The following is a 51,614-nucleotide window of genomic DNA, read 5'->3' on the forward strand; positions in this document are numbered from 1 at the left end:
CGGCGCGGCGGGCGCGCATGAGCGGGGCGTCGCCGTCGTCCAGCACCAGGTACGCGAGCCGCAGCAGGCGGGCGAGACCGGCGTGGCGCTCGCGATCCACCGTCCGCACCGGGGCACCTCCCGCCCGCATTGTGCGCACCGGTTGGTAACGGCCGTGTTGAGACGGCCTCCGGCCGCGTGCCGGGCGGCACGCGGCCGGAAGCGGACGGGCGGCGGTTCAGTCCTTGGGGGCGTCCGCGTTGGTGTAGACGAGGTGCACCACGCCGGTGGCGTCGAAGGTCGTCGAGGACAGCAGCTTCAGCGGCACGGTCTCGCCGTCGGCGAAGAGCTTCGCGCCGTGCCCGACGACGATCGGGTGCACGAGCAGGTGCAGCTCGTCGATCAGGCCCTGCCCCAGCATCCAGCGCACCAGCGCGGCGCTGCCGGTCGTGCCCAGCCGCGTGTCCGCCTTCAGCCGGGTCAGCTCCGCCGCGACATCGCCGTTGATCAGCGTGCTGTTCTCCCAGGTGGCCTCGGTCAGCGTGGTCGACACCACGTACTTGCGGGCGCTGTTCATGGTCTTGGTCATCGGGTCCGCCGGGTCGGCGTCCGGCCAGTAGGAGGCGAACCCCTCGTAGGTGTGCCGGCCGAGGAGGGTCGCCTCGGCCTCGGCCATCAGCTCGCCGACGACGGCGCCCATCTGGTCGTCGAAGTACGGGAAGTGCCAGGTCTCCGGCGCCTCGATGACACCGTCGAGGGAGATGAAGAGGCTGGACTTGATGAAACCCATCGCAAGCTCCTTTGATCGCGTCCGCCGCCGCGGACGGGTACCGTCGATCACAGGTCGAACGGCGCCCCGGCGGATCGACACGCGGCCGAGATTTTTTCCTGGTTTCAGGAGATCCCCAGGTCCGGAACCCTAACGAGCTTGTCGGGATTGCGCACGAGATCGATCGCGGTGATCAGCCCGGCGTCGACGGTGAACGCGATGACCGACAGCCCGCCGTCGCCGTCGACGACCACCAGTCCCGGAGCGCCGTTGACGTCGGCCGGCAGGATGTCCAGCGGCCCGGCGGTGCGGGCATGCGCGAGCATCATGGGCGCCACCCGCGCGGCCTCCCGCTCGACGTGCCGGAGCGTGGAGACCTTGCCGCCGCCGTCGCCGCGCAGCACGACGTCCGGGTCGAGCAGGGCGATGAGGCCGGGCAGGTCGCCGTTCTGGCAGGCGGCCGAGAACGCGGCCACCAGCTCCCGCTGCTCGGCCGGCGTCGCCGGGGTCCGCGGCCGTCCCTCCTCGACCTGCCGGCGCGCCCGCGAGGCGAGCCGGCGGACCGCCGCCGGCGTGCGGCCGACGACCTCGGCGATCTCGGGGAAGGGGACGCTGAAGACGTCGTGCAGCACGAACGCGGTGCGCTCGGCAGGGGTGAGCCGTTCCAGGACGACCAGCAGCGCCATGCTCACCGACTCGTCCAGCGTCACCCGCTCGGCCGGGTCGGGGGAGCGGGCCTCGACCAGCGGCTCCGGCAGCCACGTGCCCACGTACCGCTCCCGGCGCGCCCGCGCGCTGCCGAGGACGTCGAGCGCCAGCCTGCTGACGGCGGTCGTCAGCCAGGCGGCGAGGTCGCGCACGGACGCCGGGTCGTCGAGACCGCGCAGCCGCAGCCACGCCTCCTGCACGCAGTCCTCGGCCTCGGCCAGGGAGCCCGTCATCGTGTACGCGACGCGCAGCAGCCGCGGGCGGTGGGCCTCGAAGCCCCGCGCCAGCCGATCCTCGGCGTCCCGTACGTCCCGCTCTGTAGATCCCATGCCCTCTTGACGACGCTCCCGGTCCCGGTGTGACAGCGCCCCGCCAGGGTCACACCTCGGCGGCCCGCGTCGTCAAGAGGCTGCGGAAGCCCGGCCGGCCCGTGGACATCCGACGACCCTCCGGGAAAGAGATCATGACACTCACCGAGTTGAACCGAGAAGGCGGCACCCGACCACCAGAGCCGCGGGGAGTCTTCGTCCGCGTCGCGGCCTTCGCCCATCGCCGCCGATGGCTCGCCATCATCCTCTGGACGGCCGTCCTGGGCGGCGTCTGGGCCGCGGCGTCGGCCGCGGGGGACGACTACCGCAACGACTTCTCCCTCCCCGGGACGGAGTCGCAGCGGGCGGCCGACCTGCTGGCCGCGCACGGCGCCGCCCGCGCCGGCGACACCGTGGAGATCGTCCTGCACGACGGCGGCGGCCTGCGCGCGCCCGGTGTCCGGCAGCGCGTGGAGAGGATGCTGGACGACGTCGCGGGACTGCCCAAGGTCGCCCAGGTCCGCAGCCCGTATGCCACCGGCGCGGGCGCCGTCTCCCGGGACGGCACGATCGGCTACGCCACCGTGGCGCTCACCGTCCCGGCGGAGGACATGCCGAAGGCCGACACCCAGCGGATCCTCGACACCGCGCAGCGGGCCGAGGGCGGCGGCCTCCGGGCCGAGCTGGGCGGCGACGCGGCGCGGCTGCTGGCCGAGGGCGGTACCGGCGCCGCCGAGGGCGCGGGCCTGCTGGCCGCGCTGGTGATCCTGGTCCTGATGTTCGGCTCGGTGCTCGCCGCCGGGCTGCCCATCGTCATCGCCCTGTTCGCCGTCGGCTCCACGGTCGGCGGCATCGTCCTGGCGTCGCACGTCTTCACGATCGCCGGCTGGACCCCGCCGGTGATGATCCTCGTCGGTCTCGGCGTCGGCATCGACTACGCGCTGCTGATCTTCGCCCGCTACCGTGCCGAGCTGGTGCGCGGCGCCGGGCCGGAGCAGGCCGCCGTACGGGCGATGGACGCCGCGGGCCGGTCGGTGCTCTTCGCCGGCTGCACCGTCATCCTGGCGCTGCTCGGCCTGGTCGCGTTCGGCCTCGGGTCGCTGCAGGGCATGGCGCTGTCGGTCGCGCTGACCGTGCTGGTCACCATGCTCGCCGCGCTCACGCTGCTGCCCGCGCTGCTCGGCGTCTTCGGCCGCCGCTTCGCCCGCCGGTTCACCCGGCGCGCCGAACGGCGCGCGGCCCGGGGCGCCGCCGCCGAGGGCACCGCGTGGCGCCGGCTCGCGGTCGCCGTGCAGCGGCGCCCGCTGGCCGCCCTGCTCGCGGCGGGCGTGCTCCTCGGCGCGCTCGCCTTCCCGGCGCTGGGCATGCGGCTCGGCTTCTCGGACGCGGGGAGCGACGCGCCGGAGTCCACGAGCCGGCAGGCGTACGACCTGCTCTCCGAAGGCTTCGGGCCCGGGTTCAACGGCCCGCTCCTCGTGGTGACCGACGGCGGCCCGTCCGGCGCCGCGCAGGCCGCGGCCGCGGCGGCCAGGACGCTGAACGGCACCCAGGGCGTCGCCGCCGCCGCGAACCCGGTGCCCACGCCGGACGGCCGCGCCGCGACCGTCCTCGTCTTCCCCGCCTCCGCGCCGCAGGACGAGGCGACCTCCGACCTCGTCGGCGGCCTGCGCGAGGACGTGCTGCCGGAGCTGTCCGCGCGGACCGGGGCGCGGTACCTGGTCGGCGGGGCCACGGCCGCGGCCGAGGACTACGCGGGCAAGGTCGCCGACCGGCTGCCGCTGTTCATGGCCATCGTCGTCGGCCTCTCGGTGCTGCTGCTGATGGCGGTGTTCCGCTCGGTGCTCGTCCCGCTGAAGGCCGCGGTGCTGAACCTGCTCAGCATCGGCGCGGCCCTCGGCGCGATGACGCTCGTGTTCCAGCACGGCTGGTTCGGCGTGGAGCCCGGCCCGATCGTGGCGTACCTGCCGGTGATGGTCTTCGCCATCGTGTTCGGGCTCTCGATGGACTACGAGATCTTCCTGATCTCCCGGATCCGCGAGGAGTGGACGCGTTCCGGGGACGACCCGTCCAGCGCCGTGCGGGAGGGCCTGGCCCACACCGGCTCGGTGATCACCGCGGCCGGCTCGATCATGATCGTCATCTTCGGCGCGTTCATGCTCAGCCCCGACCGGCTGCTCCAGCAGAGCGGCTTCGGCATGGCGGTGGCGATCTTCGTGGACGCGGTCGTCATCCGCTGCCTGATCGTCCCGGCGGCGATGGAGCTGCTGGGCCGCCGCGCCTGGTGGCTGCCGGCCCCGCTGGCCCGGCTGCTGCCGCGAGTGGAAGTGGAACGGCGCTGAAAACCGGCGCACCCGAGCCCGACCCGAGGAGGAGTCCCATGGCGACATCCGAAGCAGCGAGGAACAAGGCGGTGCTGTGCCGCCTCCACGACGCCGTCAGCACCGGCGACGCGGAGACCATATCCAGGATGATCGACGAGGTCGTCGCGCCGGACGTGCGGGTCCGCACGCCGCTGCCGCTCGCGGCCACGGGAGCGGAGGCCATGAAGGAGGTGCTGGCCGTGCTCCTCCGGGCGTTCCCCGACCTGCGCGTCACGGTCGAGGACGTGATCGCCGAGGGGGACAGGGTCGCCTCCAGGAACACGGTGACCGGCACCCACCGCGGCGAGTACATGGGCCTGCCGCCGACCGGCCGGACCGTCACGTACAGGGAGGTCGTCATCGCCCGCTTCGAGGACGGCCGGGTCGCCGAGACGTGGGCGGTCGTCGACGTCCTCGCACAGCTGCGGCAGCTCGGAGCGGTCCCGGCCTGACGGGCGCCGCCCGATTCTGTCGGACGCGGCCCGTAACGTGGGGTGCCTGCCCGACCAGGCCTTCCCGGTACGGAACGAGGGGGAACGACATGAGCGACGGTGACGCGCTGGAACGGCTGCGGGACATCTGCCTTGCGCTTCCGGAGGTGGCCGAGAAGCCGTTCGGCGGGCACACCGCCCCCTCGTTCCGTATCCGGGACAAGCTGTTCACGATGACCAGCGAGGACGGGACGACGATGATGTTCAAGGCCGGGCCGGGCGTGCAGGAGGCGCTGGTGGCCGAGGACCCCGAGCGCTTCTTCGTCCCGCCGTACGTCGGGTCCAAGGGCTGGGTGGGCGCGCGGCTGGACGTCGACCAGGACTGGGACGAGATCGCCGAGCTCGTCGAGGACAGCTACCGGCTGATCGCCCCGAAGCGGCTGTCCGCGCGGATCGAGCCGCGGAGCGGCGAGCCCGGGTAGCCGTCCGCGGGGTCCTCACCGTTGATCGCCGACTATTGCGGCGATCGTCGGCCGCCCCTAGGGTGGACAGGTGTCCAGTCAGGTGACCAGTATGGTCCGGCCGGAGCGCCGGCGCCGTACCGCCCGTCGAGGAGGACCATGGCCATCCGCGTACTGCACGTGGCGACCGGCAACGTCGGCCGGATCGCCCTGTCGCAGCTGATCGAGGACCCCCGCTTCGAGCTGGCCGGGCTGGTCGTGTCGGACCCCGCAAAGGTCGGGAAGGACGCCGGCGAGCTCGCCGGCCTCGGCGTCGCCACGGGCGTGGCCGCCACCGGCGATCTGGACGCGGCCCTGGCCGCACGGCCGGAGTGCACGGTCTACTGCGCGCTCGCGGAGACGCGGATGTTCGAGGCGCTCGACGACGTGCGGAAGATCCTCGCCGCGGGGAGCAACGTCGTCGCCTCCTCACCGGTACCGCTGGTCTACCCCTGGGGGCTGCTGCCGGACGGCATGATCGAACCGATCGAGGAGGCGTGCCGGGCGGCCGGCGTGAGCGCCTTCGTCTCCGGGATCGACCCGGGGTGGATCAACGACCTGCTGCCGTTCGCCATCGCGAGCACCTGCCAGCGGGTCGAGCAGGTGCGCTGCTCGGAGATCGCCGACTACGCGACCTACGACGGCGGCCCGGTCATGTTCGACGTCATGGGTTTCGGCCGGCCCGTCGATGATCTGCCGATGCTGTTCAAGCCGGGGATCCTGGCGGCGGCCTGGGGCGTCAGCCTCCGGATGCTGGCGCGCGGGTTCGGCTTCGAGCTCGACGAGATCACCGAGTGGTTCGAGCGGGAGCCGGCGCCGGAGGCGTTCGACGTGGCCGCCGGGCACATCCCCGCGGGCGGGGTGGCGGCCGTGCGCTTCCAGGTCACCGGCCACGCCGGCGGCAAGGAGGTGCTGGTCGTCGACCACACCACCCGGCTCCGCGACGACCTGCGCCCCGACTGGCCGCGCCCGGCGCAGGACGGCGGCTCCTACCGGGTCGAGATCGTCGGCGAACCGTCGTACCGCGTCGACGTCTGCCCGTCCAGCGCCAAAGGCGACCACAACTACGCCGCGATCGCCGCCGGCGCCGGGCGCATCGTGAACGCGATCCCCGACGTCGTCGCGGCGCCGCCGGGGCTCCGGACCCCGCTCGACCTGCCCTTCAACACCGCCCGCGGCGTCTTCGCCGCGGCGCTGGCCCGCTAGGGCCCCTCACCCAGGGACGCTTACGAGGAAGAGGACGCGAACGATGGGACGTGTGGACGGAAAGGTCGCCCTCATCAGCGGCGGCGCGCGCGGGATCGGCGCGGCGAGCGCGCGGGCGCTGGCCGCCGAGGGCGCCAGGGTCGTGATCGGCGACATCCTCGACGAGGAGGGCAAGGCCGTGGCGGACGGGCTGGGCGGCGCGGCCCGCTACGTCCACCTCGACGTCACGAGCCCCGAGGACTGGGCGGCCGCCGTCGAGACGACCGTCCGCGAGTTCGGCGCGCTGAACGTGCTCTTCAACAACGCGGGCATCGCGAACGGCGCGGCCATCAACCGCTTCAAGCTGGACAAGTGGCAGCAGATCATCGACGTCAACCTCACCGGCCCGTTCCTCGGCATCCGGGCCGCCACCGACGCGCTGATCGCGGCCGGCGGCGGCTCGATCATCAACAACTCCTCCATCGAGGGCCTGCGCGGCACCCCCTGGGCGCACGGCTACGTGGCCTCCAAGTGGGGCCTGCGCGGGCTGACCAAGTCGGTCGCCATCGAGCTCGCCCCGCACGGCGTCCGGGTCAACTCGCTGCACCCGGGTCTGATCCGGACCCCGATCACCGAGGGCATCCCCGACGACATGGTCCCGATCCCGCTCGGCCGCCCCGGCCAGCCCGAGGACGTCGCCTCCTTCGTGGTGTTCCTCGCCAGCGACGAGTCGTCCTTCGCCACCGGCTCCGAGTTCGTCATGGACGGCGGGACCGTCAACCAGATCCCCCACAAGGGCTGACGGCCGCCGTCCAGCGTCCCCTCTTCTCTGCGTACCGTCTCTCAGCGTCCCTTCTCTCTCACTGTCCCTTCGTCGCGGTGAACGTGAACGCGCCCGAGGGCACCGAGTACACGGCGTACTCGCCCTCGGTGCGCAGGAACGCCGCCCTGGCCGGGGCCCGGACGTTCTCGTACCCGCCAGTGGGCAGCCGCACCTCGGCGGTGGTGTTCGCGGGAATGGTGATCCGGAGCTCGAAGCGGTGTCCGGACCTGCTCCACGAGCTGCGGGCGGGGCCCTGCGGGGTGGAGTAGCCGCCCTCGACGTGGCGCAGGTCGCCCACCGGCTTGGGCTGGACGATCAGCCTGCCGTAGGCGGTGGAGCCGGGCGCCTGGCGGATCCCGGCCAGATGCGAGTGGAACCATTCCTCGATCTGGGCGAGGATCATGTGGTTCTTGGAGTCGCCGCGGGTCCAGCGCTCGCCGATGGTGGTCATGCCGCCGGGGTTGGCGGGAGTGGAAGCCATGAAGTACCCGTAGCTCGGCTGGTCGTCCTCCTGCAGCAGGTCCCACAGGACGTCGTCGCGGCCGCCCTCGGCGAGGGCCCGGATGGTGGGGGCCATACCGATGGTGCCGCCGCTGAAGTGCGGGCCGTCACCGTTGGGGTGGAACGCGTACACGAGTTCGACGAGGGCGTCCAGGACGCTCGCGCGCTTGCCGTCGGGCACCAGTCCCGCGTCCAGCGCCAGCGCCTGGGCGGTCTGGGTGGCTCCCGCGGTGCCGCCGTTCCCGGCGGCGGTGTAGCGGCCGAGCGACTCGTTGAAGAACGCCTTGTTGAACGCCTGCTTGATGTCGGCGGCGAGCTTCCAGTACGCGCGGGCGTCGGCGGTGTGGCCGGTCAGCTCGGCCATGCGCGCCATCTTGCTGATCATCACGTGGTAGCCCCAGGTGCCGGTGATGCGGCCCGAGGTCTGGTCGGCGGCGACCCAGTCGGCCAGCGCGGCGTCCACGATGTGCTCGTTCGCGCCGGTGCCGGCCTTCTCGCGCCGGATGTAGTCGACGTACTTCACCATCCGGTCGTAGTACGTGGTCATCGTCCGCGTGTCGCCGTACAGCTCGTACAGGAAGGACGGCACCAGCACGATCGCGTTGCCCCAGTTGATCTCGTCGCCGAAGCGGCCGGAGTAGCCCCAGTCGTACACGGGGGTCTTCAGCGCCACGTTCCCGGCCATGGGGGTGTCGGCGATCGACTGGCCCTCGACCAGGTGCCGCATGGTGGTGCGCATGTACGCGGCGAGGTCGAAGTTCCGGTGGATGGCGCCCATCGGCATGGTGTAGTCGGCCGGGTACGAGAGCTTCTCCCTGCCGGGGCAGTCGGTGAAGACCGACATGATGTTCCCGGCGATGGAGTAGCGCGCCATCTTGTGGATGCGGTTGACGCGCGCGTTCGAGCTGCTGAACGTCCCGGCGTCGGGCGTGTCGGCCTGGAGCCGGACGCCGGTGACGAGCTTCCGGGACGGCTTGTAGCCCTCCGGCAGCCCGGTGACCTGCACCCATTGCATGCCGAAGTAGTTGAAGCGCGGCTGCCAGGACTCGCCGCGCCGGTCGCCGTACGCGGTGTAGGTGTTGAACAGGTCGGTGCCGCGGGATCCGCCGCCGCCCATGAGGGACGCCTGGTCGACGGTGCCGTCGGCCTTGAGCGACTCGGCGGGCGCCACCTTGACCGTCGTCCCGGCCGGGAGCCGGTCCAGGTCGAGCCGGGGCACGCCGACGATGTTCTGCCCGAAGTCGAACACCCAGGTGCCGGGCGCCGGGTTGGTCATCCCGACCGGTGCCAGCTCCTCCTGGACCTTGATCGGCTCGGCGGTCCGGGCGACGAGCCGGGTCGCGAGGTTGGGCGGCGGGGCGATGCCCGCGGCCGTCCAGCCCATGGCCGAGCCGTCGCGGCGCCGGGCCGCCGGGCTCAGGTCGGCGCCCGGCAGGTTCCAGCCGGGCTGCTCGCGGCGGGCGTCGTGGTCCGATCCCGAGTACCAGGCGTCGGTGACCAGTGGGCCCAGGGCGGTGCGCCAGGACCGGTCGGTGACGACGGCGTCGGTGCCGCCGTCGGTGTAGGTGATCTCCAGGCGGCCGATGAAGCGCGGTGTCACCGCGGCTCCGGCGGACGCGTCGCTCGCGGCGATGTTGTTGCCCGAGCCGGTGACCCCGGCCCCGGCCGCGTGCGCGCCCGACAGCGCGGGAGCGAACGTGATGCCGGTCCCGGCGGCGCCCGCGGTGCCGATCGCGGTGATCCGGCGGGATTCGAGGCGGTCGCCGCCGTCGCCGGTGTCGATGTTGATCGTGCCGCCGGCGTGGTAGCCGGCCACGTCGTCGAGCTTCACGGTGGTGGCTCCGGCGGCGGCCGGGGCGGCGAGCGTCCCGTTCCCCTTGAGCTGGCTCTGCCACCAGGAGTACGGCGAGGTGCGGCCCACCGCCGGATTGGTGACGCTGCGGCGCACGTAGGCGGGCCCGTTGCCCAGCTCCACGCCGATGCTGTTGGCGCCGTTCCGCAGGATCCGGGTGAGGTCGTACGTGCGGTACTCGCTGGAGAGCTGGTAGTTGGAGTTGCCGGGCGCCACCACCTCGTCGGTGATCTCGCGGCCGTTGACCGTGGCGTGGTGGAGGCCGACGCCCGACAGGTACAGGCGCGCGTCCGCGACCTTCTTGCCGCGCGGCACGTCGAACCGGCGGGCGAAGATCGGCATGGGCCGGTCCTCGGTACGGCCGGGATGGTCGATCCACCGGGCGGCGCCCCAGTCGCCGGGCCGGAGGAGGCCCATCGACCAGGTGGCGGGCGCCGACCACGGGGACGGGCGCCGGTCGGCGTCCCAGACCCGTACCCGCCAGGCGACCGTCTGGCGGGAGCGCAGGACGCGGCCGAACGCGACGCTCTGCCGGGGGCCGTCGACCCGGCCGGTCCGCCAGATCAGGTCCCCTGCCTTGAGTTTCCGCACGCTCTCGGCGGCCTCGACCTCGTAGGCGGTCTGCCGGTCGCCGGGGCAGGCGGTCCGCGCGCCCGGACGGCGGCAGGGGTGCGAGGCGGCGTGCCGGGTCTCGGCCATCTGCCAGCTCAATGTGGGGCGCGGATCGTCCAGGCCGAGCGGGGAGCCGTGGCGGCCGTCCACGCGGAGATGGACGGCCTCGACGCCGCCGTACCGCCCGCGGGCGCCGGGAGCGGCGTGGGCGCTGCCGCAGAGCGGCACGACCAGGGCCAGGGCCGTGCCGGCGGCGGCCAGCGCGCGTCTGCCGGATGACATGGGGGTCTCCTTCCGGGGGCGTTCGGGCATGCGGCCGCCGCGCTCCGGCCCGGGACGGCCGGGGGACCGTCCCGGGGAAGCGCCTGGAAGCGCCGGGGTGCGGCGGGACCGCTCCTACTTCTCCTTGTAGGCCGCGTCCATCCGGCGCAGGACGGCGTCCGGGCGGGCCTTGCCGGCGAACATGTCCTGGACGCCGGTGAAGTGCGCCTGCTGGACCTTGGGGTTGGGCCAGAGCTGGTCCATGAACGGGACGGTCCTGTTGGCCTTCTGGAAGTCGACCAGCGGCTGCAATGTCGGGTCGAGTTTGAACTGGTCGTTGGGGACGCTCGGCAGGTTGCCGGTGGCGTTCGCGTACAGGTTCATGGCCTCGGGCGTGGCGAGGAAGTCGATGAACCGGCCCGCCAGGCCGGGGTTCCTGGCCTTGGCGTTCATGGCGAAGGCCCCGCCTGCGGCGCCCGGCATGCGCGTCTGGGCGGCGTCGTCGGTGGCGGGCACGGGGAAGAACCCGAACTCGGCCCCCTGCGGGGCCTCGGACTTGACCTGGTTGAGGGTGGAGGTGACCTGGATCGCGGCGACCGCGTCGCCCTTGGCGAGCTGCGACACGGAGGTCTCGAACGAGGTGCCGAGCGGGTCCTTGGAGAAGCAGCCGCGCTCGTTCATCTCCAGGTACTTGTCCATGGCGGTCTTCCACCCGGATCCGGCGAAGGTGGCCGTTCCGGCCTTCATCTTCTGGTCGAAGGCGGGATCGGCGGCGTACACGGTGGTGGGGACCAGCGCGTAGTCGGCGAGCTGGGTGACCCAGTCGGTCTGGTTGCCGAGCGCGAACGCGACCTTGCCCTTGGACTTGGCGGTGTCGCAGAACGCCAGCAGCTCGCGCCAGGTCGCCGGCGGCTTCGCGCCGACCTCGTCCATGGCCTTCTTGTTGTAGAGGCCGCCGATGCCCACGAAGGTGAGCGGGACGATGTAGGTCTTGCCGCCGACCTGCGTCACCGGCCTGATCCCGGGCGGGATCTTCGGCGTCCAGGAGCGTCCGGACAGGTCGGCGAGGTAGCCGGTCGGGGCGAGCACCTCGATGGCGCCGGCGTTGCCGTTGCCGGGCCAGGCGAAGAACACGTCGGGCGCGGTGCCCGACGACAGCTGGGTGCGCAGGGTGCCCTGGTACTGGTCGGTGTCGGAGTACGAGGTGGTGAACTCCACGCCGGGGTTCTTCGCCTTGAACGCCTTCAGCACCGCCTCGGTGCCGGCGCGGTCGGTGGCGACGGCGGCGACGCGCAGGGTGTCCGAGCCGCCGGAGGAGCCGGAGCCGACGCCGCTGCTGCACGCGCCGGTGACGAGAGCGCCCGCGGCGAGGGTGGCCGTGAGCCGGTGAACGGGACTCATCTGGAGTCCTCCTCGGGAGAGGGTTACGGGGTGGTGGGCGGATGCGGATCGGGGTTTGCGGCAAGAGGTTCTGGAGCGCCGAGGTCGCGCGGGGCCGCGGCGCTGAAGCGGTAGGTCCCGGACGCCAGCCGCACGGTCAGCTCCCCGGGGCCGCCGTCGGCGATCTCGATGCCCTCGCGTTCGCGCGGCCCGGCCCCGCCTTCGAGGACGCCGTCCGGCTCGGCCGTGGGAATGCGCAGCGTCGCCCGGGCGCCGGGCGGCACCGTCACGTCCAGGCGCAGCTCCCGCGGCCCGGCTCCGGAGCCGGGCCGGAGCGACCAGCCGCAGGCGAGCGTGCCCAGCGGGGTCTCCTGCCGGGCGCGGGCCCAGGTGAGGCCGCCGCCGACGTGCGGCCGCAGCAGCGGGCGCCGGTACGCGGTCGAGCCCGGCTCCTGGCCGATGCCGGCGACGCCGCCGTACAGCCAGTCGCCGACCGAGCCGAGGCTGTAGTGGTTGAACGAGTTCATCGCCGGGGACTGGAAGCCGTGCTCCTCGGTCCAGCCGTCCCAGCGCTCCCAGATCGTGGTGGCGCCGTGCCGGATCGAGTAGGCCCAGGACGGGAAGGTGTCCTGGTGCAGCAGGGCGTACGCCAGGTCGGCGCGGCCGTGCTCGGCGAGCACCGGGCACAGCAGCGAGACCCCGACGAACCCGGTGGTGAGGTGCCGGCCGCGGGCCTCGATGTCGGCGGCCAGGTGGTCCACGGCGGCGGGGACGAGCCGCTCGGGCAGCAGGCCGAACGCCAGCGCGAGCAGGTAGCCGGTCTGGGTCCCGCCCAGCACGCGGCCGTCGGTCCCGTCGACGAAGGCGTCCGCGAACGCGGCCCGTACGGCCTCGTGGAGGGCGCCGTAGCGGCCGGCGTCGGCGTCCTCCCCGAGGACCCGGGCGGCCAGCGCGACGATCTGCGCGCTGCGCGCGAAGTACGCGGTGGCCAGCAGCTCGCGCGGGGTCTCGGCGTTCACCTGGAGCCAGTCGCCGTAGTGGTTGCCGGTCCGGTGCCGCCACACCAGGCCGGGGTTGTGCCGGTGGACGTGGTCGACCCAGGCGGTCATGGCGGCGTACGAGCGTTCCAGCACGCGGCGGTCGCCGTACGCGAGGTACAGGTGCCAGGGGATGATGACGCCCCCGTCGCCCCAGGCCGGCGCGCCCTCGCGCTCGATGCACAGCTTGGGCGCGACGTCGGGGAACGCGCCGCCGGCGTCCTGGCCGTCGACGACGTCGCGCATCCAGCGGGCGAAGAACGCGGCGACGTCGGCGTTGCGGCAGGCGGTCGGCAGGAACACCTGCGCGTCGGCGAGCCAGCCGAGCCGCTCGTCGCGCTGCGGGCAGTCGGTGGGGACGGACACGAAGTTGCCGCGCTGCCCCCGCACGATGTTGGCCTGGAGGCGGTTCACGGTCGCGTCCGAGCAGGCGAACTCCCCGGTGAACGGGGTGTCGCTGTGCAGCACCCGGCCCACGACGTCCTCGGGCCGCAGGTCGCCGGGAAGGCCGGAGACCTCTGCGTACCGGAAGCCGTGGAAGGTGAACCGCGGCTCGAACACCTCGACCGGCTCGCCGGCGGCGACGAAGACGTCGGTGGCCTCGGCGGTCCGCAGGTTGGCCGTGTACAGCTCGCCGTCGGCGAGCATCTCGGCGTGCTGCAGCCGGACGCGCCGGCCCCGTTCGGCGCCGCGCACGGTCAGCCGCACCCGGCCGACCATGTTCTGCCCGAAGTCGACGATCTGGGGGCCGTCGGGGCGGCCGCCGGGGCGGCGGGTCACCGTCACGGCGGGCAGCTCCTCGGTGACCCGCACCGGCTCGTCGGACGCCGCCCGCAGGACGGCCGTGTCCCGGCCGAGCACGGCGGCCGCGTGCCAGCCGGCGTCGTCGTAGCCGGGACGGTCCCAGCCGGGCAGGGCGTCGCGGGCGTCGACGCACTCGCCCATCAGCAGGTCCGCGTACCTGATCGCGCCGTCGCGCTCCCGCCACCCCTCGTCCGAGGCGATCCACCGCCGGGAGCCGTCGGCGTGGTCGAGCAGCAGCTGCACGATCAGCTGCGGCGCCCGGCCGTAGTGGCGGGCCTGGTGCCGCGAGTCGAACCCGACGAACCCGCTCCACCAGCCGTCCGCGAGCACGGCGCCCAGGACGTTCTCGCCGTCCTGGAGCAGGCCGGTCACGTCGTACGCCTGGTACGCCACGCGCCGGCGGTACTCGGTCCAGCCGGGTGCCAGCTCGGCGTCCCCGACCTTCCGGCCGTTCAGGCGCAGCTCGTAGAGGCCGCGGGCGGCGGCGTAGACGCGGGCCCGCACGGGCCGCGGCCCGTCGAGGCGGAAGGGGCGCCGCAGGTGCGAGCACGGCTCCAGGTGGCGGGTGCGGTCGGTGCGGTCGCCGTCGCGGGGCGGGTCCATGACGGCCCCGGTCTCCGCGTCGCGGCCGATCCACCGGGCGCGCCACTCGTCCGGGTGCAGCAGGCCGCTCTCGAACCACGACTCCGCGCGGCCGGCCGCCGCCCCCGCGGCGTCCCACACCTCCACCCGCCAGTGGTAGCGGGTGCAGGACTGGAGCGGCGGCCCGTCGTAGGGGACCAGGACGCCGTCGCCCGCCTCGCGGCGGCCGGTGTCCCAGATGAGGCGCTCCGTGGCGTCCAGGTCCCGGCGGGCGAGCGCCGCGGTGAGCCGGTACGCGGTCTGGGCGTCGCCCCGGCGGGACGAGCGGAGCCGCCACGACAGGCGCGGGAACGGCTCGTCCAGCCCCAGCGGCGTCTCCAGCATCTCGCAGGTGAGCCCGTACGGGGTCAGAACGTCCCGGGGGAGCGGCTGTGCGTTCGGCAAGGGGAGGGTCATCCTTTCAGTCCGCCGGCGAAACCCTTGATGATGTGGCGCTGCATGAGGAAATAGACGACGAGGATCGGGAGCATCGCGATGACCAGCCCGGCGAACACCAGGTTCCATTGCGAGACGTACTGGCCGATGAAGCCGAAGACGGCCACCGGAATGGTCTGCCGGTCACTGCCGGACAGGTACAGGAAAGGCGTCAGGAAGTCGTTCCAGACGAAGATGGCGTTCAGGATGACGACGGTCCCGGTGACCGGCCGCAGCAGCGGGAACACCACCCGCCAGAACACCTGGAACGGGCTCGCGCCGTCGATGAGCGCGGCCTCCTCGTACTCGCGCGGCACGACCCGGAGGAAGCCTGTGTAGAGGAAGGTCGCGAACGGCACCTGGAGCCCGCTGTAGAACAGCACCAGCGACCACAGCGTGCCCAGCAGGTTCAGGTCCCGGATGGTCTGGTAGAGCGGCAGCAGCGCCAGCTGGAACGGCAGCAGCAGCCCGAGCATCACCAGCGCGAACGCCCAGCGGGACCACCGCGCCGTCACCCGCGCCAGCGGGTAGGCCGCCATGCCGGAGACCACCACGATGATCGCGACGCTGACCACCGTGACCACGACGCTGTTGACGATCGCGCCCGCCAGTCCCGCCTCCCGCCAGGCGTCGGCGTAGTTGCGCAGCGTCGGCGACGTGGTGGGGACGATGATGGACGTGCCGTCCCGCGGGTCCCGCAGCGACAGGTTGACCAGCACGTACAGGGGGAACGCGACGACCGCCGTCACCGCGACCATGATGATCTCGCGCAGCAGGGTGCGCGCGCCGTAGCGGTTCACCGGACCGCCCTCTCCTGGCGGCGGAGCAGCCCGTACTGGCCGCTGGAGAAGACCGCGACGAAGACCGTCAGCACGATCGCCAGCGCCACGCTGTAGGCGTACTCGTTGAACTGGAACGCGTTCTTGTAGATCAGCGTCGACAGCGTCTCGGTGGAGGTGCCCGGGCCGCCGCCCGTCAGCACCCACACTTGGTCGAACAGCTTCAGCCCGCCGATGACCGACAGCATCAGGTTGATCGTCGTCGCGGGCGCCAGGAGCGGCAGCACCACGTGCCGGAACCGCCGCCAGCCGGTGGCGCCGTCCACCGCGGCGGCCTCGTACACCTCCCGCGGGATCCCCTGGAGCCCGGCCAGGAAGATCACCATCGAGTAGCCGGCGAACTGCCAGACGATCACCCCGATCACGCTGCACAGCGCCAGCGCCGGATCGCCCAGCCAGTTGCGCTGCCAGGAGTCCGGGCCGACCGCGGCGATCAGGCCGTTCAGCGCGCCCTCGGGCGCCAGGAGGTACTTCCACAGCGCCGCCGTGACCACCGGCGTCATCACCGCCGGGGCGAACAGCAGGACGCGGAGCACGTTCCGGCTCCGGATCCGGCTGTGCACGCCGAGCGCCAGCGCCAGCCCGATCGCGTTCTGGACCACGGTGACGGCGACCGCGACGATGAGCGTCTGCCGGAGCGCGCCGCGGGCGGCGGGGTCCGCCAGCATCTCCCGGAAGTTCGCCAGGCCGGCGAAGCTCCTGGCGGGGCTGAGCCCGTCCCAGTCGGTGAACGCGAACGTCGCGCCCTGGGCGCTGGGGAGCAGCACGACGAAGCCGTACAGCGCCAGCGCCGGGACCAGGAACCAGGCGGGCGCCCGCCGCCCTCTCCGCCCACGCGCCATCCGCGGCCTCCTCGCGCACGTGGCGGCAGGGTCGCCGCCGGGTCGACCACGAGTGGTCTAGGCAGGGATGATCCGCCCGCGGCGACCCGCCCGGATAGCCCGAAATGGACCAGCAGTAGCACGATGTTCGCTTCGGTCCCGGGCGTTAGGGTGCGGCCATGGACGCACCCCCGGTCGAAGAGCTGAAGGGGCAGGTGTACATCACCGACGGGTCACTGGCCTACGCCGGGCACCACCTGCACGAGGGCGGCCACCCGGTGCACACCCACAGCTTCCTGGAGCTCGCCGTCGTGACCGGCGGCCGGGGAGTGCACAGATCGCTCACCGGCCGCCGCGACCTGGAGGTCGGCGACGTCGTCCTGCTGCGCCCCGGCGTCTGGCACGGCTACGAGGAGTGCCGCGGCCTCGACCTCTACAACTGCTGCCTGAACACCGGCCTGCTGCGGCGCGAACTGGCCTGGACGCGGGAGGACCCCCTCCTCGGCTACCTGCTGTGGAACGGCCCCAACTCCATGCAGCGCCGCGGGATGCTCACCACGCACCTCGACCAGCGGACGCTCGGGGAGTGCGTGGTCCATCTGGACGGCCTGGCCCGGCTGCGGCACGAGCCGCTCGCGCGGCACCGCGGCGACATCATCGGCCGGCTCACCATGTTCCTCAGCCACGTCGCCCGCGCCGCCGCCACCGACCGGGGCGGCGTCCCCGGCGCTGAGGGGCCCGCCCACCCGGCCGTGCTGGAGGCCATGCGCCTGCTGGAGTCCCGGCTCGACCACAGATGGACCCTGGACGAGCTCGCCGAGGAGCTCCACCTCACGCCCCGCTACCTCATCCGCCTGTTCAAGGCCGCCACCGGCCTGCCGCCGATGGCGTACCTCGCGCAGCACCGGGTGGAGAAGGCCGCCCACCTGCTCCTGCACACCGACCACCCCGTCACGCAGATCGCCCAGACCGTCGGATGGGCCGACCAGAACTACTTCGCCCGCCGCTTCAAGGCCCACTACGGGCTGACGGCCACCACCTACCGGCAGCACTTCACCCATCCGTCGAGACGGCTGTAGCCGGACGGGGCCGTTTCAGCGGGTCAGCGCTCCGCCTCGACGGCGTGCTCCACGAGGCCGAGGAACGCGCGGTTCATCGCCGCCACGTCCTCCGGGCCCGCCGGGCGCCGCCCGGCGAGCAGCGCGTAGCCGTACATCGCCTCGACGGCCAGGGCCACGACGGACTCGCTCGGCGTCGCCGCGAGCCGGGCGATCAGCGGGTTGCGGTGGTTGAACACCAGCGTCGGCCCGGCCTCCCCGCCCGCCTCCTCCGCCGCGTCCTCCGCGGCCTTCTCGAATTCGGCCCACACGCTGTCGGCGGGCGGCGGATCGAGCGCCGGGCCGCCGGCGGCCAGGTACAGCACCGGCAGCGACTCGGGAGCGAACGACCGCAGCGCCGGAACGCACTCCCGCGGCTCCAGCGTCCGCTCCGCGACGGCCAGGAAGTCCCGCGCCGCGAGCTCCGCGGCCGGGTCCGGCCGGTCGAACCGGGTCGCCAGGTCCGCCGGGTCGAGCCGCCGCACGACCAGCCCCGGGTCCAGCAGCCGCAGCCGCTGGAGCACCTGGGTGTGGTACGTGTAGCCGCCGTTGACCAGGCCGATGCCCTGCGCGGCGGCGATGCTCGCGTACTGCTGGAACTCCTCGACGCCCAGCGTGTACCGGATGTCGCGGTGCAGCTCCCGGAACCGCGCGAGCGGCATCTCGCCGTCGCAGGTGGTGAACGGCACCCACTCGTCCACGATCCGCAGCATCTCGACGTCGTGCGCCGCCAGCGCCAGCACGCCCCGGTAGTGGACGTCCAGGAACGCGCGCAGCCGCTCCGGATCGGTCAGCGCCATCCGCACCAGCCAGCCCCGGACCTGCTCGCCGAGCCGGACCCGGACGGTGGCCAGCAGGTCGTCGTCGTAGAGCTGCTCGCGGCCGGCGGTGGGCCGCAGCTCCGTCGCGTCCACCGCGCACCGCACGAAGAACGCCCAGTCCGGCAGCACCTTCTCGACCCGGTCGCCGACCAGCATCCGGCGCAGGTACACCCGGTGCTTGGGCGGGTCGCTCGGGTTCGTCTCGCGCGGCAGCACGTACGCGACGCCGCGCAGCCCCGCCTCGGGGACGTCCAGGTCGATCACCTCGAACGGCTCGGCGCCGAGCATGGCCGTCCCGTGCCGGAGCAGCGCCTCCCGCCGCGCGTCCGGGCCGCCGTCGTGCCGGGCCTCCCAGGGCGGGTCGCCGTCGTCGACGCGGACGCCGTTCAGCCGGACCTCGTACGGCAGGTACGCCCCGTAGTGCCGGACCAGCTCCCGGACGGTGTCCTCCTCCAGCCAGTGGCCGAGGTCGCGCCGCGGCCGCAGGGTGACGGTCGTGCCCGGCCCGTCCCGCTCCGCCCTCTCGACGGTGTAGCGTCCCCCGGCGTGGCCGCGCCAGCGGACGGCGTGCCCGCCGGCGGCGCTGCGCGTCAGCACCTCGATCTCGTCGGCGACCAGGAAGCACGACAGCAGCCCGATCCCGAACTGGCCGAGGAAGTCGCTCCGGGAGAACCCCAGCTCGTCCCGCTTGGACGAGCGGCCGATCGTTGCCAGCAGCTCGTGCACCTGCTCCTCCGTCAGCCCGATGCCCGGGTCGTGCACCCGGAGCGCCTCACCGGTCTCGATCCGGATCACGGCGCCGTCCGCCGGACCGTCCACCGCCGCCCGCGCGGTGATCGCGTCGACCGCGTTCTGCAGCAGTTCGCGCACGTAGACGCGGGGGCTGCTGTAGAGGTGGCGGCTCAGCAGGTCGACGATCCCGCCGAGGTCGACCCGGAACCCGTGCTCGCCCGCAACTCTCTCCTGATCGTTCATCACACCGTCGGACGCAACGGGTCCCCGGACGGTTCTGCCCGGTCGCCGTCGGCGAGGGCGAACACCGCGCGGGTGTGCGCGCCGGTGCCGAGCAGCGACTCCCAGCGGCGGGCGCGTGCCAGCAGGGACGGGCGCGTGTTGCCGGCGAAGCGCGTGTAGGTCCAGTCGTCCTCGGGCGGGCAGGGCGGATCGCACTCGTCCTCGGGCCACGTCCAGACGGTGTCGCGGCCCGCGGCCACGACCGCCTCGCAGACGAGCACGGCCGCGGCGTGGGCGCGCAGATGGTCGAACGTCGCCTCGTCATCGTCGTACCGCAGGTGGTAGAGGCGCAGGTTCCGCTGGACGACGCCGAGGGCGTCGTCGAGCGCGCCGGTGGCGGCGCAGTAGCGCAGGTGCTCGGTGACGGCGGCGGCGGACGAGGCCGTCTCGCGGGTGCGTTCGTGGACGGAACGGGCCAGGCCGGCCCGGCCGGCCCGCAGATAGGGGACGAGCAGCAGGTCGCAGCCGTCCGGGCCCGCGGCGAGCGCGGCGGCGTCGTCGCCGAGGTCGAGATGCCAGCGGACGCGGCGGCGGACCTGGCCCTCCGCGTTGTACCGGTCGTGGGGCGGCAGCGCGTCGAAGGCCGCCCACGCCTTCGCCGCCCCGTCCCGGTCGCCGCCGCGCGTCCGGAAGGCGGCGCGGTACCAGCGGAGGTGGTGCTCGTCGCCGGTGCCGGGACGGCGGTGGCGTTCCAGCAGGCCGAGCAGCTCGTACACCTGGGCCAGGTGCAGGCCGGGCCGGTCCAGGACGCGGTCGAGCGCCGTCGGGACGGCCCGCCACATCCGGTCGAGCCGCTCGGCGCCGAGCAGGGACGGGTCCGCGTCGTGCAGCCGGAACAGCTCCAGCAGGTCGCGGGCCAGCTCGAACCGCCAGCCGTCCCAGCCGTCGCGGGTCAGGTCGTCCAGCATCGCCGTCCGGGCGGCGCCCACCGTCTGGGGCAGGTCCGCGAGCGTCGCGTTGACCGTGATCTGCTGGAGCAGCGCGATCCTGCGGCGGCCGAGCGGTTCGGCGGTCGCGGCGTCGAGCGCGGCGGCCAGCTCCGCGGCGCCGGTGGCGGGCAGGTGGGTCACCGGGTGCGGGAACGCGGGCGGCACGGCCGGCCGGGACGGCAGTTCGACATGCGCGACCGGCTCCAGCGCCAGCCGCTCGCGCACGCGGTCGAACTCGGCCGTGACGCCGTCCGGCTCGTCCAGCTCCTCGGCGGCGTCGACGGCGTCCCAGTACAGGTCCCGTTCCAGCGCGGCATAGGTGTAGAGCGGATTGTCCTCGCAGGCGGGACCGTCGCAGCCGCAGTCCCACAGCCACTCGCGGTCCATCCCCCGCGCCAGGACCCGGCGGCACAGGGCCGCCCCCACGGCCGCGACCGCCGTCCCGTGGAGCGACCCGGAGGTACGGTTGCGGATGCGCCGCAGGTTGCGGTGCAGCACCTGGAGGCCGCGCTCCTCGTTGCCGGTGAGCAGGCAGAACTCCAGCTGGGCGAGGATCGGATCCAGCTTCTGCTCAGGCAGGTCCCAGGTGCGCTCGTGGATCGCCACGGCCTCGTCGATCCGGCCGAGCCGCACGTACGGGACGAGCAGCCGCTGCTCGACCGGGAGGCCGTCCGTCAGCGGGACCTGCCCGGCCACCACCGGCGCCAGCGACTCCACGGCCAGGTCGTACCGGCCGAGCCAGGTCCACATCTCGGCGTCCGCGGCCAGGATCCGGTCGTGCAGGAGGCGGTCGTCGGGGAACTCCCGCGCCCGCAGCGACCGCCAGATCCGCTCGGCCTCGGCCGCGTCCCCGCGCCGCGCCGCCACCCGCATCCGGATCATGTCGAGCTCGTACGGCACGAACGGCAGGGTGCGCGGGTCGTACCGGCCCAGCTCGTCGGCCAGCCGCAGCACCCGGTCGGCGGGCTCGGGGTAGAGCTCGACGTAGAAGCCCAGCAGGTCGAGGAGCTGGCACCACAGCGCCCGCACGCAGATCGCGTCGTACCGGCCGGGCTCGGCGTGCCAGGCCAGCAGGCACGTGCGCAGGAGCCCCAGCCACGTGCGGGTGGTCTCGCGCGCGCCAACGCCGGGCCGCCAGCGCAGCGCGGAGCCGTATCCGAGCCGGGCGTACATCAGCACGCCGGGGTCGCCGAGCGCCTCCGCGTGGGCGAGGCAGTCGGCCATCTCCGCGAAGAAGGCGCCGTGGTCGGCGCCCGCCCTCTCCGGTTCCAGGTCGTAGGCGGCGTCGATGCGCCGCAGGATCTCCTGCGCGTCGAGCATGGGTCCCGTCTCTCCGGCGGCCGCCCCCGCGGGCGGCCGTTCCCCTCGGACGCGAAGCCCCCGTGATCGGTTCGCCCGGCGGCGGCCGGGACGCCGCGCCCGCCCTGAACGCGGCGTCCCACCGGAGTGTCGAACGGTCAGTTGCCAGCCAGCGCGCGGCCGGCGTCGCGGGCGGCGGCCAGCGCCAGGGAGTGCTGCTGCTCGGCCAGGTCCTTCAGGCTCTCCATGCCGGGGGTGGTCGCGGCGAGGGTCAGCTCCCGCTTGATGAGGGTGAGGTCGGCCTGCCAGATGTCGGCCAGGACGCGCTCCAGGTAGGGGGTGGAGTGGTCCCAGCCCTCGCGCGGGGCGCCGGGACCGTACCCGCCGCCCAGTGTGGTGGCCAGGACGGTACGGGTGCCCTTCAGCAGGGGAGTGGTCGGGCCGGCGCCCGCCAGGACCAGATCGACCCACGTCTTGAAGTGCTGCGAGACGCCGTAGTTGTACAGCGGTACGGCGAGGATCGCGGCATCGGCGTTCTGCAGTTCCTCGGAGAGCGCACCGGCCAGGGCGACCGCCTCGCGCTGGGCCGGGGTGTGCTCGGCCTCCGGGGTGGCGCCCGCGGTGGTGGCCAGCGCCCAGGCCTCGGCGGGCAGGGGGTCGGTGCCCAGATGGCGACGGGTGACCGTGCCGTGGGGGTGCGCGGCGGTCCACTCCGCCTCGGCGAGGTCGGCGATCTGGGCGCTGGTGGAGACGCCGGGAAGGATGCTGGCGTCCAGGCGGAACAGGTTCATCAGGGTGACTCCTCAGGGACGGGTCCGGCGGTGGCCGGCGATCGGGTGCCGGCCGGTGCCGCGTTCCATGGAGCGTAAGCGGACCGTACCCCGCTTATATTCCCGGGGGTAGATTTGCCCGCGTGGAACCGTTCGAGGTGCCCTTCGGCAGGCCGCGCGTCGAGCGCGCCGACGCGGCGCGCAACCGCCGGCACCTGCTGGAGACGGCTCGCGAGATGATCGCCGAGCACGGGACCGAGAAGGTGACCATGGACGCCCTGGCCGAGCGCGCCGGCCTGGGCAAGGGCACCGTCTTCCGCCGCTTCGGCACCCGCGCCGGCATCTTCGCGGCGCTGATCGACGACGACGAGCGCCGCTTCCAGCACGCGGTGCTGTCGGGACCCCCGCCGCTGGGGCCCGGCGCGGAACCCGTGCAGCGCCTGATCGCCTACGGCCGCGCCCGCATCGCCTTCCTGCTGGACCACCTGGCGCTCGCGCGGGCCGCCATGGACCGCAACCGGACGCTCCCCGCCGCGGGAGCGACCCTGTCGCAGCTCCACATCCGCATGCTGCTGGGCCAGGCCCGGCCGGACATCGGCGATGAGCTGGACGGCCTCACCCTCCAGCTCACCGCCGCCCTGGAAGGGCCGCTGCTCTACGTGCCCGCGATGGACGCCGTCGAGCTGCCGGTGTCCGGCGACGCGCTCCCCCTGGCCGAGAGCTGGCAGGTCCTCGTCGAGGGCCTCGCCCGGCCGGGACGCTGAGCGCGCCCGGCGCGGCCGTCCCCCGTCCGAGCTACCCGCGACTGTCCACCACGCGGTGATGAATCCGCCACGGCGGAATCAATAGCGTTCTCAATGTGACAGGGGCCAACATTTCGGCGGCCTTTTACGGCAGCGGCGGAAACGCCGGTGCGCCGGCCGAGGAATCGGCGGTCACGCAGCTCCCGAGAACACCCGCTTTCACTGGAGGAATCGATGTTCCGCAAGTTCAGGACGTCCGTCGTGGTCGCCGCCTGCGTCGCCGTGGCCGGCGCGGGCCTCACCGGCTGCGATGGCGAATCCCTGGAGAACTGGGACCCGCTCGCCTCCGGAAAGGAAGCCGACCCGTTCACCGGCACCAAGAAGATCGAGGTCGGCGGAAAGTCGGTGAACGTTTCCTGTGCGGGCACCCGGGGCGAGGGAAAGCCGGTCATCGTCCTCATGCACGGCGGGGGTGACGGGCTCGGCAAGATGGCGGCCCTCCAGAAGACGCTCAGCGGCGAGAACCGGGTCTGCTCGTACGACCGGCTCGGCGCGGGCGCCAGCGACAAGCCCGACGGCCCACAGGACCTCGCCGCCAGCGGCAAGGTCCTCACCGGGGTCCTCGACCGGGTCGCCGGCGACGGGCCGGCCGTCCTGGCCGGGCACTCGCTGGGCGGGCTGATCGCCGCCAGGTACGCCCCCGACCAGCAGAAGCGCGTCAAGGGCCTGGTCCTCATGGACGCCACCTCGCCGACGATGATCGACGACATCGGCAAGGCGATCCCCGCGTCCGCCACGGGCCCGTCGGCCCAGCTGCGCGCGCAGAACCTCGCGGTCTTCAAGGGCCAGAACCCCGAGAACCTGGTCATCGCCGACGGGAAGGCCCGTTCCGTCGGGAACATCCCGGTGGAGGTGCTCCAGCACGGGAAGCAGTACCTCGCCGCGGCCAGCCCCGAGTACGGGCAGCGGCTGGAGCGCGCCTGGTCCGCGGGGCAGCGCCAGTGGGTCGCCATCTCCGGCCGCGGCAAGCTGACCACCGCCGAGAAGAGCGGCCACTACATCTACGTCGACCAGCCGGCCCTCGCCGTCCAGGCCATCGAGCGCGTCACCGCCCAGGCCGCGGCCTGACCGGGCGCCGGCACGATCCGGCCCGCCCCGCCCGCCGCGTCCCTCGGCCGCCCGAGGTGATCACGGGGGCGGGGCGTCGGCCTCGGCCAGGCGGCGCAGCAGGCCGGCGAGCGTCCGGCGGTCGGCCGCGGTGAGGCGGCCGAAGACCTGCCCGTCCACCCGTTCGGCGGTCCGCCGCGCCTCGGCCAGGGTCTCCTCGCCGCGGTCCGTGAGCACGATCGAGTACGCGCGCCGGTCCCGCGGCGCCCGCTCGCGGGCGACGAGCCCGCCCTCTTCGAGCTCGTCGATGAGCCGGAACATGGTGGACTTGTCGATGCCGATGCGGCCGATGAGCTCCCGCTGGCTGACCGGGCCGTACAGCGGCAGCGCCAGCAGCACGGCGAAGCCGCGGACGTTGATCCCGAGCGGGCGCAGGGCCTCGTTCATCCGCTCGCGGCTCCGGTTGTGGGCCTCCGCCAGCAGCATGCCCAGCCCCACGTGGTCGGCGGCCGGGCCGCCCTCCCCGGACAGCAGGCGTTCGAGCAGATCGTCGAGCATGCGCCCATACTAGTCCCGGCTGATATAGTCTCATCTGAGATTATCTCAGGCGTGCTAGAGGGGTGGGGGCCGTGGAGAACGCCTTGTGGCTGATCGCGAGGCGCTCGTTCGCCGAGAGCCGGGCGCGGACGGCCGCGACGCTGCTGGCGGCGGTGGGCTCGATCGCGCTCATCGCGGGGTCGCTCCAGTTCGCGCTGCGCGCGCAGGACGCGGTGGCGGGCAGCGACGCGAGCGAGTACGCCCGGACGGACGTGCTCGTCCAGGGCGGGGCGGCGGACCCGGACGACCCGTACGCGCCGCCGGACGGCCGGATCCGGCTCGACCGGGTCGCGGCGCTGCCGGGCGTCGCGGCGGCCACCGGGGACGCCGCGGTGCCGGTGACGGCCGCCCGCCCCGGCGGGCAGGCGATCATGGCCTCGGCCGAGGGCCGTACGCTGCTGCGCCCCTGGACGCCCGACCCGCGGCTGAACCCGTACCGGATCGAGGACGGCCGCGCCCCCGCCGCGGACGGCGAGGTCGCCGTCGTGCGGCACATCGCGCGCGCCGGGAAGCTGCGCGCCGGCGACATGATGACGCTGACGCTGCCCCGCGAGACGCGCCGGGTGCGGATCGCCGGGATCGTCGGCGTCCAGGGCCGCGGCGCGGTGGCCGCCGGGGACCTGGTGCTGGCCCCTCCCGAGACCGTACGGCGCGCCGCGATGCTGCCCGCGGGCACCTGGCAGGCCGTCTGGGTGAAGGCGGCCCCGGGAGTGCCCGCCGACCGGCTGCGCGGCGAGCTGGCCCGGGAGCTGGGCGGCGGCGCCACGGTACGGACCGCCGAGTCCGTACGGCGCGCGCAGGCGGCCGCCGCCGCGAGCGAGGGCGCGTCCGTCGCCGGCGTCGTCGGCATGCTGGCCGCCGTGGCGGTCTTCGTCGGGCTGTTCGTGGTGGCCAACACGTTCGGCACGCTGGTCCGGCAGCGGACCCGGCGGCTGGCGCTGCTCGGGGCGATCGGTGCCACGCCGCGGCAGATCGGCCTGCTGATCCGGCTGGAGGCGCTGGCGCTGGGCGGGATCGCGGCGGTGGCCGGGACGGCCGCGGGCCTCCCGCTGTCGGCGCTGATCGTCCGGCTGTTCGCGCGGGACGGCTTCGACGTCTCCGCCGCCGGCACGCGGCTCGGCTGGGTCGCGCTGGGCGTACCGGCCGTGGCGGGGATCCTGGTCACCCAGGCGGCCGCGTGGCGGGCGGCGCGCCGCGCCGCGGGCGTCTCGCCCGTCCAGGCGCTGCGCAGCACCGCCACCGAGACCCGGGAACGCCGCCTGCCCCGGCTGCTGGCCGCGTCCGCCGTCTTCCTCGGCGCGGGCTTCTGGCTCGCCGTGGCCGCCGCGATCCGCTTCGGCGACCCGCCCGGCCCGGACCGCACGTTCGCGGTCTCGCTGATGACCCTCTTCGGGGCGCTGCTCGCGGTCGCCGGGCTCGCCGTCCTCACCCCGTTCCTCGTCGGTCCGCTGGGCGGCCTGGTGGGCCGCGCCGGAACGCTCGCCGGCGGCGAGACCGGCCGCCTGGCGCACGCCACCATCACCCGCAGCCCGCGCCGGGTCTCCGCGGCCGCCTCGTCGCTGATGCTGGGCGTCGCGCTGGTCGCCTCCGTCGCGCTGGTGACGATCTCCGTGAACGACCGCTTCCGCGAGGCTGGACGGCAGGTCATGGCCGCCGAGCACGCGATCGCCTCGACCGCCCGTACCGCCGAGGGGGCGCCCGCTCCGCTCGCCCGCGACACCGCCGCCCGGCTGGCGGGCGCGCCCGGGGTGACGCGGACGGCCGTCCTCACGCAGACCGAGGTCAAGCTCGTCTCGCCGGAACGGACCGAGCCGGGCGAGGAGCCCGAGCCGTTCTACTTCCTCGTCAGCGGCGCCGAGCAGCGCGGCCTCCGCGACGTGCTGCGGCTGGGCGGCCGCCCGCCCGAGCTGCGGCCGGGGGAGATCGCGCTTTCGTCGGCCGTCATGGAGGACCGCGGTCTCCGCCCCGGGCAGCGGATCGTGGTGCGCGGCGCGCACGGCCGGACCGCGCTCACGGTGGCGGACGCCTACCACGACCCGTCCCACCTGTTCGCCGACCAGGCGCTCGCGGCGCCCGCGACGATGGAACGCCTCGACGCCGGCGCCGCGACCCGGGCGATCCTCGTCCGGGGCGGCACCACGGAGGCGCTGGAACGCGCCGTGGCCGGGGTGCCCGGCGTCCGCGTCCTCGACCGCGACGCCTACGTGGCCGCGGCGTCGGCCTCGCTCACCCGGGCGCTGCGGGCCACGCACACCTTCGTCGGCATGGCGCTGCTGCTGGCGCTGTTCGGCATGGCGACCACCGTCTCGATGAGCGTCGCCGAACGCACCCGCGAGTTCGGGCTGCTGGGCGCCGTGGGCGCCACCGCCCGGCAGATCCGCTCGATCGTCCGCTGGGAGGCCGCCACCGTGGTCGCGCTCGGCACGATCCTCGGCCTCGCGGTCGCGACGGGCACGCTGGCGCTGCTGCACGTCCTGACCGGCAGCTCGTTCCTGCGCCCCGACCCGCCCTGGTGGCTGTTCCCGCTGGTCGCGGCCGGCGCGGCGGTGGCGACCCTGGCCACGACGGCCCTCCCCGCCCGCCGCGCCGCCGCCGTCCCCGTCCTGGAGGCCGCCAAGGCCGAATGACCCTGAATGACCCCGAGCGACCCCGGCCCGGGGCGCGGCACCAGGCCGGGGCCGGTACGGAAGGTGTCAGACGTCCAGGCCGGGGCGCCGGCGCAGGTGGCCGTCCTCGCCGATCTCGAGGACCGTGTCGATCCCGATCCGGTCGAGGAACGCGACGTCGTGGCTGACGACGAGGAGGGCGCCGCGATAGGCGTCGAGCGCCTCCGCGAGCTGCTCGACGCTGGTGATGTCGAGATTGTTGGTGGGCTCGTCGAGGATCAGCAGCTGGGCGGGCGGATCCGACAGCAGGAGCCGCGCGAGGGAGACGCGGAAGCGCTCGCCGCCCGAGAGGGTGCCGGCCGGGCGGTCGGCGGCGTCCCCGCGCAGGAGCAGCCGGGCGAGCTGGTTGCGGATCGTGCCGGGCGGCGTTCCGGGAGCGACCGCGCGGACGTTGTCCATCGCGCTCGCGTCCTCGTCGAGCCCGTCCAGGCGCTGGGGCAGGTAGCCGACGAGATCGGTCAGGAGCCGCCCGTACGGCCGGCCGGGGGCCGCCGTCCCGCCCTGGACGAGATGCTCGATCAGCGTGGACTTCCCCGTCCCGTTCGCCCCGACGAGCGCGACCCGCTCGGGCCCCTGGACCACCACGGTGCGGTCCTCGTCGTGGATCTCGGCGAGGCGGCGCCCGCGCGGCACGTCCGGATCGGGAAGGGTGAGGTTGATGTGCCTCTCCTCGCGCACCCGCGCGTCGGCGGCGTCGACCGCGGCCTGGGCCGACTGGACCTTGTCGTCGAGCGTGGAACGCAGCGAGCCCGCGGACGCCTGGGCCCGGCTGGCCCGGTTGCCCGCCAGGATCTTCGGGATGCCGCCGTCCTTCTGGGTCTTCCTGGCGGTGCGTTCCCTGCGGGCCAGCTTGATCTCGGCCTCGGCGCGCTGCCGCTTCTCGACCTTGAGCGCGTGCTGGGCCGTCCGGGCGGCCTGCGCCGCGGCGGCCTGCTCCTGCTCCAGGTGCTCCTTCCACGCGCTGTACGGGCCGCCGAAGGTCGCGAGGCCGCCGTCGTGGAGCTCGGCCGTGGCGTCCATGTGCTCCAGCAGTTCGAGGTCGTGGCTGACGACGACGAGGGTGCCGGGCCATTCGTCCACGAAGCCGGCGAGCCTCGCCCGGGTGGGCCGGTCGAGGTTGTTGGTGGGCTCGTCGAGCAGCGTGATCGGGGTGCGGCGGACGCGCAGGCCGGTGACGGCGATGAGCATCGCCTCGCCGCCCGACACCTCGGCGACGCTGCGGCCGAGGTCTCCGGCGGAGAACCCGATCTGGTGCAGGGCCTCGTCGGCCCGCGCCTCGATGTCCCAGTCGTCGCCAATGGTGTCGAAGTGGCGCTCGGCGGCGTCGCCGGCCTCGATCGCCTCGATCGCGGCGAGGATCCCGTCGATGCCGAGGAGCCCGGCGATGGTCGTGTCCCGGTGGAGGGTGAGCGTCTGCGGCAGGTAGCCCACCTCGCCGACCGTGTCGATGTGGCCGGCCGCCGGGGCCAGGATCCCCGCGATCAGCTTCAGGAGGGTCGACTTGCCGGCGCCGTTGCGGCCGACGAGGCCGGTCCGGCCGGCCGTGAACGTGCCGTTGACGCCGGAGAGCGCGACGCTCCCGTCCGGCCACTCGAACGTCAGGTCGCGGAGCGTGATGACGGATTTGCTGGACATCGTTAGCGGTTCTCTGCTTTCTGCCCGCCGGCGCGGGACGGATGTGATCGAGATCGGTCCGGTGTCGACCGGCGCGCCGGTTCGGCTCGCGCAGGAGAGGCCGCCGCCATGAACGGGCGGAAGGAGATCATGCGAGAGGGCAGCGGTCACCACAGAGACGGGAGCGACGCTCCCGCTGGTGAAAGCCACCGGCGGTCCGGTGGCTAGAGTCTGTCGACCTCGATCAGCATGATCCCGATTTTATCAGCCGCGCCCGGAGGCCGGCCCCGGCGCGCCGTCCAGGTAGGCCAGCACCGCCCGCACGCGGCGGTGGCCGGAGTCGTCCGGCGCCAGGCCGAGCTTGGCGAAGATGTTGCCGACGTGCTTGTGGACGGCGTTGTCCGAGATCCGCATCCGCTCGGCGATGGTGGCGTTGTCGTGGCCCTGGGCCATGAGCGCGAGCGCCTCCCGCTCGCGGGCCGTGAGGGTGTCCAGGGGGTCGCCGCCGCGGCGCGCGAGGAGCTGGGCGACCACCTCGGAGTCCATGGCGGTGCCGCCGGTCGCGACGCGCCTCAGGGCGTCGACGAACTCGGCCACCCGGCCGATGCGGTCCTTGAGGAGGTAGCCGATGCCGCCGCGGCCGTCGGAGAGGAGCTCGCCCGCGTAGTCGCGCTCGACGTACTGCGACAGCACCAGGATCGGCAGCGCGCCGTGCTCGCGGCGGGCCCGCAGCGCCGCGTGGATCCCCTCGTCGCGGAACGACGGGGGCAGCCGCACGTCCACGATGCCGATGTCGGGCCGGTGCTCGGCGACGGCTTCCAGGAACGCCTCGCCGTCGCCGGCGACCGCGGCGACCTCGCAGCCCTTCGCCGCCAGCAGCAGCTCCAGGCCGCCGGCCAGCAGGACGTTGTCCTCGGCGATCACGATCCGCACCGGGCCTCCTGAACGGTCTCTACGCGCACGGCAGTTCGACGGCGAGCGTGGTGGGGCCGCCCGGCGGGCTGTCGAGGCGGACGGTGCCGTCCAGGGCGGCGACCCGCCGGCGCATCCCGGTGATCCCGGTGCCGCGCGCCTCGTCGGCGCCGCCCGTTCCGTCGTCGGTGACCTCGATGGACAGCAGGTCGCCGGCCCGGCCGACCCGGAGGGCCGCCCGCGTGGCGGCGGCGTGCTTGGACACGTTCGTCAGCGCCTCGGCGATCACGTAGTAGGCCACCGCCTCCGCGGCCGCCGGGAGCGCGCCCAGGTCGCCCAGCTCGATCCGGACCGGCACGCCCGCCCGGGCGGCCAGCGCCGCCAGCGCCCCGTCCAGCCCGCGGTCGGCGAGGATCGGCGGGTAGATCGTCTGGAGCACCGTGCGGAGCTCGGCCATCGCCTCCTCCGCCGTCTCGTGCGCCTGCTGGAGCAGCGCCGCCACCGTTTCCGGGTCCTCGGCGAGCGAGTCCCTGGCGAGGCCCACCTGCATGGCGATCGACACCAGGCGCGCCTGCGTCCCGTCGTGCAGGTCGCGTTCGATCCGCCGGAGCTCCGCGCCGTGGGCGTCGACGACCCCCACCCGGCTCCTGGTCAGCACGTCGACCCGCTCGGTGAGCCGTTCCCTGGCCGACGGCGCGAGCACCGCCAGGCACATCCGCGCGTGCAGCCGCGCCAGCCACGGGAGCGCCCACCAGGCCGCCGCGCCGAGGACGGCGATCTGCACGGCCCCGCCGGCCAGCGCGGTCGCCCAATCGCCCACACGGACGTCGAAGAACGAGAACAGGGTGGGGCGCGCCTCGGCGGGGAACGCCCACCACAACGGCACCACCACCGCGGCGACCAGGATGTTGCCCAGGCACATCAGGGCGGCCATCCCGAGCAGGAACCCCACGGTGGCGTGCGCGAACACCCAGGCGAGATTCCGCCGCCCGCTCGGCCGCCCATCGGCCGGAACGCCGAGCAGCCGGCCGGCCCGCCGCCGGTGCCGGTCCGCCCAGGCCCGCGCCACCTGCGGCGCGAGCAGGACCGGCAGCGCGAGCGCCGTGGCCGCGGCGGTGGCCAGCGTGCCCAGCAGGTAGGCCGAACCGGAGAACGCACGGTTCCGCACGCGCACCTCCTCGCGACGCCCGATATGGGAATCATTATCCGCCGCCGGCGCCCGCCGGGCACTACAGCGGGCTGTAGTAGCGCGCCTGCGGCCGGCTGTATCGTGCGGGCCGCCCGGCCGGAATAGCGTCCCCGCCATGAAGCCGACGACCGCGCTGACCCGCGCACTTCTCGTCCCCGCCCTCGCTCTGGGCGCCCTGCCCGCCGCTGTCGCGCAGCCGGCGGCGGCCGACTCCGGCCCGCCTCCACCGCTCGACTGGAAGCCCTGCGCCCAAGGCGCCGACGACGCCCTCGGCAAGGAGCTCGACCGGGCGGGCGCGCGGTGCGCGGAGCTCACCGTCCCGCTCGACCACGCCAGGCCCGGCGGCCGCACCATCAAGCTCGGGCTGTCCCGGCTGCCCGCCGCCGACCGCGCCGGCCGCATCGGCACCCTGGTCCTCAACAGCGGCGGCCCCGGCGAGCCCACTCTGGCCATGCCCCTGAAGACGCGCGCGGCCATGAAGGACGTCGCCGCCCGCTACGACATCATCGGCCTGGACCCGCGCTTCGTCGGGCGCAGCACGGCGCTCGACTGCGGCTGGCCCATCGGCATGTGGCTCCGCTCGCCGGGCCGGACCCGCGCCCGGTTCGACCACCAGGCGGCGGTGCAGCGCGACCTGGCCGAACGCTGCGCCCGCCGCCACGCCGACGTGCTCCCGTACGTCAACACGCGCGACACGGCCCGCGACGTCGACCTCGTGCGCCGCGCCCTCGGCGAGCGCCGGATCTCCTTCCTCGGCTACTCCTACGGCGCCTACCTGGGTGCCGTCTACACGCAGATGTTCCCCGGCCGTACCGACCGCGTCGTCCTGGACAGCGCGGGCGACCCGGGCAAGTGGGGCCCCAGGGCCACCCGGGGAACCGAGGACGAGGCGGAACGCGCGCTGCGCGGCTGGGCGGCCTGGGCCGCCGAACGCCACGGCACCTACGGCCTCGGCGCCACCCCCGCCCGCGTGCTCGCCACTGTGGACGCGATCGTCACCGCCGCGGAGGAGCGCCCGCTGCGCGTCGGGGCGTACGAGGTGGACGAGCAGGCGGTCCCGTACATCCTCTCCAACGCCTCCGGCGACGACCGTCCCGAGGCGCGCGCGGAATTCGCCTCCATGGTCCGGACCCTGAACGAGGCCGCGCACGGCCGCCCGGCCATCCCCGGCCCCGATTTCGGTGACTTCCTCGCGTTCGTCCTGACCTCCGCGGGCTCACCGCTCGCGAACCCGTCCGCGGCCATCACCTGCGGCGACCGCGCCGCGCCCCGCGACCCCGACACGTACTGGCACGACATCCAGCGCAGCCGCGCCCGCCACCCCCTCTTCGGCCCCCTCAAGAACAACCTGTGGCCCTGCGCGTTCTGGCCGAACCCGCCGCGCGAGCCCCTCACGCGCGTCGGCAACCCCACGCCCGCGCTGATCGTGGCCGCCACCGGCGACACCGCCACCACGTACGAGGGCGCCAAGGCCATGCACCGCGCGCTGACCGGCTCCCGCCTCCTCACCCTGCGCGGCACCACCGCCCACGGCATCTACGGCGAATACGGCAACCCCTGCGTGGACGCCAAGGTCAACGCCTACCTGGCCACCGGAACCCTCCCCGCCACCGACCAGAACTGCCGCCCCTGACCCGCCGGAACCTCGTGCGAAAAGTGGCGATGAGCGGGTCGCCTCACCATTGAGGAGAAACATCGTCACGGCAATCCGAAGAACGCTCTGTGCGGATCGAGCCGATCATTTCGCTGCCGTTATACGGGACGACGCCGAGAGGAACAGAAGTGACGGGAGGCGTGGTGCCCGAAAATGCGTTTCCTGTGGAGACGGGCGGCGCTAGCGTTCTTGGAAACACTTCGCAGGAGGCGCATCATGGAACTCCTCAGCACCGTGCGGGCGGACGGCGCCGACCTGGCCCGTCTGGCCGCCGAACTCGACATCCCGACCATCGCCGGGCTCCAGCACCAGGGCGACGTGTCCGTGCTCCCCGCCGCCATGGCGGGGGAGGACGACCGGCGGCCGGAGACCCCGGTCCCGGCGGCCGGCGTCGCGGTGGTCCGCGGCGGGGCGGGCGGCCACACGCACCTGCTGCTCGCCTCCGGTGACGTCCGGTACGACGCCCGCGAGGGCGCGGCGGGCGGCATAACCCTCGGGGTCCTGGAGGTCGGCGACGGCGCGACCGCGTGGCTGGACCACCCCGAGCACGGCAACACCGGAATCGCCCCCGGCCGGTACGTGCTGCGCCGCAAGCGCGAGATGGCGCCGCGCGTGCTCGACCCCGGGGCCCGCCGCAAGCGCGACCAGGCCCGCAAGCAGGCGGCGCGCGAGCGGGCGGCCCGTGAGCAGGAGGTCCGCGACCAGGCTTGGAACGCGGCCGTCCGCTTCGTCGAGGACTGACGATGGCGGACCCCCGGTACGCGCACGGCCACGGCCGGCCGCCACCGGAGCCGACCGGGGAGCAGCAGGCGCTGCTGCCGCGGGTGCGGGACGAGTGGGTGGGGCACGGGCTGGCGGCGGGGCCGGCGGACCGGGCGGCGGCCGAGGCGGGCGTCCAGGACGTCTACCTCGGCGCCGGCCGCCGGCCGCCGGAGCGCGTCATCTGGCTCGGCTCGCCGATGGCGGGCAGCATCGCCGCCGACATCCGCGCGGGCCGGCTCCCCCTGGTCACCAGGCGGGCATGGCGGGCGCTGCCGGAGCCGGCCGGCGAGGCCGTTCTCGACCAGGTGCCGCGGGAATCCCCGGAGACCGACCTGATCATGCTGGACCCGCTTCCCGGCCTCGGCGGCCTGGAGCGGTACCGGCGGTGGAACGGGCTGCTGGGCCGGCTCGACCGCGAGGTGACCGCCGCGGTCGAGACGGGGCTCGGGAAGGCCGTCGGCGCGGCCGTCGAACAGGTCGCCCCGACGTGGCAGGACGGGCAGCGGTTCCCTGAGGTGGCGGCGCTGCCGCGGCTGGGCGCGTTCCGTCCGCGGACGCTGGGACGCCTCGCGCAGGTGGCGTTCCTCGCCGGGTGCGGCGTCCTGGAACCGGACCGCCACGCCCGCGGCCTGCTCCGGGTCGGTCAGGCGGCCGGGGAGTGGTGGCCGATGAGGAACAGCGTGGTCCTCACCGAACGCCCCGCCGAGCTGCACCGCGACGCGGAGGGCCGGCTCCACCATCCGACCGGGCCGGCGGTGCGCTACCCCGACGGCTGGTGCCTGTGGGCGTGGCACGGCGTCACCATGCCGCGCGAGGTCATCGAGGACGACGTCCCGATCCGCCGCGCGGTGTCGCTGCGCAACTCCGAGCAGCGCCGCTGCGCCGTGGAGATCCTGGCCGGCCGGGCCGGCTGGCGGCGGCTGGCCGCCCAGGCCGGATGGCCGCGGGTCGGCGGGGAGGTCCCGGACCCGGGCAATCCCGGACAGGTCCTCAGCCTGTGGTGCGTCGAGCGGCTGTACGACGACCACCTGCACCTGCTGCTGATGACCAACGGGACGGAGGAGCGGGACGGCACCCGGCGCGAGTTCGGCGAGCTGGTGCCCGGCTGGATCCGGGACCCGGTGCGGGCCGCCGCCTGGCAGATCGGCCTGACCGCACGGCAGTACCGCGAGACCGTACGGCGTACGTGACGCGGGCCGGGCGGGGTCGCTGAGGCGGTTCTCAGCCGCCGGGCCGTGGCGGCCGCCTTCCCGGTGACGCCGGGCCGGTCCTCACCGGGGCGGATAAGGTGGCGAACGTGTCGAACGGACGAGAACCGCACGTGGCGGGCCGCGGGCCGCGCCTGTATCGGCTGATGATCATGCTGGCCGCGGTGGTCCTGCTGATCGACCAGGCGTCGAAGGAGTGGGCGATCTCGGCGCTCACCGGCCGCGAGCCCGCCACGCTCGTCCCGGGGCTGATCGAGCTCCGGCTGCTGTACAACCCCGGGGCCGCGTTCTCCATCGGATCGGACGCGACGTGGGTGTTCGCGCTGGCGACGGTCGTCGTGGTCGCCGGCGTGCTGTACGTGGGCAGGCGTTCGCGCTCGGCCGCCTGGTCCGTCGTGCTCGCCGGGCTCCTGGGCGGGGCGGCGTCCCATCTGATCGACCGGTTCTTCCGCGCGCCCGGGTTCGGCCGGGGCCACGTCGTCGACTTCATCGACTACGGACCGTTCGTCGGCAACGTCGCCGACATCGCGCTCACGCTGAGCTGCGCCATGCTGATGCTGCTCAACCTGCGCGGCGTCCCGTTCGGCGAACCCGCCGCCGAGGAGAAGGACGAGCCGACCGCCTCCGTCCCCGCCGACCAGGACTGACCCTTCGGGGGGCCGTCAGGCTCGGCCGTGCGGCGTGGGCCGGTAGACGAGCTCCTGGATGTGGCCGTCGAGCGTCCGGTGCTCGATCAGTTCGAGGTCGAAGTCGCCCGCGCCCCGGAAGACGGGGTCCAGCCCGGTCCGGCCGGTGATCACGGGGAACAGCGTCACCTGGACGCGGTCGACCAGCCCGGCGTCCATCAGCGCCCGGTTCATCGACAGGCTGCCGTGCGAGCGCAGCGGCACCGCGGACTCCTCCTTGAGCCGGGCGACGGCGTCGACGGCGTCGCCGGTCACGACGGTCGCGTCCGGCCAGTCGAGGTTCTTCTCCAGCGTGTTCGACACGACCGTCGTCGGGAGGTGCCTCATCCGCGTGACCCACGGGTCGCGCACGTCGGACCCCTCGGTGCTCGCGGCGAGCATCTGCGTGAACGCCCGGAACGTGTTGGCCCCGAACACCATCCGCTGCTCCTCGCTGTAGAGGGCGAGCCGGCGGTCCAGGAGTTCGGGGCCCTGCTTGCCCCAGTAGCCGGTCCAGTCGCCGCCCGCGGCGCCGAAGCCGTCGAGGCTGGAGAAGACGTCGAACGTGTAGGTCGCGGTCATGCTGCTCTCCTCGCGTGCGATCGGTCGCGTGCTGGTGATGTCGCGTACTGGTGATGTCGCGTACTGGTGATACAGACCATCGACCACGCTAGGACTCATCGCCGGGGCCGATGAAGGAGCCGCGACCGGGCATGGCGGGCGGTTACTCGCGCCAGCCGGATTCGAGGAGGTCGAAGACGGCGTTCAGGGCGGCCAGGGGGTCGGGTTCCGCGCCCGCGAGTTCGGGGATCTCCAGGACGTAGCGGGCGAGGGCGCGGACGGTCAGGTCGGAGCCGGCGCGGCCGCTCGCGGCGGCGATCGCCTCGGCCAGCGGCCCCTCGCCGGCGATCCATAGCCTGCGCGAGTACTCCCGCAGCGCGGGCGTGCCGACGATCAGATCGCGCTTGCGGCGCAATTCGGGCGGGAGGTCGTCGGTGAACGGCCCGTCGCTCGCCATGCACCGCCGCAGCGCTTCCAGGACCGGCTGCCCGGGCGGCCGGTCGCGGACCGCGGCGACCAGCCGGACGTGCCGTGCGGCCCCGTCGTCGAAGATCAGTGCTTCCTTGCCGTCCGGTACGTGCGCGAAAAGGGTGGCGATCGAGACGTCCGCCGCGTCGGCGACCTGGGCGACGGTGACGCCGTCGTACCCGTGCTCGGAGAACAGCCGCAGCGCGGCCTCCGACAGCGCCCGGCGGGTCTGGGCCTTCTTGCGCTCGCGGCGTCCCATCGTCGGCGGCATCCCCGCATCGTACCGAATTCCGGAACCCCTATGAATCTATAGTGGTTATAGTTTCAGAGTCAGTCTAGATTTGAATGCCGGTGCGGACCGCCGGCGACGTAAGGAGCCGGACCATGGCCTCCCTCCGCGGCCCAGCCCCCTGGGACGTACGGCGCCTCCCGCGCGCCGAGGGCAAGAACTTCCTCGTCACCGGCGGCAACGCGGGCATCGGCTACTTCGTCGCCGAACAGCTCGCCGGCACCGGCGCCACCGTCGTCCTCGGCTGCCGCGACGGCGGCAGGGCCGAGGCCGCGCGGGCGTCGATCCGCGCCCGGGTCGCCGGTGCGCGCGTCCGGCACGTCCGCCTGGACCTCGCCGACCTCTCCTCGCTCCGGGCCTCCGCGGACGCCCTGGGCCTGGACCGGCTGGACGCGGTCGTCTGCAACGCCGGAGTGCTGCTCGACGAGCCGCCGCGGCGCGAGACGCGGGACGGCAACGAGCTGATGTTCGCCACCAACCATCTGGGGCACTTCGCGCTGATCGGGTGGCTCGCCCCGCTGCTGGCCGCCGCCCCCGCGGGCCGCGTCGTCACCACCGGCAGCTTCACGGCGAAGTCCGTGAGCCTGGACCTCGACGATCTCCAGAGCGCCCGCGACTACCGGCCGAAGCGCGCCTACTCGCGGTCCAAGCTCGCGCAGATGCTCGCCGGCTTCGAACTCGACCGGCGCCTGCGCGCCGCCGGCGCCACGGCGCTGAGCGTCGTCACCCACCCCGGCGGCGCGCTCGACTCCCTCACCCCCGCACGCCCGCCGGTCCGCGTCCGGACCGGCGCCGAGCGGCTGCGCGGCCTGCCCGCCGGCCTCCTCCTCCAGGGCAAGGAGGCCGCCGCCTGGCCCGCCGTCCGGGCCGTCCTGGACCCGTCGGTGCGCGGCGGCCAGCTCTGGGGACCCCGGATCCTCGGGATCCGCGGCCGGCCCGTCCTCGAACCCGTCCGGGGCCACCTGGCCGACACCGCGCTCGCGGCGCGGCTTTGGGTGGCCACGGCCCGCCTGACCGGCCTCGATCCGATCGCGCGTTTCGGCTGAGCCGGTGTCAGCGCAGCGAGACGTGGACGTCGCCGGCGCCGGGACGGACCCCGTCGAGCATCCCGCTGGGGACGCGGAACACCCGGCCCGGCGCCGCGGGCCAGGGCAGCCGCCGTTCGGCGATGGTGCGGCCGTCCTGGGCGACCACGACGCGGGGGAACGGCACGTACTCGTCCGTCCAGGCCAGCAGGCGCCCGCGGGCGGGGCCGCGCTCCCCGGGACGGTACGTGGCGGGGGAGATCCAGCGCAGCGGCGCGCCGGCGACGATCCGGACGCCGTCCCCCGGGACGGTGCGGCCCGCGAGGTGGTCGAGCACGGTGCGGGCCACGTGCGCGCCGTCGAGGGCCGCGATGTCCGCGGTGTCCACGGGGTGCAGCATGTTGCCCGCAGCGAAGACGCCGGGGCGGCTGGTGCGCAGCTCGCCGTCCACGGCCGGGCCGAGGGTGCCGGGGGAGAGGTCGATCCCGGCGGACCGGGCCAGCTCGTTGTCGGGGATCCAGTCCCCGGTGAACACGACCGTGTCGCACGGAACGTTCCACCGCCGGCCGCTGCCGGTGTCCTCGATCTGCACGGCCTCGACGCGGCCCTTGCCGATGATCCGGGTGACGCGGGTACGGGTCCGCAGCGGCACCCGCAGCCCGGCCCGGCCCGCGAGGGGCAGCATCGCGTACGCCTCGCCGCGGGGCCGTTCCGTGGTCATCAGAACGGTCCGGCAGCCGGCCTCGCGCAGCGTCAGCACGGCCGACCAGCTGACCAGCTCGCTGCCGACGACGACGGCGCGCCGGCCCGGCCTGCGGTGGTGCAGGTGGACGAGGTTCTGCAGGTGGCCGGTGGTGTAGACGCCGTCCGGGCGGTCGCCGGGGATCAGCCGCGCGGTCCTGGGCCGTTCGCGGGCGCCCGTCGCCAGCACCACGGCGTCCGCGCGGACCTCGAACAGGCCGTCCGGCGCGGTGACCTCCAGGCCGCCGCCGGGGGACCAGCCGGTCACCATCGCGCCGGTACGGATCTCCGCGCCCGCCCGCTCGGCGCCGCGCACCATGCGCCGCGCGTAGGCGGGGCCGGTCAGGACGCGGTGCAGGTCGCGGACGCCGAAGCCGGTGTGGCCGCAGTGCCGCGGGATGCCGCCGGCGTCCCGCTCGCGTTCGAGGACGAGGACCCGGCCGGGGACGGCCGGCGCGAGTTCCGCGGCCGCCCGCAGCCCGGCCGGGCCGCCGCCGACGATGGCCACCGCGGGCGTCAGCGGGGTGCGTGTCGTGCTCATCGTTCGCCTTCCTCGTCGGCGGTCCCCAGGGCCCGCTCCAGCATCCCGGTGACGTTCGCGCCGCAGTAGAAGCCCTGGCAGCGCCCGTTCATGGCGCGGGTACGGCGGCGCAGCCCGTCCATGTCGCACGGCGGGATCGTGCTGGAGAGCGCGTCGCGGATCTCGCCGCGGGTGACCCGCTCGCAGAAGCACACGACGGTGCCGTACTCCGGGTCGGCGGCGATGCGCTCGGCGTCGGCGTACGGGCGCGGGAACGCCTCGCCGATGTTGGGCATCCGCGGCGGGTCCGGCAGATCGGTCCGCTCGCGCAGCTCCAGGCCCGCCTCGCCCAGCAGCCCCAGCAGGTACTCGGCGACGGCCATGCCGGCCGTCAGGCCGGTGGAACGGATGCCGCCGCCGACCGCGTAGCGCTGCGCGGCGTCCACCTCGATCGTGTAGTCGGAGGCGTCGCTCGCGGCGCGCAGTCCCGCGTACGTCGCGGTGACCTCCTCCCGGAGCAGCGACGGCATGATCCGCTCCCCGCGGTCGAGCAGGAACGCGTAGCCGTCCTCGGTGGTCGAGGTGTCGGTCCGGTCGGTCATGTCCTCGGCGGTGGGGCCGAGCATGACGTTGCCGTAGATCGTCGGGCTGATCAGCACGCCCTTGCCGAGCTTGGACGGCACGGGGAGCACGATCCTGTCGACCAGCGGGCGTGCCTGCTTGTCGTACACGAGCAGCTCGCCGCGCCGGGGGTGCAGATGGAACCGGTCGTACCCGAACATGGCGTCCAGCACGTCGCCGCCGAGCCCGGCCGCGTTGACCACCCACCGCGCGCTCACGTCGCCGCGGCTCGTGTGCAGGACGGTCGCGTCCGGCCCGGGGGTGACGGACTCGACGCGGTGCGAGCGGAGCAGCCGGGTGCCGCGCCGGACCGCCTCGGTGGCCAGCGCGAGGGTGGCCGTCCAGGTGCAGATGATCGACTCGCCCGGGACCGTCAGGCCGCCGAGGGCGCCGGGGCCGAGCGAGGGGACCTGCCGGTACACCTCGTCCGGCCCGACGATCACGGCCTCGGTGTAGCCGTTCCGCTCCGCCTTCTCCTTCAGGCCGGGGAGCGCGGCGAGCTGCTCGTCGTCCCAGGCCACGAGCAGCGCGCCGGTCGGCTCGTACGGGATGCCGGTGCGGTCGGCGTACTCCTTGAGCAGGTGGTACCCCCGGGCGACCAGGCGCGCCTCCAGGGTGCCGGGGGAGGCGTCGAAACCGGTGTGCAGGATCGCCGTGTTGGCCTTGCTGGTGCCGTCGCCGACGTCGGCGCGGGCGTCCAGCAGGACGACGTCGAGCCGGTGGGCCGACAGGGCCCGCGCGATGGCCGAGCCCACGACCCCGGCGCCGATCACCGCGACGTCGGCGACCGGCGTGGTCCGTGCTGTGGTCACTTCTTCTCCTTACCGATCGCGGAGCTCTCGACGGCGGCCGTCCACCGGGCCCGGAACGCGGCCGCCTCGTCGGCGCCGATCCGCGGGGTGTAGCCGGTGGCCGGCGTCCAGTCGACGATTGCGTCGGCCGGCGGCAGCGCCGGGTCCACGGCGCAGCGGGCGAACGCGACGGCTCCGAGCGCGGTCGCGTGTTCGGACGGGTACACCTCGACCCGGGCCTGGAGCAGGTCGGCGACGGCCTGCATCAGGACCCGGCTGCGGGTGAGGCCGCCGTCGACGCGCAGCGTCGAGAGCGAGGCTCCCGTGTCGCGGGCGGTGCAGTCCGCCAGCTCGGCGACCTGGGCGGCGATGCCGTCCAGCACCGCCCTGACCAGGTGCCCGGACGTGGTGGACAGCGTCATGCCGGTGAACGAGGCGGTGGCCTCCGGCGCCCACCACGGCGCCGACAGCCCGGCCAGCGCGGGCACGCACAGCACCCCGCCGGCGTCGGGCGCGGCGGCCCGGTCGAGCTCCGGCGCGCCGCCCACCAGCCCGAGGTCCTGCATCCAGCGCACCGCCGAGGCGGCGGTGGGGACCTGGCCGTCCAGGCAGTACGCCGTCTTGCCGCGCACCCGCCAGGCCACCGAGGCGGCCAGCCCCGAGCCGGACCGCACCGGCGCGGTGCCCATGTTGGCCAGCAGGAACGCACCGGTGCCGAAGGTGCACTTGGCCTCGCCCGGGGCCAGGCAGCGCTGGGCGAGCAGCGCCGCCTGCTGGTCCACGACCAGGCCGCCCACCGGGGCGGGCGCGCCGAACGCGGAGGTCTCGCCCACGATCTCGTCGCAGGCCGCGATCCGCGGCAGCGCCTCGTCCGCGAGCCCGAACACCTCCAGCAGCTCCGGGCTCCACGCGCCGGTGTCCAGCTCGGTGATCAGCGACCGGGACGCGGTCGCCGCGTCGGTGACGAACTCGCCGGTGAGCCGGTGCAGCAGCCAGCTGTCGGACGTGGTGACGACGCCGTCGCCGGTGAGCCGGTCCCGGATCCAGCGCATCTTCGGCGCCGAGAAGTACGGGTCCAGCACCAGGCCGGTGCGGCGGCCCACCAGCTCGGCCCGGTCGGCGAGCCCGGCGCAGATCTCCGCCGCCCTGCGGTCCTGCCACACGATCGCGGGGGTGAGCGGTTCACCGGACGCGGGATCCCAGGCCAGGACGGTCTCGCCCTGGTTGGCCAGCGTGACGCAGCCGATCGGCGGCCCGCCCGCGTCCCGTACCGCGCGCCGCCCGGACTCCAGGACCGACTCCAGGAGCTCCCCGGGGTCCTGCTCGACCCCGCCGCCGGGCAGGTAGCGGGGCCGTACCGGCAGTTCCGCGACGCTCAGCACCCGGTCGGAGCCGTCGACCACCATCGCCTTGGTGCCGGACGTCCCCTGGTCGATCGCGAGTACGGCCGTCATGGCCGTTCCGCGGAGGCCGGGCCGGACTGCGCCGGCGCGTCGTCGTCCAGGACCCTGTCGATGTCGTGCAGGTCCGGCATGGTGAGCCCCTTGGTGCCGTGCCGAATCAGCAGGTACGCCAAGTACACCGCACCGATCGCGGACATCACGGCGACGTACCGCCAAGGTTCGGCGAAGGACGCGTCACGGAAGATCAGCAGTTCGTAGACCAGCCAGACGACGGCCAGCACCAGCACCGGGACCTCCCAGCGGCCGAGCTGGAAACCGCGGGACGGCGGCAGGCTGCGGCGCTTGGCGATGTAGAGCGCGGTCGTCGCCGCGTAGATGATCGCCGGGAGCAGGGTCGCCGCCGAGAACAGCGAGAACAGTGCCTGGGTGGAGCGGGCGAACGTCGCGAGCAGGATCTGCGCGATCACGAAGACGAGCACGGCGGCGTTCATCGGGGTGCCGGTCGAGCCGTTGATCCGGCGCAGCAGCCGCCAGCCCGGGAAGCGCTTGTCGCGCGACATCGCCCAGACCAGCCGGGTGCCGCTGAGCAGGATCACCAGCCCGCAGGAGAAGATCGAGATCACCACGAGGACCAGCAGGCCCTTGCCGACGTACGAGCCGAGGACCCGCGCGATCACGTCGGCGACCGGGGTGTCGGACTTCGCCAGCGCCGCCGGGTCCTCGGCGAGCGCGGTCACCGCGATCAGGAACAGCATGCCGAGGACGCCGAGGCCGACCACGGCCCGCGCCATCGCCCTGGGCACCACGCGCGCCGGGTCCTTGGTCTCCTCGGCCAGGTTCGCCGCGGACTCGAAGCCGACGATGGTGAACGCGCCCAGCAGGAAGCCCATCGCCCACGGGCCGACCGTGGTCGCCTCGCCCAGGGAGAAGTAGCCCTCGGCCGGGACGTCGCCGCGGCTGAACAGGGTGCCGAAGTCGAGCTGGCCGGTGGCGGCGCCGACGGCGAACAGCAGCACGGTCAGCCCGACCATGCCGATCAGCTGGATGGTGACCGCGACGGTGTTGACCCGCTGCGTCGCCCGGGTTGACAGGGCGACCAGGATCGCCTGCAGGAGCACCACCACGGCGGTGATCAGCCAGGCGTTCTGGTTGGTGCCCTCGTACTGGAACAGCACCGGCAGGATCGTCGCGGCGATCGTGTAGTCGACGGCGACGACCACCACCGCGAGGAACATGAAGGAGACCCAGCCCATGATCCAGCCCAGTACCGGGTTGGCCAGCCGGGACGTCCACTGGTACGCGTAGCCGCTGACCGGGATGCGGGCGGCGAGCGAACCGAAGATCAGCGCGACGCACAGCTGGCCGACCACCACGACCGGCCAGGTCCAGATGCCCATCGGGCCCGACGACTGCAGCACCGAGCCGTACGCGGTGAAGATGCCTGTCGCGATCGACACGAACCCGAACGCCACCGCGAACGAGGCGTACCAGCCCAGCTCGCGCTTGACCTCCTGCTCGTACCCGAACTCCGAGAGGCCCTCGCCGGACGGTCTCCCGCCGGCGGCCGGTCCCGCCGCCGCGCTGCGCGGCGACGTGGAAGAATCGGACATCGGTCGTCTCCTTGCGTGTTCCGTGGGGGTTGGCGATCAGGCCGGGCGACGTGGCGGCGTCGCCCGGCCGTCCGGGTCAGCCGGCCACCGTGACGAGGCCGCCGGATCCCTCCAGGGCCTCGCGCAGTGCCGGCGGCGGGGTCTCGTCGGTGACCAGGCCGTCGATCTCGTCCAGCCCGCACACCCGGTGCGCCGCGACGCGGCCGAGCTTGCGGGAGTCGGCGAGCACGTACGAGCGCACCGTGTTCGCGATCATGACGCGGCGGCTGGCGACCTCGTCCAGGTGGTAGTCGGTCAGTCCCGCGGCCGGGTCCACCCCGCCGGAGCCGAGGAAGGCCACGTCCGCGTTCAGGTCGGCGAAGAACCGCGTGGCGGGCTCGCCCGAGCAGGCCAGGTCGCCGGCGCGCAGCCGGCCCCCCGAGACCAGCACCTCGACGCCCGGCCGGCCGGCCAGTTCCGCGGCCGCCAGCAGGGAGCAGGTCGCGACGATGCCGTGATGGTCCTGGGGGAGCGCCCGGGCCACCTCCAGCGCGGTCGTGCCCACATCGATGATCACGGTCTGGCCCGGCCGTACCAGCGCGGCGGCCGCGCGCCCGATGGCGGCCTTGGCCTCGCGGTCGGCGCCGGCCCGCTCGGCGAACGGCGCCTCCTCGCCGGAGCCGCCGGCGACGCTGGTCGCGCCGCCGTGCACCCGTGCCAGCGAGCCGCGCCGTTCCAGGACGAGCAGGTCGCGGCGGACCGTCTCCGCCGAGACCCCGAGCATCCCGGCGAGCTCCTCGGTCCTGACCACGGAGCGGTCGCGGAGCGCGTCGAGGATGCGGCGGTGCCGCTCAGCCGCCAGCACGGCTGCTGACCGTTTCTGTGGATGATTGACCGAACATGTGGAAAAGTCTGGAGAATGTTGGGCCTTAAGTCAAGGGGAGGCCAGGCCGAATCGAGTAAAGAACTCCAGAAACCCCGAGGTCAGGACGTATGACCTCGGGGTGGGCGGGACACGGAGGGGGCGCGGAGGAGGCGCGGCGGGGGTGGTGAGGGCGGGGCGGGGCGCGGTCAGCCGCGCTGCGGGGTGACGAGTCCGGACTCGTAGGCGAAGACCACCAGCTGGGCGCGGTCCCTGGCGTGCAGCTTGGTCATCGCCCTGCTGACGTGCGTCTTCGCCGTGGTCGGGCTGATCACCATACGGGTGGCGATCTCGTCGTTCGACAGGCCCCGGGCCACCAGCGCGGTGACCTCGCGCTCGCGGTTGGTCAGCGCCGCCAGCCGCTCGGGCGCGGGCTCGGCGCGGCGGCGGGCGACGTACTCGCCGATCAGCCGGCGGGTGATCGCGGGCGACAGCAGCGCGTCGCCGCGCGCCGCGACCCGGACGCCCTGCAGCAGGTCGGCGGGCTCGGTGTCCTTCACCATGAAGCCGCAGGCGCCGGCGCGCAGCGCGTTGAAGACGTACTCGTCGAGGCCGTAGTTGGTCAGGATCACGACGTGGACGCCGCTCAGCAGCTCGTCGCCGGCGATCAGCCGGGTCGCCTCGATGCCGTCCATCACCGGCATCTGGACGTCGACGAGGGCGACGTCCGGCCGGTGCTCGCGGGCCAGCGCGACGCCCTGCTCGCCGTTCGCGGCCTCGGCCACCACCTCGATGTCGTCCTCGTTCTCCAGCAGGGCCCGGAACCCGCCGCGGATGAGGGCCTGGTCGTCCACCAGCAGCACCCGGATCACGCCGGCTCCCTCGCGGGCAGCTCGGCGCGCACGGTGAAGCCGCCCTCGGGGCGGGGCTCGGCCCGCAGCCGGCCGCCGAGCGCCGCGACGCGCTCGCGCATGCCGAGCAGGCCCGTACCCGGTACGGGCGGCGCGGCGGGATCGGCCGCGCCGTCGTCGTCGACCTGCACGACCAGCTCCCCGTCCACGTAGTCGATGCGCACCGTCGCGGCGGCCCCGCCGGAGTGCCTGGAGACGTTGGTGAGCGCCTCCTGGACGATCCGGTACGCGGCCCGGTCCACCTCCGCCGGCAGCTCCCGCCGCGTGCCGGAGACCGTCACCGTGGCCGGCAGCCCGGCCGTACGGGCCCGTTCCACCAGGTCGTCCAGCCGGTCCAGGCCGCTGGCCGCGGGCTCGCCATCGGGAGCTCCGGCGTCGGGAGCTTCGGTGTCGCGCAGTACCTCCAGGGTGGCGCGCAGCTCGCGCATGGCGTCGCCGCCGGCCTCCTGGATGGCCAGCAGCGCCGGCGGAACGTCCTCGCCGCGCGAGCGCGCCAGATGCACCGCCACCCCGGCCTGCACCTTGATGATCGAGATGCTGTGGGTGAGGGAGTCGTGCAGCTCCCGGGCGATGCGCAGCCGCTCCTCGCCCGCACGGCGCAGCGCCGCCTCCTCGCGGGTGCGCTCGGCCTCGGCGGCGCGCCGCTCGGCCTCCGCAACGTACGCCTGCCGGTGCCGGGTCACCGTCCCGGCGACGCCGGCCGCCACGAACCAGCCGATCAGCAGCGTGCTGCCCTGGAGCCCTTCGACGGACTCCGTCATCTCCGGCAGGTTCAGCACCAGGTCCGTGCCCAGGAAGACGACGCTCGCCGCCGCGGCGGCTACCGGCCGGCCGGACCTGACCGCGGCGAACACCGCCACCATCACGGGATAGGCGGCCACCGGGCCCGGCCGGGCGTGCACCGCCAGCACCAGCATGCAGGCCGTGCCGGCGAGCAGCGCCGCCAGGGGCGCCCGCCGCCAGGCGACCAGCGCGAGCGATCCGGCGAGGGCGGCCGCGACGTCCAGCGCGCCCGCTCCCGGCGTGATGACCACGATGGCCGTCACCAGGACGGCCAGCCCCGCGGCGAGCAGGCCGTCCTCGGCGAGCGGCCGCCACCGGCCCAAGAACTTCATCTGCGTGACATTACGGTCTCCCGCGCCGGAAGGCCTCCACCGGGCGGCGTAATCGGCGGCTACTCCCCGCGTAGTAGCCGGCCGTTCCCTACTTCCCTGACAGCAGCCGGAGGTGTCTTCCTGTGCACGATGCCCGCTGACCGGGCCGGACACCACGATGTCGGGCATGCAGAAGACGCGAGTCAAGGACGGCCCCCGCGCCGCGGGCCCGGCGGTTCCCCGGCCGGGGCTGACGCTCGCCGCGGTGGCCGTCGTGCAGTTCATGGTGTCGCTGGACCTGTCGGTCGTGAACGTCGGCCTTCCGGAGATCGCCACCGGGCTCGGCTTCGGCGCGGCGGGCCTGACCTGGGTGATCCACGCCTACGCCCTCACCTTCGGCGGGCTGCTGCTGCTCGGCGGCAAGGCCGCCGACCGGTACGGCCGCAAGCGGGTCCTGCTGCTCGGGCTGGGCCTGTTCGGGCTCGCCTCGCTGGTGGGCGGGTTCGCGCAGGAGCCCGGCCACCTCGTCGCGGCACGGGCCGCCCAAGGGGTCGGGGCGGCGGCGCTCGCACCGGCCGCGCTGGCGCTGCTGACCTCGGCGTTCCCGGCCGGCCGGGCTCGGGTGCGGGCGTTCGGGATCTGGAGCGCGACGAACGCCGCCGGGGGCGCCCTCGGCGTGCTGATCGGCGGCGTGCTCACCGAGTACGCGGGCTGGCGCTGGGTGATGCTCGTGAACGTGCCGATGGCCGCCGGCGCGCTCGCCCTGGCCTGGCGCGGTGTCGCCGCCGAGCCGCCGGCCGCGCGCGCCGGCCGCCCGGACGTGCTCGGCGGCGTGCTGGCCACGGCCGGCATGACGCTGCTGGTGTTCGGCGTCGTCCGCACCGACGGGCACGCGTGGACCTCGCCGGTCACGCTCACCACCCTGGCCGTCGCCGCCGCGCTGCTGGCCGTGTTCGTCCAGGTCGAGCGCGTCCGGCAGCGCGACGCCGGCCGCGAGCCGCTGCTCCGGCCCGGCCTGCTCGCCAACCGCTCGGTCGCCGGCGCGAACGCCTTCAACCTGCTGACCGGCGCCGCGATGGCCTCGGCGTTCTACTTCATGTCCCTCTACGTCCAGCAGGTGCTCGGCAACGGCCCGGCGCGGACCGGGCTGATGTTCCTGCCGATGGCCCTCGCGGTGATCGTCGGCTCGGTACCGGCGGTCAAGCTCGGCTACCGGCTCGCCCCCCGCACCCTCCTGGCCGCCGGCGGGCTGCTGACCGCGGCCGGGTTCGCCTGGTTCGGCCTGATCAGCCCGGACGGCTCGTTCACCACCGACGTCCTGGGGCCCTCGGCCGTCATCGGGGTCGGCTTCGGGCTCTGCCTCGGCCCGCTCGTCAACATCGCCACCCTCGGCGTCGCGCCCGGCGAGTCCGGCACCGCCTCCGCGCTGCTCAACAGCTCGCGCCAGATCGGCGCCTCGCTCGGGCTCGCCGCGCTCGGCACCGCGGCCCAGCGGCGCATCGGGGAGGGCACCGCGCCCGCCGCCCTGAACGACGGGTACGCGCTCGGCCTGACGCTCGGCGCCGCGCTCCTGGCCGGCGCGGTGCTGATCGCCCTCACCGTCCTGCGCCGCACCCCCAACTCGTCCACACCGGCCACCCCATCCAGCCCGACCACCCCGTCCACCATCGGCTCGGCAACGGGAGAGCGATGACCACCACCGACCTCGCCGGAGCGAGGGAACAGTCCGCACCACCCCCGGAGGACTCCGGAACGGGCCCGGGCCCGGGCCCGGCGGGGCTGCTGCGCCCGTACCTCGGCACCTTCGCCGTGATCGTGGTCTTCCAGGTCATCGGTGCCATCGCGGGGCTGGCACCGCTGCTGGCGGTCGTCGAGCTGGGCCGCACGCTGCTGGCGCCCGGCCCGATCGACGACGGCCACGTCCGGCTCGTCGTGATCGCGGGCGCGGCGGGCCTGCTCGTCCGGCTGCTGTTCACGGGCGGCGCGTCCGCGCTCGGGCACCTGCTCGACGGGCACGTGCAGCTGGCGTTCCGGCGGAGGCTGGCCGCGCGGCTGGGGCGCGTCCCGATCGGCTGGCTCTCCCGGCGCCGCACCGGCGAGCTGGCCAAGGTCGTCGGGGACGACGTGAGCGCCGTGCACCCGTTCGTCGCCCACATCCCCGCCGCGGCCGTCTCCGCGTTCGTGGTGCCGCTGGTCTCGCTGGCCTACCTGTTCACCGTCGACTGGCGGCTCACGCTGATCACGCTGGCGCCGCTGGCGCTGGCCCTGGCGCTCGTCCCGCTGATGATGACGCCCGCTCGGCTGCGCGAGGAGAAGGAGTTCGACGCGGCCATGGGGCGGATCGCGGACGCGGCCGTCGAGTTCGTCCAGGGCATCGCGGTCGTGAAGACGTTCGGCGGCGGCGACCGCGCCCACCACCGGTTCCGTACGGCCGTGGACGAGTTCGTCGTCCGCTTCTACCGGATGGTGCGCGGCATCGCCGGGATCGCCGCGGCGATGCAGCTGGCGCTGTCGCCGCCGTTCATGCTGCTCGCCGTGCTGGCCGGCGGCGCGGCGCTGATCGACGGCGGCGGCCTCGCCCCGGCCGACCTGCTGCCGTTCCTGCTGCTGGGGCTGGGCCTGACCGCCCCGGTGGACTCGCTCATCGGCCACGGCTTCGACGACCTGCGGACGGCGCGCCGCGCGGTCGGCCGGATCCGGGAGGTGCTCGCGGTGCCGTCGCTGCCGGAGCCCGCCCGCCCGGCCGCGCCGCGGGGGCACCGCGTGGAGTTGCGGGACGTCCGGTTCGGGTACGAGGAGGGCCACGAGGTGCTGCGCGGCATCGACCTGGTGCTCGAACCCGGAACGGTCACCGCGATCGTCGGGCCGTCCGGGAGCGGGAAGTCCACGCTGGTGCGGCTGCTGCCGCGGTTCTTCGACCCGACCGGCGGCTCGATCACCCTCGGCGGCGCCGACCTGCGGGAGATCGCCGCCCGGGACCTCTACCGGACGGTCTCGTTCGTCTTCCAGGACGTCCGCCTGCTGCGCGCCTCCGTCGCCGACAACATCGCGCTGGCCGTCCCGGACGCGGGCCTCGACGCCGTGGTCCGCGCCGCCCGGCTGGCGAACGTCCACGACCGGATCCTCGAACTGCCGCAGGGGTACGACACGGTGATCGGCGAGGGCACGGGGCTGTCGGGCGGCGAGGCGCAGCGGGTCGCGATCGCCCGCGCGCTGCTCGCCGGCGCGCCCGTGCTGGTGCTCGACGAGGCGACCGCGTTCGCCGATCCGCAGACCGAACGGGCGGTCCGCCGTGCCCTGGCGGAGCCGGCCGGCGACCGGACCACCCTGGTCATCGCCCACCGCCTGGAGACGATCGCCGACGCCGACACCGTCGTGATGCTGGAGGACGGGGCGATCGCCGAGCACGGCGCGCCCGCCGAACTGCTGGCCCGGGACGGGAGGTTCGCCGAGTTCTGGCGGACCCACCGGGCCGCGATCGCCGGCGAGCCCGCGGCCGGCGGTGTCGCGTCCCGGAGATCCCGAGGACCCAGAGGACCCAGAGGACCTAGAGGAGAGGAGCCCCGATGATCCGGATGCTGCTGCGCGTGCTCGGACCCGAGTACGCCCCGCCGGTACGCCGCACCGTGGCCCTGATGGCGGCGGCCGCGGTCGCCGAGGGCCTGTCCTACGCCCTGCTGGTCCCGGTGCTGCGGGAACTGTTCGGCGGCACCCCCGCGGACGCGGGCCCCTGGCTGCTCGCGTTCGGCGCGGGGGTCGCGGCCTTCGCCGCGCTGCGCTACGTCAGCGACCTGTCCGGTTTCCGGGCGGGCACCACGCTGCTGGACGGCATGTACCACCGGCTCGGCGACCACCTGGCCCGGCTGCCCGTCGGCTGGTACGGCCCGAGCCGCGTCGGGGAGGTGTCCGCCCTGGCCGGCCAGGGCGTGCTGCAGGCGATGAGCGTGATCGCGCATCTGCTGGCGCCGTACCTCTCCGCCTGCGTCACCCCGTTGACGATCATCGCCGTGATGCTCCTCTTCAACTGGCAGCTGGGGCTGGCCGCGCTGGCCGCCGTACCGGTCGTGGCGGCGACGCTGGTCTGGACGGGGCGCGCGATGGACGCCACCGACGCCGAGCGCGCCGCCCGCGACCACGAGGCCGCTGGCCGGGTCATCGAATACCTCCAGGCCCAGCCCGTCCTGCGCGCCGGCGGCCGGACCACCGAACGCTTCCGGCTGCTCGACGACTCGCTCCGCGACCTCCAGCGCTCGTCCCGGCGGACCACGCTGGCCGTGGTGCCCGGCGTGCTCGGGCTGACGCTCACGGTGCAGGCGGCGTTCACCGCGCTGCTGGCCCTGGGCGCGTACCTCGCGCTCGGCGGGAACGCCGGCACCGCCGAGGTAATGGCGGTCCTGGTGCTGGCCGCCCGCTGCGCGGACCCGCTGCTGGCGCTGTCGGACATGAGCGGCCAGCTGCGGGCCGCGCGGTCCGAGCTGGAACGGCTCGACGCGGTGCTGCGCACCGAACCGCTCCCGGAACCCGCCGAACCGGTCCACCCGGAACGCCACGACCTGGAGTTCGAGTCCGTCGGATTCCGGCACGGCGACCGCACGGTGCTCGACGGCGTGTCGCTGTCCGTGCCGGAGGGGAGCCGGCTCGCCGTGGTCGGCCCGTCGGGCGCGGGCAAGAGCACCCTGCTGCAACTGGTCGCCCGGTTCTACGACGCGGACGCGGGCGCCGTCCGCGTGGGCGGCGTGGACGTCCGCGACATCGACACCGCGGCGCTGATGAGCAGGATCGCCATCGTCTTCCAGGACGTCTACCTGTTCGACGGCACGATCGAGGAGAACGTGCGCCTCGGCCGTCCCGGCGCCACCGCGGCCGAGGTGCGGGCGGCGGCCGCCGCGGCCCGGCTGGACGAGGTGGTCGAGCGGCTGCCCGGCGGCTGGGAGACGAACGTCGGCGAGGGCGGCGCGCTGCTGTCGGGCGGCGAGCGCCAGCGCGTCTCCATCGCGCGGGCGCTGCTGAAGGACGCGCCGATCGTGCTGCTGGACGAGGTGACCTCCGCCCTGGACCCGGTGAACGAGGCCGCCGTGCACGCGGGCATCGAGCGCCTGATGGCGGGCCGGACGGTGGTGATGGTCGCGCACCGGATGCGCACGGTCCGCCGCGCCGACTACGTTGCCTTCCTGGACGGCGGCCGCATCGTGGAGGCGGGCGACCACGACGCGCTGCTCCGCCAGGGCGGCCGGTATGCCGATTACTGGCGGCTCGCCATGGCGCTCCCTGGAGCCGACGCCTGATCCGCGATCAGCTCCGCTTGGGCCGCAGGGCGCTGGGACCGACGCGGACCACCGAGCCCAGGGTCCGCCACCACGGGCGGCCGGGATCGGGGTCGAGCCCGGCCGCCAGGCGGTGGAGCTGCTCGGCGTGCCACAGCAGGTTCAGCGCGCTGTCCACGGGCCGGATGTCGGTGACGCGCCC

Annotated in this window: 41 protein-coding genes (1 of these 41 running past the window's edge); 17 read left to right on the forward strand and 24 right to left on the reverse strand. The window is 74.3% G+C overall.

The features are described 5' to 3' along the window. The 3 genes from AB0881_RS01245 to sigJ form a co-directional block, all read right to left on the reverse strand. Positions 1-109, reverse strand: partial view of a hypothetical protein gene (locus tag AB0881_RS01245; RefSeq protein WP_366613338.1) — the 5' portion only. Its footprint begins 1,613 nt before the window's first position; 109 of the gene's 1,722 nt are visible here — the first part of the coding sequence; the start codon lies at positions 107-109; its stop codon lies beyond the left edge, outside the window. A 108-nt stretch (positions 110-217) separates the two neighbouring features. Further along, a complete protein-coding gene (locus AB0881_RS01250) occupies positions 218-769 on the reverse strand; it encodes a dihydrofolate reductase family protein (RefSeq protein WP_366613340.1) in 552 nt (183 codons plus the stop codon). 104 nt (positions 770-873) lie between these two features. Further along, complete coding sequence (sigJ, locus tag AB0881_RS01255; RefSeq protein ID WP_366613342.1) at positions 874-1,785, reverse strand: RNA polymerase sigma factor SigJ; 912 nt, start codon at positions 1,783-1,785, stop codon at positions 874-876. A gap of 149 nt (positions 1,786-1,934) precedes the next feature. On the opposite strand from sigJ, the gene AB0881_RS01260 reads away from it, so the two are divergent. The 5 genes from AB0881_RS01260 (at position 1,935) to AB0881_RS01280 (ending at position 7,042) form a co-directional block, all read left to right on the forward strand. Next, positions 1,935-4,103 carry an MMPL family transporter gene (locus AB0881_RS01260; protein WP_366613344.1) on the forward strand — a complete coding sequence of 723 codons (2,169 nt, stop codon included), beginning with the start codon at positions 1,935-1,937 and terminating at the stop codon, positions 4,101-4,103. A 38-nt stretch (positions 4,104-4,141) separates the two neighbouring features. Next, positions 4,142-4,576, forward strand: a complete 435-nt coding sequence (locus tag AB0881_RS01265; RefSeq protein WP_366613346.1) for an ester cyclase — start codon at positions 4,142-4,144, stop codon at positions 4,574-4,576. Positions 4,577-4,665: 89 nt separating this feature from the next. Continuing rightward, positions 4,666-5,037 (forward strand): MmcQ/YjbR family DNA-binding protein, encoded by a 372-nt coding sequence (locus AB0881_RS01270; protein ID WP_366613348.1) that lies wholly within the window; start codon positions 4,666-4,668, stop codon positions 5,035-5,037. Between the two features lie 138 nt (positions 5,038-5,175). Then, on the forward strand, positions 5,176-6,261 hold the full coding sequence (locus AB0881_RS01275) for a dihydrodipicolinate reductase (RefSeq protein ID WP_366613350.1): 1,086 nt from the start codon (positions 5,176-5,178) through the stop codon (positions 6,259-6,261). Between the two features lie 43 nt (positions 6,262-6,304). Beyond that, the gene (locus AB0881_RS01280) at positions 6,305-7,042 is read left to right on the forward strand and encodes a glucose 1-dehydrogenase (RefSeq protein ID WP_366613352.1); all 738 of its coding nucleotides are present in this window, start codon (positions 6,305-6,307) and stop codon (positions 7,040-7,042) included. A gap of 58 nt (positions 7,043-7,100) precedes the next feature. Here the strand turns inward: AB0881_RS01280 and AB0881_RS01285 are convergent, their stop codons facing one another. The 5 genes from AB0881_RS01285 to AB0881_RS01305 form a co-directional block, all read right to left on the reverse strand. Next, on the reverse strand, positions 7,101-10,310 hold the full coding sequence (locus AB0881_RS01285) for a family 78 glycoside hydrolase catalytic domain (protein WP_366613354.1): 3,210 nt from the start codon (positions 10,308-10,310) through the stop codon (positions 7,101-7,103). A gap of 114 nt (positions 10,311-10,424) precedes the next feature. Next, positions 10,425-11,690 (reverse strand): extracellular solute-binding protein, encoded by a 1,266-nt coding sequence (locus AB0881_RS01290; RefSeq protein ID WP_366613356.1) that lies wholly within the window; start codon positions 11,688-11,690, stop codon positions 10,425-10,427. A 23-nt stretch (positions 11,691-11,713) separates the two neighbouring features. After that, positions 11,714-14,536, reverse strand: a complete 2,823-nt coding sequence (locus tag AB0881_RS01295; RefSeq protein WP_366613358.1) for a family 78 glycoside hydrolase catalytic domain — start codon at positions 14,534-14,536, stop codon at positions 11,714-11,716. 8 nt (positions 14,537-14,544) lie between these two features. Beyond that, positions 14,545-15,366 carry a carbohydrate ABC transporter permease gene (locus tag AB0881_RS01300; RefSeq protein ID WP_366613360.1) on the reverse strand — a complete coding sequence of 274 codons (822 nt, stop codon included), beginning with the start codon at positions 15,364-15,366 and terminating at the stop codon, positions 14,545-14,547. Then, positions 15,363-16,247, reverse strand: coding sequence for a sugar ABC transporter permease (locus AB0881_RS01305; protein WP_366613362.1), 885 nt, complete (start codon positions 16,245-16,247; stop codon positions 15,363-15,365). Before AB0881_RS01305 ends, AB0881_RS01300 begins: the two co-directional genes overlap by 4 nt. 158 nt (positions 16,248-16,405) lie before the next feature. On the opposite strand from AB0881_RS01305, the gene AB0881_RS01310 reads away from it, so the two are divergent. Beyond that, positions 16,406-17,305: an AraC family transcriptional regulator gene (locus AB0881_RS01310; protein WP_366613364.1), complete on the forward strand. Its 900-nt coding sequence runs from the start codon at positions 16,406-16,408 to the stop codon at positions 17,303-17,305. A gap of 23 nt (positions 17,306-17,328) precedes the next feature. On the opposite strand, the gene AB0881_RS01315 is transcribed toward AB0881_RS01310, so the two are convergent. The 3 genes from AB0881_RS01315 to AB0881_RS01325 all read right to left on the reverse strand — a co-directional run bounded on the left by AB0881_RS01315 (position 17,329) and on the right by AB0881_RS01325 (position 22,177). Continuing rightward, on the reverse strand, positions 17,329-19,119 hold the full coding sequence (locus tag AB0881_RS01315; protein WP_366613366.1) for an HSP90 family protein: 1,791 nt from the start codon (positions 19,117-19,119) through the stop codon (positions 17,329-17,331). Continuing rightward, complete coding sequence (locus AB0881_RS01320) at positions 19,119-21,407, reverse strand: hypothetical protein (RefSeq protein WP_366613368.1); 2,289 nt, start codon at positions 21,405-21,407, stop codon at positions 19,119-19,121. Before AB0881_RS01320 ends, AB0881_RS01315 begins: the two co-directional genes overlap by 1 nt. A 137-nt stretch (positions 21,408-21,544) precedes the next feature. Then, entirely contained in the window at positions 21,545-22,177 is a 633-nt protein-coding gene (locus AB0881_RS01325) for an NAD(P)H-dependent oxidoreductase (protein ID WP_366613370.1), read from the reverse strand. Positions 22,178-22,299: 122 nt separating this feature from the next. Here AB0881_RS01325 and AB0881_RS01330 point away from each other — a divergent pair, with 122 nt between their 5' ends. After that, positions 22,300-22,920, forward strand: a complete 621-nt coding sequence (locus AB0881_RS01330) for a helix-turn-helix domain-containing protein (RefSeq protein ID WP_366613372.1) — start codon at positions 22,300-22,302, stop codon at positions 22,918-22,920. 213 nt (positions 22,921-23,133) lie between these two features. Next, positions 23,134-24,027 (forward strand): alpha/beta hydrolase, encoded by an 894-nt coding sequence (locus AB0881_RS01335; protein WP_366613374.1) that lies wholly within the window; start codon positions 23,134-23,136, stop codon positions 24,025-24,027. Positions 24,028-24,087: 60 nt separating this feature from the next. Here the strand turns inward: AB0881_RS01335 and AB0881_RS01340 are convergent, their stop codons facing one another. Next, complete coding sequence (locus tag AB0881_RS01340) at positions 24,088-24,564, reverse strand: MarR family transcriptional regulator (protein WP_366613376.1); 477 nt, start codon at positions 24,562-24,564, stop codon at positions 24,088-24,090. 71 nt (positions 24,565-24,635) lie between these two features. Here AB0881_RS01340 and AB0881_RS01345 point away from each other — a divergent pair, with 71 nt between their 5' ends. After that, the gene (locus AB0881_RS01345; protein WP_366613378.1) at positions 24,636-27,230 is read left to right on the forward strand and encodes an FtsX-like permease family protein; all 2,595 of its coding nucleotides are present in this window, start codon (positions 24,636-24,638) and stop codon (positions 27,228-27,230) included. A gap of 66 nt (positions 27,231-27,296) precedes the next feature. Here the strand turns inward: AB0881_RS01345 and AB0881_RS01350 are convergent, their stop codons facing one another. The 3 genes from AB0881_RS01350 to AB0881_RS01360 all read right to left on the reverse strand — a co-directional run bounded on the left by AB0881_RS01350 (position 27,297) and on the right by AB0881_RS01360 (position 30,963). Next, a complete protein-coding gene (locus AB0881_RS01350) occupies positions 27,297-28,904 on the reverse strand; it encodes an ABC-F family ATP-binding cassette domain-containing protein (protein WP_366613380.1) in 1,608 nt (535 codons plus the stop codon). Positions 28,905-29,147: 243 nt separating this feature from the next. Continuing rightward, positions 29,148-29,816 carry a response regulator transcription factor gene (locus AB0881_RS01355; protein ID WP_366613382.1) on the reverse strand — a complete coding sequence of 223 codons (669 nt, stop codon included), beginning with the start codon at positions 29,814-29,816 and terminating at the stop codon, positions 29,148-29,150. 19 nt (positions 29,817-29,835) lie between these two features. Further along, positions 29,836-30,963, reverse strand: coding sequence for a histidine kinase (locus AB0881_RS01360; RefSeq protein WP_366613384.1), 1,128 nt, complete (start codon positions 30,961-30,963; stop codon positions 29,836-29,838). A 136-nt stretch (positions 30,964-31,099) separates the two neighbouring features. On the opposite strand from AB0881_RS01360, the gene AB0881_RS01365 reads away from it, so the two are divergent. From AB0881_RS01365 to AB0881_RS01380, 4 genes are all read left to right on the forward strand, one after another. After that, a complete protein-coding gene (locus AB0881_RS01365; protein WP_366613386.1) occupies positions 31,100-32,617 on the forward strand; it encodes an alpha/beta hydrolase in 1,518 nt (505 codons plus the stop codon). 237 nt (positions 32,618-32,854) lie between these two features. After that, complete coding sequence (locus AB0881_RS01370) at positions 32,855-33,379, forward strand: hypothetical protein (protein ID WP_366613388.1); 525 nt, start codon at positions 32,855-32,857, stop codon at positions 33,377-33,379. A 2-nt stretch (positions 33,380-33,381) separates the two neighbouring features. After that, entirely contained in the window at positions 33,382-34,590 is a 1,209-nt protein-coding gene (locus AB0881_RS01375) for a DUF6745 domain-containing protein (RefSeq protein ID WP_366613390.1), read from the forward strand. 107 nt (positions 34,591-34,697) lie between these two features. Further along, entirely contained in the window at positions 34,698-35,255 is a 558-nt protein-coding gene (locus AB0881_RS01380; RefSeq protein ID WP_366613392.1) for a signal peptidase II, read from the forward strand. A gap of 15 nt (positions 35,256-35,270) precedes the next feature. On the opposite strand, the gene AB0881_RS01385 is transcribed toward AB0881_RS01380, so the two are convergent. Together AB0881_RS01385 and AB0881_RS01390 are read right to left on the reverse strand one after the other, a co-directional pair. Beyond that, positions 35,271-35,855, reverse strand: coding sequence for a dihydrofolate reductase family protein (locus tag AB0881_RS01385; protein WP_366613394.1), 585 nt, complete (start codon positions 35,853-35,855; stop codon positions 35,271-35,273). Positions 35,856-35,997: 142 nt separating this feature from the next. Further along, entirely contained in the window at positions 35,998-36,573 is a 576-nt protein-coding gene (locus tag AB0881_RS01390; RefSeq protein ID WP_366613396.1) for a TetR family transcriptional regulator, read from the reverse strand. Positions 36,574-36,686: 113 nt separating this feature from the next. Here AB0881_RS01390 and AB0881_RS01395 point away from each other — a divergent pair, with 113 nt between their 5' ends. Continuing rightward, a complete protein-coding gene (locus AB0881_RS01395; RefSeq protein ID WP_366613398.1) occupies positions 36,687-37,637 on the forward strand; it encodes an SDR family NAD(P)-dependent oxidoreductase in 951 nt (316 codons plus the stop codon). Positions 37,638-37,644: 7 nt separating this feature from the next. On the opposite strand, the gene AB0881_RS01400 is transcribed toward AB0881_RS01395, so the two are convergent. The 7 genes from AB0881_RS01400 to AB0881_RS01430 all read right to left on the reverse strand — a co-directional run bounded on the left by AB0881_RS01400 (position 37,645) and on the right by AB0881_RS01430 (position 46,169). After that, a complete protein-coding gene (locus AB0881_RS01400) occupies positions 37,645-38,898 on the reverse strand; it encodes an FAD-dependent oxidoreductase (RefSeq protein WP_366613400.1) in 1,254 nt (417 codons plus the stop codon). Next, positions 38,895-40,310 (reverse strand): NAD(P)/FAD-dependent oxidoreductase, encoded by a 1,416-nt coding sequence (locus AB0881_RS01405; RefSeq protein WP_366613402.1) that lies wholly within the window; start codon positions 40,308-40,310, stop codon positions 38,895-38,897. The genes AB0881_RS01400 and AB0881_RS01405 overlap by 4 nt, the downstream gene beginning before the upstream one ends. Further along, on the reverse strand, positions 40,307-41,743 hold the full coding sequence (locus AB0881_RS01410; protein ID WP_366613404.1) for an FGGY family carbohydrate kinase: 1,437 nt from the start codon (positions 41,741-41,743) through the stop codon (positions 40,307-40,309). The genes AB0881_RS01405 and AB0881_RS01410 overlap by 4 nt, the downstream gene beginning before the upstream one ends. Then, positions 41,740-43,302: an amino acid permease gene (locus tag AB0881_RS01415; protein WP_366613406.1), complete on the reverse strand. Its 1,563-nt coding sequence runs from the start codon at positions 43,300-43,302 to the stop codon at positions 41,740-41,742. Before AB0881_RS01415 ends, AB0881_RS01410 begins: the two co-directional genes overlap by 4 nt. Positions 43,303-43,378: 76 nt before the next feature. Continuing rightward, a complete protein-coding gene (locus AB0881_RS01420; protein ID WP_366613408.1) occupies positions 43,379-44,146 on the reverse strand; it encodes a DeoR/GlpR family DNA-binding transcription regulator in 768 nt (255 codons plus the stop codon). Positions 44,147-44,352: 206 nt separating this feature from the next. After that, complete coding sequence (locus tag AB0881_RS01425; protein ID WP_366613410.1) at positions 44,353-45,015, reverse strand: response regulator transcription factor; 663 nt, start codon at positions 45,013-45,015, stop codon at positions 44,353-44,355. After that, positions 45,012-46,169, reverse strand: a complete 1,158-nt coding sequence (locus tag AB0881_RS01430; protein ID WP_366613412.1) for a histidine kinase — start codon at positions 46,167-46,169, stop codon at positions 45,012-45,014. Before AB0881_RS01430 ends, AB0881_RS01425 begins: the two co-directional genes overlap by 4 nt. A 166-nt stretch (positions 46,170-46,335) precedes the next feature. Between AB0881_RS01430 and AB0881_RS01435 the strand changes: the two genes are divergently transcribed. The 3 genes from AB0881_RS01435 to AB0881_RS01445 are packed head-to-tail and all read left to right on the forward strand — an operon-like array spanning position 46,336 to position 51,433. Further along, positions 46,336-47,841 carry an MFS transporter gene (locus AB0881_RS01435; protein WP_366613414.1) on the forward strand — a complete coding sequence of 502 codons (1,506 nt, stop codon included), beginning with the start codon at positions 46,336-46,338 and terminating at the stop codon, positions 47,839-47,841. Next, positions 47,838-49,718 (forward strand): ABC transporter ATP-binding protein, encoded by a 1,881-nt coding sequence (locus AB0881_RS01440; RefSeq protein WP_366613416.1) that lies wholly within the window; start codon positions 47,838-47,840, stop codon positions 49,716-49,718. The genes AB0881_RS01435 and AB0881_RS01440 overlap by 4 nt, the downstream gene beginning before the upstream one ends. Beyond that, positions 49,715-51,433 carry an ABC transporter ATP-binding protein gene (locus AB0881_RS01445; RefSeq protein ID WP_366613418.1) on the forward strand — a complete coding sequence of 573 codons (1,719 nt, stop codon included), beginning with the start codon at positions 49,715-49,717 and terminating at the stop codon, positions 51,431-51,433. The genes AB0881_RS01440 and AB0881_RS01445 overlap by 4 nt, the downstream gene beginning before the upstream one ends. Positions 51,434-51,614 lie beyond the last annotated feature (181 nt).

The organism is Spirillospora sp. NPDC029432 (assembly GCF_040703975.1).
Classification (GTDB): Bacteria; Actinomycetota; Actinomycetes; order Streptosporangiales; family Streptosporangiaceae; genus Spirillospora.

What these genes read in the sequence shown, in the direction of transcription:
- AB0881_RS01250 (WP_366613340.1), bottom strand. Translation starts at nt 769, where the DNA reads ATGGGTTTCATCAAGTCCAGCCTCTTCATCTCCCTCGACGGTGTCATC.
- sigJ (WP_366613342.1), bottom strand. Translation starts at nt 1,785, where the DNA reads ATGGGATCTACAGAGCGGGACGTACGGGACGCCGAGGATCGGCTGGCG.
- AB0881_RS01265 (WP_366613346.1), top strand. Translation starts at nt 4,142, where the DNA reads ATGGCGACATCCGAAGCAGCGAGGAACAAGGCGGTGCTGTGCCGCCTC.
- AB0881_RS01270 (WP_366613348.1), top strand. Translation starts at nt 4,666, where the DNA reads ATGAGCGACGGTGACGCGCTGGAACGGCTGCGGGACATCTGCCTTGCG.
- AB0881_RS01275 (WP_366613350.1), top strand. Translation starts at nt 5,176, where the DNA reads ATGGCCATCCGCGTACTGCACGTGGCGACCGGCAACGTCGGCCGGATC.
- AB0881_RS01280 (WP_366613352.1), top strand. Translation starts at nt 6,305, where the DNA reads ATGGGACGTGTGGACGGAAAGGTCGCCCTCATCAGCGGCGGCGCGCGC.
- AB0881_RS01285 (WP_366613354.1), bottom strand. Translation starts at nt 10,310, where the DNA reads ATGTCATCCGGCAGACGCGCGCTGGCCGCCGCCGGCACGGCCCTGGCC.
- AB0881_RS01290 (WP_366613356.1), bottom strand. Translation starts at nt 11,690, where the DNA reads ATGAGTCCCGTTCACCGGCTCACGGCCACCCTCGCCGCGGGCGCTCTC.
- AB0881_RS01305 (WP_366613362.1), bottom strand. Translation starts at nt 16,247, where the DNA reads ATGGCGCGTGGGCGGAGAGGGCGGCGGGCGCCCGCCTGGTTCCTGGTC.
- AB0881_RS01310 (WP_366613364.1), top strand. Translation starts at nt 16,406, where the DNA reads ATGGACGCACCCCCGGTCGAAGAGCTGAAGGGGCAGGTGTACATCACC.
- AB0881_RS01315 (WP_366613366.1), bottom strand. Translation starts at nt 19,119, where the DNA reads ATGAACGATCAGGAGAGAGTTGCGGGCGAGCACGGGTTCCGGGTCGAC.
- AB0881_RS01320 (WP_366613368.1), bottom strand. Translation starts at nt 21,407, where the DNA reads ATGCTCGACGCGCAGGAGATCCTGCGGCGCATCGACGCCGCCTACGAC.
- AB0881_RS01325 (WP_366613370.1), bottom strand. Translation starts at nt 22,177, where the DNA reads ATGAACCTGTTCCGCCTGGACGCCAGCATCCTTCCCGGCGTCTCCACC.
- AB0881_RS01335 (WP_366613374.1), top strand. Translation starts at nt 23,134, where the DNA reads ATGTTCCGCAAGTTCAGGACGTCCGTCGTGGTCGCCGCCTGCGTCGCC.
- AB0881_RS01340 (WP_366613376.1), bottom strand. Translation starts at nt 24,564, where the DNA reads ATGCTCGACGATCTGCTCGAACGCCTGCTGTCCGGGGAGGGCGGCCCG.
- AB0881_RS01350 (WP_366613380.1), bottom strand. Translation starts at nt 28,904, where the DNA reads ATGTCCAGCAAATCCGTCATCACGCTCCGCGACCTGACGTTCGAGTGG.
- AB0881_RS01365 (WP_366613386.1), top strand. Translation starts at nt 31,100, where the DNA reads ATGAAGCCGACGACCGCGCTGACCCGCGCACTTCTCGTCCCCGCCCTC.
- AB0881_RS01370 (WP_366613388.1), top strand. Translation starts at nt 32,855, where the DNA reads ATGGAACTCCTCAGCACCGTGCGGGCGGACGGCGCCGACCTGGCCCGT.
- AB0881_RS01375 (WP_366613390.1), top strand. Translation starts at nt 33,382, where the DNA reads ATGGCGGACCCCCGGTACGCGCACGGCCACGGCCGGCCGCCACCGGAG.
- AB0881_RS01385 (WP_366613394.1), bottom strand. Translation starts at nt 35,855, where the DNA reads ATGACCGCGACCTACACGTTCGACGTCTTCTCCAGCCTCGACGGCTTC.
- AB0881_RS01390 (WP_366613396.1), bottom strand. Translation starts at nt 36,573, where the DNA reads ATGCCGCCGACGATGGGACGCCGCGAGCGCAAGAAGGCCCAGACCCGC.
- AB0881_RS01395 (WP_366613398.1), top strand. Translation starts at nt 36,687, where the DNA reads ATGGCCTCCCTCCGCGGCCCAGCCCCCTGGGACGTACGGCGCCTCCCG.
- AB0881_RS01400 (WP_366613400.1), bottom strand. Translation starts at nt 38,898, where the DNA reads ATGAGCACGACACGCACCCCGCTGACGCCCGCGGTGGCCATCGTCGGC.
- AB0881_RS01410 (WP_366613404.1), bottom strand. Translation starts at nt 41,743, where the DNA reads ATGACGGCCGTACTCGCGATCGACCAGGGGACGTCCGGCACCAAGGCG.
- AB0881_RS01415 (WP_366613406.1), bottom strand. Translation starts at nt 43,302, where the DNA reads ATGTCCGATTCTTCCACGTCGCCGCGCAGCGCGGCGGCGGGACCGGCC.
- AB0881_RS01430 (WP_366613412.1), bottom strand. Translation starts at nt 46,169, where the DNA reads ATGAAGTTCTTGGGCCGGTGGCGGCCGCTCGCCGAGGACGGCCTGCTC.
- AB0881_RS01435 (WP_366613414.1), top strand. Translation starts at nt 46,336, where the DNA reads ATGCAGAAGACGCGAGTCAAGGACGGCCCCCGCGCCGCGGGCCCGGCG.
- AB0881_RS01440 (WP_366613416.1), top strand. Translation starts at nt 47,838, where the DNA reads ATGACCACCACCGACCTCGCCGGAGCGAGGGAACAGTCCGCACCACCC.
- AB0881_RS01445 (WP_366613418.1), top strand. Translation starts at nt 49,715, where the DNA reads ATGATCCGGATGCTGCTGCGCGTGCTCGGACCCGAGTACGCCCCGCCG.